Source organism: Shewanella sp. AS16 (assembly GCF_021412365.1).
Classification (GTDB): domain Bacteria; phylum Pseudomonadota; class Gammaproteobacteria; order Enterobacterales; family Shewanellaceae; genus Shewanella; species Shewanella salipaludis.
Window position 1 is genome coordinate 691,703 of the sequence record NZ_JAKCLK010000002.1, and the last position, 57,671, is coordinate 749,373.

General features: G+C 56.9%; 49 protein-coding genes and 1 pseudogene (2 of these 50 running past the window's edge). 22 read left to right on the forward strand and 28 right to left on the reverse strand.

Translation table 11 applies throughout. From position 1 onward, the window contains the following. The 3 genes in view from modA to modC are tightly spaced (each overlapping or abutting the next) and all read left to right on the forward strand, a layout consistent with a single transcriptional unit that may run on beyond the window. Positions 1 to 54, forward strand: partial view of a molybdate ABC transporter substrate-binding protein gene (gene modA / locus LZP73_RS07805; protein ID WP_234233960.1) — the final stretch only. 783 nt of this gene lie to the left of the window's left edge; only the last 54 of its 837 coding nucleotides appear in the window; its start codon lies beyond the left edge, outside the window; its stop codon occupies positions 52 to 54. Further along, positions 44 to 781: a molybdate ABC transporter permease subunit gene (gene modB / locus LZP73_RS07810; RefSeq protein ID WP_267960099.1), complete on the forward strand. Its 738-nt coding sequence runs from the start codon at positions 44 to 46 to the stop codon at positions 779 to 781. Before modA ends, modB begins: the two co-directional genes overlap by 11 nt. Then, complete coding sequence (modC, locus tag LZP73_RS07815; protein WP_234233962.1) at positions 775 to 1,878, forward strand: molybdenum ABC transporter ATP-binding protein ModC; 1,104 nt, start codon at positions 775 to 777, stop codon at positions 1,876 to 1,878. The genes modB and modC overlap by 7 nt, the downstream gene beginning before the upstream one ends. Here the strand turns inward: modC and LZP73_RS07820 are convergent. The 6 genes from LZP73_RS07820 to LZP73_RS07845 form a co-directional block, all read right to left on the reverse strand. Next, the gene (locus LZP73_RS07820; protein WP_234233964.1) at positions 1,875 to 2,357 is read right to left on the reverse strand and encodes a DUF4440 domain-containing protein; all 483 of its coding nucleotides are present in this window, start codon (positions 2,355 to 2,357) and stop codon (positions 1,875 to 1,877) included. The genes modC and LZP73_RS07820 overlap by 4 nt on opposite strands. 86 nt (positions 2,358 to 2,443) lie before the next feature. Further along, entirely contained in the window at positions 2,444 to 4,786 is a 2,343-nt protein-coding gene (locus tag LZP73_RS07825; RefSeq protein WP_267960100.1) for a heavy metal translocating P-type ATPase, read from the reverse strand. A gap of 34 nt (positions 4,787 to 4,820) precedes the next feature. Continuing rightward, positions 4,821 to 5,363: a c-type cytochrome gene (locus LZP73_RS07830; protein ID WP_234233966.1), complete on the reverse strand. Its 543-nt coding sequence runs from the start codon at positions 5,361 to 5,363 to the stop codon at positions 4,821 to 4,823. A 76-nt stretch (positions 5,364 to 5,439) separates the two neighbouring features. Next, positions 5,440 to 5,748 (reverse strand): hypothetical protein, encoded by a 309-nt coding sequence (locus LZP73_RS07835; RefSeq protein WP_234233968.1) that lies wholly within the window; start codon positions 5,746 to 5,748, stop codon positions 5,440 to 5,442. A gap of 39 nt (positions 5,749 to 5,787) precedes the next feature. Then, positions 5,788 to 6,717, reverse strand: a complete 930-nt coding sequence (locus tag LZP73_RS07840) for a copper resistance protein B (RefSeq protein WP_234233970.1) — start codon at positions 6,715 to 6,717, stop codon at positions 5,788 to 5,790. Next, on the reverse strand, positions 6,714 to 8,600 hold the full coding sequence (locus tag LZP73_RS07845) for a copper resistance system multicopper oxidase (RefSeq protein WP_234233972.1): 1,887 nt from the start codon (positions 8,598 to 8,600) through the stop codon (positions 6,714 to 6,716). The genes LZP73_RS07840 and LZP73_RS07845 overlap by 4 nt, the downstream gene beginning before the upstream one ends. Positions 8,601 to 8,776: 176 nt before the next feature. On the opposite strand from LZP73_RS07845, the gene LZP73_RS07850 reads away from it, so the two are divergent. The 8 genes from LZP73_RS07850 (at position 8,777) to LZP73_RS07885 (ending at position 19,898) form a co-directional block, all read left to right on the forward strand. Beyond that, positions 8,777 to 9,460: a heavy metal response regulator transcription factor gene (locus LZP73_RS07850; RefSeq protein WP_234233974.1), complete on the forward strand. Its 684-nt coding sequence runs from the start codon at positions 8,777 to 8,779 to the stop codon at positions 9,458 to 9,460. Continuing rightward, complete coding sequence (locus tag LZP73_RS07855; protein WP_234233976.1) at positions 9,454 to 10,908, forward strand: heavy metal sensor histidine kinase; 1,455 nt, start codon at positions 9,454 to 9,456, stop codon at positions 10,906 to 10,908. Before LZP73_RS07850 ends, LZP73_RS07855 begins: the two co-directional genes overlap by 7 nt. A 149-nt stretch (positions 10,909 to 11,057) precedes the next feature. Continuing rightward, a complete protein-coding gene (locus tag LZP73_RS07860) occupies positions 11,058 to 11,726 on the forward strand; it encodes an ABC transporter ATP-binding protein (protein WP_234233977.1) in 669 nt (222 codons plus the stop codon). Beyond that, positions 11,719 to 14,256 (forward strand): ABC transporter permease, encoded by a 2,538-nt coding sequence (locus LZP73_RS07865; protein WP_234233979.1) that lies wholly within the window; start codon positions 11,719 to 11,721, stop codon positions 14,254 to 14,256. Before LZP73_RS07860 ends, LZP73_RS07865 begins: the two co-directional genes overlap by 8 nt. After that, positions 14,253 to 15,395: a lipocalin-like domain-containing protein gene (locus tag LZP73_RS07870; protein ID WP_234233981.1), complete on the forward strand. Its 1,143-nt coding sequence runs from the start codon at positions 14,253 to 14,255 to the stop codon at positions 15,393 to 15,395. The genes LZP73_RS07865 and LZP73_RS07870 overlap by 4 nt, the downstream gene beginning before the upstream one ends. A gap of 267 nt (positions 15,396 to 15,662) precedes the next feature. Next, a complete protein-coding gene (gene ompR, locus LZP73_RS07875) occupies positions 15,663 to 16,388 on the forward strand; it encodes an osmolarity response regulator transcription factor OmpR (protein ID WP_169563694.1) in 726 nt (241 codons plus the stop codon). Positions 16,389 to 16,398: 10 nt separating this feature from the next. After that, positions 16,399 to 17,712: a two-component system sensor histidine kinase EnvZ gene (gene envZ / locus LZP73_RS07880; protein WP_234233984.1), complete on the forward strand. Its 1,314-nt coding sequence runs from the start codon at positions 16,399 to 16,401 to the stop codon at positions 17,710 to 17,712. A gap of 131 nt (positions 17,713 to 17,843) precedes the next feature. Continuing rightward, positions 17,844 to 19,898 carry a methyl-accepting chemotaxis protein gene (locus LZP73_RS07885; protein WP_234233986.1) on the forward strand — a complete coding sequence of 685 codons (2,055 nt, stop codon included), beginning with the start codon at positions 17,844 to 17,846 and terminating at the stop codon, positions 19,896 to 19,898. Between the two features lie 145 nt (positions 19,899 to 20,043). Here LZP73_RS07885 and LZP73_RS07890 read toward each other — a convergent pair whose 3' ends face one another. The 3 genes from LZP73_RS07890 to LZP73_RS07900 all read right to left on the reverse strand — a co-directional run bounded on the left by LZP73_RS07890 (position 20,044) and on the right by LZP73_RS07900 (position 21,672). Then, positions 20,044 to 20,517, reverse strand: coding sequence for a peroxiredoxin (locus LZP73_RS07890; protein ID WP_169563691.1), 474 nt, complete (start codon positions 20,515 to 20,517; stop codon positions 20,044 to 20,046). A gap of 205 nt (positions 20,518 to 20,722) precedes the next feature. Beyond that, positions 20,723 to 21,139, reverse strand: a complete 417-nt coding sequence (locus LZP73_RS07895; RefSeq protein ID WP_234233988.1) for a GNAT family N-acetyltransferase — start codon at positions 21,137 to 21,139, stop codon at positions 20,723 to 20,725. Then, positions 21,136 to 21,672, reverse strand: a complete 537-nt coding sequence (locus LZP73_RS07900) for a DUF2087 domain-containing protein (protein ID WP_234233990.1) — start codon at positions 21,670 to 21,672, stop codon at positions 21,136 to 21,138. The genes LZP73_RS07895 and LZP73_RS07900 overlap by 4 nt, the downstream gene beginning before the upstream one ends. 671 nt (positions 21,673 to 22,343) lie before the next feature. On the opposite strand from LZP73_RS07900, the gene LZP73_RS07905 reads away from it, so the two are divergent. After that, complete coding sequence (locus LZP73_RS07905; protein WP_234233993.1) at positions 22,344 to 22,967, forward strand: hypothetical protein; 624 nt, start codon at positions 22,344 to 22,346, stop codon at positions 22,965 to 22,967. A 293-nt stretch (positions 22,968 to 23,260) separates the two neighbouring features. Here LZP73_RS07905 and LZP73_RS07910 read toward each other — a convergent pair whose 3' ends face one another. From LZP73_RS07910 to LZP73_RS07925, 4 genes are all read right to left on the reverse strand, one after another. Then, positions 23,261 to 24,307 carry a hypothetical protein gene (locus tag LZP73_RS07910; RefSeq protein ID WP_234233994.1) on the reverse strand — a complete coding sequence of 349 codons (1,047 nt, stop codon included), beginning with the start codon at positions 24,305 to 24,307 and terminating at the stop codon, positions 23,261 to 23,263. A gap of 484 nt (positions 24,308 to 24,791) precedes the next feature. Next, positions 24,792 to 25,376 carry a hypothetical protein gene (locus tag LZP73_RS07915; RefSeq protein ID WP_234233996.1) on the reverse strand — a complete coding sequence of 195 codons (585 nt, stop codon included), beginning with the start codon at positions 25,374 to 25,376 and terminating at the stop codon, positions 24,792 to 24,794. A gap of 29 nt (positions 25,377 to 25,405) precedes the next feature. Beyond that, positions 25,406 to 26,383 carry a DUF4917 family protein gene (locus tag LZP73_RS07920; protein ID WP_234233998.1) on the reverse strand — a complete coding sequence of 326 codons (978 nt, stop codon included), beginning with the start codon at positions 26,381 to 26,383 and terminating at the stop codon, positions 25,406 to 25,408. A 495-nt stretch (positions 26,384 to 26,878) separates the two neighbouring features. Beyond that, positions 26,879 to 28,056 (reverse strand): IS3 family transposase gene (locus LZP73_RS07925; RefSeq protein WP_442800720.1). Its coding sequence is split into 2 segments (ribosomal slippage): positions 26,879 to 27,798 and positions 27,798 to 28,056, totalling 1,179 coding nucleotides; the frame shifts between segments, so codons are not numbered across the junction. Positions 28,057 to 28,452: 396 nt separating this feature from the next. Here LZP73_RS07925 and LZP73_RS07930 point away from each other — a divergent pair. Beyond that, positions 28,453 to 28,638 carry a hypothetical protein gene (locus tag LZP73_RS07930; RefSeq protein WP_234234000.1) on the forward strand — a complete coding sequence of 62 codons (186 nt, stop codon included), beginning with the start codon at positions 28,453 to 28,455 and terminating at the stop codon, positions 28,636 to 28,638. A 307-nt stretch (positions 28,639 to 28,945) separates the two neighbouring features. Here LZP73_RS07930 and amrA read toward each other — a convergent pair whose 3' ends face one another. Both amrA and amrB read right to left on the reverse strand, forming a co-directional pair. After that, on the reverse strand, positions 28,946 to 29,527 hold the full coding sequence (amrA, locus tag LZP73_RS07935; RefSeq protein WP_234234001.1) for an AmmeMemoRadiSam system protein A: 582 nt from the start codon (positions 29,525 to 29,527) through the stop codon (positions 28,946 to 28,948). Continuing rightward, a complete protein-coding gene (gene amrB / locus LZP73_RS07940) occupies positions 29,505 to 30,293 on the reverse strand; it encodes an AmmeMemoRadiSam system protein B (protein WP_234234002.1) in 789 nt (262 codons plus the stop codon). Before amrB ends, amrA begins: the two co-directional genes overlap by 23 nt. A gap of 60 nt (positions 30,294 to 30,353) precedes the next feature. Between amrB and amrS the strand changes: the two genes are divergently transcribed. Then, positions 30,354 to 31,439, forward strand: coding sequence for an AmmeMemoRadiSam system radical SAM enzyme (amrS, locus tag LZP73_RS07945; protein ID WP_234234003.1), 1,086 nt, complete (start codon positions 30,354 to 30,356; stop codon positions 31,437 to 31,439). Between the two features lie 118 nt (positions 31,440 to 31,557). Here amrS and LZP73_RS07950 read toward each other — a convergent pair whose 3' ends face one another. Then, entirely contained in the window at positions 31,558 to 32,316 is a 759-nt protein-coding gene (locus LZP73_RS07950) for a class I SAM-dependent methyltransferase (RefSeq protein ID WP_234234266.1), read from the reverse strand. Positions 32,317 to 32,532: 216 nt separating this feature from the next. On the opposite strand from LZP73_RS07950, the gene LZP73_RS07955 reads away from it, so the two are divergent. Then, entirely contained in the window at positions 32,533 to 33,375 is an 843-nt protein-coding gene (locus LZP73_RS07955; RefSeq protein ID WP_234234004.1) for a 23S rRNA (adenine(2030)-N(6))-methyltransferase RlmJ, read from the forward strand. A 28-nt stretch (positions 33,376 to 33,403) separates the two neighbouring features. Here the strand turns inward: LZP73_RS07955 and LZP73_RS07960 are convergent, their stop codons facing one another. The 5 genes from LZP73_RS07960 to LZP73_RS07980 all read right to left on the reverse strand — a co-directional run bounded on the left by LZP73_RS07960 (position 33,404) and on the right by LZP73_RS07980 (position 40,794). Beyond that, positions 33,404 to 34,003 carry a lytic transglycosylase domain-containing protein gene (locus tag LZP73_RS07960; protein ID WP_234234268.1) on the reverse strand — a complete coding sequence of 200 codons (600 nt, stop codon included), beginning with the start codon at positions 34,001 to 34,003 and terminating at the stop codon, positions 33,404 to 33,406. A gap of 210 nt (positions 34,004 to 34,213) precedes the next feature. Further along, positions 34,214 to 34,783, reverse strand: coding sequence for a LemA family protein (locus LZP73_RS07965; RefSeq protein ID WP_234234005.1), 570 nt, complete (start codon positions 34,781 to 34,783; stop codon positions 34,214 to 34,216). Positions 34,784 to 35,364: 581 nt separating this feature from the next. Next, entirely contained in the window at positions 35,365 to 38,502 is a 3,138-nt protein-coding gene (locus LZP73_RS07970; RefSeq protein ID WP_234234007.1) for an efflux RND transporter permease subunit, read from the reverse strand. A 12-nt stretch (positions 38,503 to 38,514) separates the two neighbouring features. Continuing rightward, the gene (locus LZP73_RS07975) at positions 38,515 to 39,657 is read right to left on the reverse strand and encodes an efflux RND transporter periplasmic adaptor subunit (protein WP_234234009.1); all 1,143 of its coding nucleotides are present in this window, start codon (positions 39,655 to 39,657) and stop codon (positions 38,515 to 38,517) included. A gap of 447 nt (positions 39,658 to 40,104) precedes the next feature. After that, positions 40,105 to 40,794, reverse strand: a complete 690-nt coding sequence (locus LZP73_RS07980) for a DNA-3-methyladenine glycosylase I (protein ID WP_234234011.1) — start codon at positions 40,792 to 40,794, stop codon at positions 40,105 to 40,107. Between the two features lie 260 nt (positions 40,795 to 41,054). Between LZP73_RS07980 and LZP73_RS07985 the strand changes: the two genes are divergently transcribed. Beyond that, on the forward strand, positions 41,055 to 41,708 hold the full coding sequence (locus LZP73_RS07985) for a glutathione S-transferase family protein (RefSeq protein ID WP_234234013.1): 654 nt from the start codon (positions 41,055 to 41,057) through the stop codon (positions 41,706 to 41,708). A 6-nt stretch (positions 41,709 to 41,714) separates the two neighbouring features. Here the strand turns inward: LZP73_RS07985 and LZP73_RS07990 are convergent, their stop codons facing one another. Further along, on the reverse strand, positions 41,715 to 42,245 hold the full coding sequence (locus LZP73_RS07990) for a thioesterase family protein (RefSeq protein WP_234234015.1): 531 nt from the start codon (positions 42,243 to 42,245) through the stop codon (positions 41,715 to 41,717). Between the two features lie 146 nt (positions 42,246 to 42,391). Then, positions 42,392 to 44,428 carry an oligopeptidase A gene (gene prlC, locus LZP73_RS07995; protein WP_234234018.1) on the reverse strand — a complete coding sequence of 679 codons (2,037 nt, stop codon included), beginning with the start codon at positions 44,426 to 44,428 and terminating at the stop codon, positions 42,392 to 42,394. Between the two features lie 233 nt (positions 44,429 to 44,661). Between prlC and LZP73_RS08000 the strand changes: the two genes are divergently transcribed. The 3 genes from LZP73_RS08000 (at position 44,662) to LZP73_RS08010 (ending at position 47,899) form a co-directional block, all read left to right on the forward strand. Next, a complete protein-coding gene (locus LZP73_RS08000) occupies positions 44,662 to 45,057 on the forward strand; it encodes a hypothetical protein (protein ID WP_234234019.1) in 396 nt (131 codons plus the stop codon). Between the two features lie 159 nt (positions 45,058 to 45,216). Beyond that, positions 45,217 to 46,569: a glutathione-disulfide reductase gene (gene gorA, locus LZP73_RS08005; protein WP_234234270.1), complete on the forward strand. Its 1,353-nt coding sequence runs from the start codon at positions 45,217 to 45,219 to the stop codon at positions 46,567 to 46,569. Positions 46,570 to 47,446: 877 nt separating this feature from the next. After that, positions 47,447 to 47,899 carry a DUF6404 family protein gene (locus LZP73_RS08010; RefSeq protein WP_234234021.1) on the forward strand — a complete coding sequence of 151 codons (453 nt, stop codon included), beginning with the start codon at positions 47,447 to 47,449 and terminating at the stop codon, positions 47,897 to 47,899. Positions 47,900 to 48,389: 490 nt separating this feature from the next. On the opposite strand, the pseudogene LZP73_RS08015 reads toward LZP73_RS08010, so the two are convergent. The 3 genes and pseudogenes from LZP73_RS08015 to LZP73_RS08025 all read right to left on the reverse strand — a co-directional run. Continuing rightward, positions 48,390 to 48,822 (reverse strand): annotated as a pseudogene (locus LZP73_RS08015) (alpha-amylase family glycosyl hydrolase); the annotation flags it as partial. 182 nt (positions 48,823 to 49,004) lie between these two features. Next, a complete protein-coding gene (locus LZP73_RS08020; protein WP_234234023.1) occupies positions 49,005 to 50,039 on the reverse strand; it encodes a transposase in 1,035 nt (344 codons plus the stop codon). Positions 50,040 to 50,182: 143 nt separating this feature from the next. After that, positions 50,183 to 51,085, reverse strand: a complete 903-nt coding sequence (locus LZP73_RS08025; RefSeq protein WP_234234025.1) for a LysR family transcriptional regulator — start codon at positions 51,083 to 51,085, stop codon at positions 50,183 to 50,185. 269 nt (positions 51,086 to 51,354) lie between these two features. Between LZP73_RS08025 and hutH the strand changes: the two genes are divergently transcribed. Beyond that, positions 51,355 to 52,848: a histidine ammonia-lyase gene (gene hutH, locus LZP73_RS08030; RefSeq protein ID WP_234234027.1), complete on the forward strand. Its 1,494-nt coding sequence runs from the start codon at positions 51,355 to 51,357 to the stop codon at positions 52,846 to 52,848. Positions 52,849 to 52,863: 15 nt separating this feature from the next. Beyond that, positions 52,864 to 54,876 (forward strand): urocanate hydratase, encoded by a 2,013-nt coding sequence (locus tag LZP73_RS08035; protein WP_442800721.1) that lies wholly within the window; start codon positions 52,864 to 52,866, stop codon positions 54,874 to 54,876. Positions 54,877 to 54,964: 88 nt separating this feature from the next. On the opposite strand, the gene LZP73_RS08040 is transcribed toward LZP73_RS08035, so the two are convergent. Both LZP73_RS08040 and LZP73_RS08045 read right to left on the reverse strand, forming a co-directional pair. Then, positions 54,965 to 55,663 (reverse strand): LytR/AlgR family response regulator transcription factor, encoded by a 699-nt coding sequence (locus LZP73_RS08040; RefSeq protein WP_234234031.1) that lies wholly within the window; start codon positions 55,661 to 55,663, stop codon positions 54,965 to 54,967. Continuing rightward, positions 55,660 to 57,180: a sensor histidine kinase gene (locus tag LZP73_RS08045; RefSeq protein ID WP_234234033.1), complete on the reverse strand. Its 1,521-nt coding sequence runs from the start codon at positions 57,178 to 57,180 to the stop codon at positions 55,660 to 55,662. The genes LZP73_RS08040 and LZP73_RS08045 overlap by 4 nt, the downstream gene beginning before the upstream one ends. A gap of 216 nt (positions 57,181 to 57,396) precedes the next feature. Between LZP73_RS08045 and LZP73_RS08050 the strand changes: the two genes are divergently transcribed. Continuing rightward, a protein-coding gene (locus LZP73_RS08050; protein WP_234234035.1) for an acyltransferase family protein crosses the window boundary here: on the forward strand, positions 57,397 to 57,671 show its 5' end (the start). The gene runs 958 nt beyond the window's last position; 275 of the gene's 1,233 nt are visible here — the first part of the coding sequence; its start codon is at positions 57,397 to 57,399; its stop codon lies beyond the right edge, outside the window.

The following is a 57,671-nucleotide window of genomic DNA, read 5'->3' on the forward strand; positions in this document are numbered from 1 at the left end:
GCCGCCAAGGCCGTGCTGCTCAAGCATGGTTTCGGGGTCCCGGATGTTGACTGACGCCATGGCCGGCGGCTTTCGCTTATCAGACTTAGGCTTAACCGAGTATGAAGTCTCAGCCCTGCTGCTCAGCCTCAAGGTGGCGCTGGCCTCCGTTGCCTTCAGCCTGCCTGTGGGGATCTTCTGCGCCTGGTTGCTGGCGCGGAAAGAGTTTCGGGGCAAGGCGCTGTTCGACAGCCTGCTGCACCTGCCACTGGTACTGCCGCCTGTGGTGACGGGTTACCTGCTGCTGGTCGCCATGGGCAGACAGGGCCCGATAGGTAAATACCTGTACGACTGGTTCGGCCTGAGTTTCAGCTTCAGTTGGCGCGGCGCGGCACTGGCGTCGGCGCTGGTGTCCTTTCCGCTGATGGTCAGGGCCATACGCCAGGCATTCGAAGCGGTAGACCCAGGCCTGGAGCAGGCGGCCCGCACCTTGGGCGCCGGCCGCTGGCGGGTGTTCTGCAGCATCACGCTGCCGCTGTCCCTGGCCGGCATCATCTCAGGTATGGTGTTGGCCTTCGCCCGCAGCCTGGGCGAATTCGGCGCCACCATCACCTTCGTCTCCAACATTCCCGGGGAAACCCGCACCCTGCCGCTGGCCATGTTCAGCTTCATAGAAACCCCGGGGGCCGAGGCGCAGGCGGCACGCCTGTGCGTCATTGCCATAGGCATAGCCCTGCTGGCCCTGCTGGCATCCCAGTACCTGAGCCGGCGGGCCCACAGCGCCAGGGGGACAGGATGCTGAACATTAAGCTGGAGAAACGACTCGGCGATATTTGCCTCAAAGTCGACGCCAGCCTGCCGCTCAAGGGGGTGACGGCCGTCTTCGGCCTCTCGGGGGCAGGCAAGAGCTCGCTGATCAACATGTTGGCGGGCCTTGTCACCCCGGACAGCGGCAGCATAGCCCTGGGGCAGGAGTGGCTGTTCAACAGCGAGCTGGGCATTAACCTGGCGGTGGAAAAACGCCGCACCGGCTATGTGTTCCAGGATGCGCGCCTCTTCCCCCATTACAAGGTGCGCGGCAACCTCAACTATGGCAACAGGGATAAAGATCCGGCGCATTTCGACCTGATAGTCGCACTGCTGGGCCTGGAGTCGCTGCTGGAGCGCTACCCTGGGACCCTCTCGGGCGGCGAGAAACAGCGGGTCGCCATGGGCCGCGCCCTGCTCAGCCGCCCCAGGCTGCTGTTGCTGGACGAACCCCTGGCTTCGCTGGACGCCCCCCGTAAACGCGAGCTGCTGCCCTACCTGCAGGCGCTGGCCGAACGCCTGGCCATCCCCATCATCTATGTCAGCCATAGCCTGGATGAGATATTGCAACTGGCGGATCGCCTGCTGGTGCTGGAGCGTGGGCAGCAAGTCGCCTGCGGACCACTGCAGCAGGTGTGGGACAGCCAGGCGCTGCGCCCCTGGGTCGAGGCGCCGGCGCAAGGCTCCTTGCTGCTCGCCGAGATAGGCGAGGTTCACCCAGAATACAATATGACCAGGCTGCGGCTCGGCGACAATGCCGAACTCTGGGTCAGCGGCAGGCTGACGAATGTGGGTGACAGCGTCAGGGTGAGAGTCCACAGCCAGCAAGTGTCCGTCTGCCTCCAGCGTCCCGAGGGCAGCAGCATACGCAACATACTGGCGGTCACCCTGGCCGAGATACGCCAGCTGGATGAGGACAGGGTGCGGCTCAAGCTGACACTGGCCGGCACCCATCTATGGGCCAACATCACCCCCTGGGCCAGGGATGAGCTGGGGCTGACAGTGGGCCAGGCCCTGTTCGCCCAGATCAAGGGCCTGAGCATAGGGGCGGAAGATATAGCCCCTGCTCATCTCCTCAAGAGATTCAGTTAGTTAGACCAATGTATGTGGACTATTTTCCAGCCGGCATCCGTGCGCCTCAGCACCAGGGTCTCCAGACCTTCAGAGTCCACCGGCTTACCCTTGTACTCCCCGTGGTTCTCGCTTCTGGCCAGGGAGATAGCCGTATCCCCCATCACAGTCACCTTATGCTCCAGGGTCTTACTCGGGGCCGAAGCCAGATACTGGATGTCGGCCAACATATGATGCTTGGCATATTCTTCGGCCGAGCGCTCGACGCCGTTGCCTTCGAAGATCATCACATCATCCGCCAACAGCGCCCTGGCCGCGGCCGCATCGCCATTGGCCAGGGCACTGTGAAACTGCTGCACCGCTTTGGCCGCCTGGGTATCCAAGCCACTGAACAGCGCCGTATCTTGCCCATGGGGTTCGGCGCCGTGCGCCTGCAGCTCCAGGGGTAGCGAGGCGCACAGGGTTAACAGGGCACCGCCGACGGCTATAGCTAACTTCATGTATTTTCTCCAAGATGAATTAAGACATACTCAGGCCCAAGCCCCGAACCTGAGCACTCAAGCCCAAAGAGCCCGGGGCCAGAGGTTCAGTCGCGGCTGAAACGCCGCAGCCGCAGCGCATTGGTCACCACAGACACAGAGCTCAGGCTCATGGCCAGGGCGGCAAACATGGGAGAGAGCAGCACCCCAAACGCAGGATATAGCACGCCGGCCGCTATGGGTACCCCCAAGGCGTTGTACAGAAAAGCGAAAGTCAGATTCTGATGCATGTTGTCGACCGTGGCCACAGAGATGGCCCTGGCCTTGGCTATGCCGCGCAGATCGCCTTTGACCAGCGTCACATGGGCCGAGCTCATGGCGACATCCGTGCCCGTGCCCATGGCGATGCCGACATCGGCCGCCGCCAGCGCGGGTGCATCGTTGATGCCGTCCCCCGCCATGGCGACCCTGTGGCCCTCGCCCTGCAGGCGCTTGACCAGTTGATATTTGTCCTGCGGGCGCACCTCGCCGTAGATCTCCTCCAGGCCCAGGCGTTGGCCGACGGCCCTGGCGGTCGTCAAGCCATCGCCGGTCGCCATGACCAAGTGCAAACCGCTGGCCTTGAGCTCGGCTATGGCCTCTGCCGTGGTGGCCTTGACGGGATCGGCCACGGCCAGGAGGCCGGCGAGCTTGGCCGCAACCGCCAGGTAGATGACGCTGGCGCCCTCCAAACGCAGGGCTTCGGCCTCGGCGGCCAGGGGTTGCCAGGCCACCCCCATCTCTTCCATCATGACGCTGTTGCCCAGCGCCAGGGCTTGCCCTGCTACCCGGCCGCGCACCCCTATCCCTGAGGCGGATTCGAACTCCTCTGCCCGGCTCAGTCTCAGGTTACGGCTGGCGGCCTCGGCCACCAGCGCCTGGGCCAGCGGGTGTTCGCTGCCCAAGTCCAGGCTGGCGGCGAGACGCAACAGCTCATCCTCGCTGAAGCCTGCGGCCGGGACAGCGCCATGAAATGCCGGCTTGCCCTGGGTCAGGGTGCCCGTCTTGTCCACTATCAGGGTATCCACCCGCCGCAGCTGCTCGATCGCGGCGGCGTCCTTGAACAACACCCCCTGGGTGGCGGCGTTGCCTGTGGCGACCATCACAGACATGGGGGTGGCCAAACCCAGGGCACAGGGACAGGCGATGATCAACACAGCGACCGCATTGATCAGCCCGAAGACCCAGCTGGGCTCAGGGCCGAACAAACCCCACAGCACCAGGGTCAGGAGGGCAACGGCCAGCACCAGCAGCACGAAATAGCCTGCCACCCGGTCCGCCATCCGCTGCATGGGTGCCCGGCTGCGCTGGGCGCTGGCCACCAGCTGCACTATCTGCGCCAGCACAGTGGCGGCGCCGACCTTCTCGGCGCGCATCACCAGGGCGCCGCTGGTGTTGAGCGAGGCGCCGATCAAGGCATCTCCCGCCCGCTTGCCGACCGGCATGGGTTCCCCCGTGAGCATGGATTCGTCGACCGCACTGGCACCCTCGAGCACCAGGCCGTCCACCGGCACCTTCTCACCCGGGCGCACCCTCAACCTATCCCCGACTTGTACCTGGCTCAGGGGAATATCCGTCTCTGTGCCATCCTCGGCCAGGCGTTTGGCGGTCTTGGGTGCCAGCCCCAGCAGGGCACGGATGGCGGCGCCGGTTTGCGAACGCGCCTTGAGTTCCAGCAGCTGCCCCAACAGGGTGAGGGAGATGATCACCGCCGAGGCCTCGAAGTACACTGCCACCCGCCCGTCCAGGCGGAAGGAATCGGGAAACAGTCCAGGTACCAGGGTGGCGATCAGGCTGTAGAGGTAGGCCGCCCCCGTTCCCGTGCCTATCAGGGTCCACATGTTGGGCGCCCGCTGCACCAGGGAGCTGCCCCAGCGCTCGAAGAAGGGCTTGCCCGCCCAAAGCACCACGGGGGTCGCCAGCAACAGCTCGACCCAGGGGCGCGCCGCCCCCAACAGGGGATCGAGGACACTGCCGGACATGGCAATCACGGCGACTGCTATGGTAAAGGGCAGGCTCCACCAGAAGCGGCGGCGAAAATCATCGAGTTCAGGATTGGCTTCGGCCTCGGCGGCCGGCTGCATGGGTTCCAACGCCATGCCGCATTTAGGGCAAGTGCCGGGACCCAGCTGCACCACTTCCGGATGCATGGGGCAGGTGTATTCGCCCCCGCTCTCGGTTGCCGCCGCCGTTGTACTCGCCCCGGCGGCGCTGCCCACCTCGGGCTGCAGGTAACCCTGGGGATCTGCGACAAACTTCTGCCGGCAGTGAGCACTGCAGAAATAATAGTGTTTCCCGTCCAGGGTCGCCTCATGCTCGCTGGCGGCAGTCACCGTCATGCCACAGACGGGATCCGCTAATCCGGGTTCGCCGCCCGGATGGGAATGCGCCTGGTGATCGTCATGGCTCATGGCTCAACCTCGCTCTGTGTGCTCTATGCCTGCCTCAGTGCTGCCCTGTGTCGGACTCGTCGCGGGCCGTCAGGATCTGGTATTGCTCGGGCGACAGCTCGGGCAGACGCTGCAGGAAGGCCACCATGTTCCAGATCCTGTCATCGTCATGACTCGGCCCCCAGGCAGGCATGCCCGAGGCCTTGATGCCATGCTTTATGGTCCAGAAACGTATCCGCGCTTCGGCCGTGGCATCCTCTTCATCGGTTTCCGCCCGGGTCAGGTTGGGTGGCGCCGGGTAGAGGCCAAGGCTGAAGTCGCTCTGTTGCTTGCCCGGCTGCAGGTGGCAGCCGGCACACATGTCGTTATAGTCGGCGCCGCCCGCCAACAGGCGCTCGGCCTGATTGAGATCTGCGGGCACCCGGATCTCCGCCGCCGCCCGCGCTATCGAGCGCTCGCGCAGGGTTTCCAGCGCCCAATAACTCAGGGGATTGTGGGGCACATCGGCCCCTATGGGATAAAAACCCGAGTAGATAAAGGCTAACCCGGCGATGAGGGCGATAAAGACGGTCGCCAACAGACATTTCAACTTATCCATGTATTTTCCTTAGGTTAACGCCCCTGGCCCGGCTTAGGCGCTGGGCCTGGGGCTATGGCCAGGGTTAATCGGCGCCTCAGTGTTTATGCTCAGGCTCAGGCTGGGGCTCGGTTTCTTCTTGTTCCTGCCGCTGCCCCTGCTCCTCGCGTATGTCTCCGGCGGCGGCATGTTCCGCATGCATCTGCTGCGTACATTTCCGCATCAGGGCCTGCATCAGGGGATCTGTCATATCCATCTTGCTGTGATCCATGCCCTTCATGGCGGCGCAATTCGGCTTATGGCCATCCTTCATATGCTCCTTGGGATCGTGCGCCTGAGCCGACAGACTCAGCAACGCCGACAGGCTCAAACATAACAGCGATAAGGATAAGTTAGCTTTGTTCATGGAATATTTCCTGTTGGGTTAAAAACTTATATTGTGTCTTCAGAACCAGAAGCGTACACCTGCAACATAGCGGGTGTCGCGATCCGCGTCACCTGCGCGGGTCGCATAATCTGCCGTCCGGCCGAACTTGGCCGCCCACTCCACACCCACATAGGGGGCGAATCGCCGTGAAAACTCATAGCGCAGCCTCAGCCCCAGGCTGGCATCCGTCAGTCCGCTGCCAATGCCATTGACCTCGTCGTCCCTGCCGTACAGGGTCAATTCGGCCCGCGGCTGCAGCACCAGGCGCTGGCTGAGCAATAGTTCGTATTCGGCCTCGAGCGCCAATGCCGTCCGGCCACCCGCGCCCAGGTAGGCGGTCAGGTCCAACTCGAACCAGTAAGGCGCCAGGCCCTGTGCACCCAATGCCAGCCACTGACGCGCCTGGCCCTCGGATGAATCCAGCCTGAGTCCCAGCTGGGCATCCCAGAAACTGCCGATCGCATGGCTCCAGAGCAGCTCGGTTTCGCTGTCTGCGAGTTTACCTTCGGCCCACTCGCCTTCGGCCTTGAGCATCAGGCGATCATAGGTCTTGCCATACCAGGCCTGCACATCATACTGGCCTGTATCAGTCCCCCTGGACGAGCCGTCTCCGGCGTATTCGAAGCGCTCGAACAACAGGCTCCAGAAGGCGTGCTCATCGGCGAGGCGCAGCTGCCGGGGACCGGGCAAGGCATAGGCCCCCGAATCCAGAGTATAGCCATCGGCATAGGCATGGGGATCCCTGGCCTCCTCTGTCTCTGGGGGCACGGCTTCTTGAGACACGGTTTCATGAGGCATGGCTTCATACTGCACGGCTTCATGGGTCATGGCTTCATGCTGCATGACCATGGGGGTTGTTTGTTCGTCGGCCTGGACGGCCGCAGCCAGCAGCCAGGTCGCGGCCAGGACGCCCAAGCGGGTTTTAACGCCGATATTCATGTCCTTCATGCCACCACCACCTCGCGGAACATGCCCGCATCCATATGAAACAAGAGATGGCAATGCCAGGCCCAGCGCCCGGGCGCATCTGCGCTCACCAGGAAGCTGATCCTCTGGGCCGGCTGCACCGGAATGGTATGCCGCCTGACCATGAACTCGCCCTTGTCGTTTTCCAACTCGCTCCACATGCCATGCAAATGCATGGGATGCGTCATCATGGTATCGTTTTGCAATATGATCCTCAGGCGCTCCCCGTGGCGGAAATGCACCGGGGTCGACTCGCCGAACTCCAGGCCATCGAAGGACCAGGAATAGCGTTCCATATTGCCCGTCAGATGCAGTTCCAGCTCCCGTTCCGGCGGACGCTTGTCCAGCGGGCCGCCCCTGGTATGCAGATCGGCCAGGGTCAGCACCCGGCGGCCGTTATTGCGCAAGCCCACCCCGGGATCGTCCAGATTGGTCCTGGGCATGTCGACCCGCATATCGACCGTCGGGCCATATTCGCTGCTGGCGTGGCGCACCTTGCGGGACGGGATGGCGAGGGGATTGACCCTGTCATGCTCCATGGCCATGGCGCCGTCCATGTTCATGCCGGCCATCCGGTGTTGGCTGTGATCCATATTCATGCCGGTCATCTGGTGTTGGCTGTGATTCATCTGCATATTCATGTCGGCCATCTGATGCTGGCTGTGATCCATATTCATGCCGGCCATGGCGCCGTGGGACATGTTGCCCATCATGTCCGTCATGCTGAGCCAGACGGGGGCATCCATGGCTGGCACAGGCGCCGCCAGTCCCGGCGCCAGCGCCAGGGTGCCGCGGGCATAGCCGCTGCGATCCATGGATTGGGCGAAGATGCAGTAGGCCTCATCCTCGGGTTTGACCAGCACATCATAGGTCTCGCCCGGGCCAAACCTGAACTCATCGACAGTGACCGGCTCGAGCGCCTGACCATCTGCCTGTATCAGGGTCAGCGCCAGCCCTGGGATGCGCACGTCGTAGAAGCTGTTGCTCGAACCATTGATGAACCTCAGCCTGAGCTTCTCCCCCGGGCGATAAACCCCGGTCCAGTTGCCATTGGGTGACTGGCCATTGAGCAGGTGGGTGAAGGTTTCGGCCGACAAGTCCGCCAGATCGGTCGGGTTCATGCGCATCTCATTCCACATCTTGCGCATGGCGACGGCCTGAGTCACGCCATAGACGGAGCTGTCGCGGAAGAAGTCCCGCACCGTTGGCTTGTTGTAGTTGTAGTAGTCGCTCTGCTGTTTCAGCTTGGCGAACACAGACATGGGGTTTTCATCCGTCCAGTCCGACAGCTGCACCACAAAATCCCTGTCGGCCACCCCCGACTCTCCCTGTCTGGGCACTATCACTATGCTGCCGTACATGCCGGTCATTTCCTGGAAGCCGGTGTGGGAGTGATACCAGTAAGTGCCCGACTGCTGCACCTTGAATCTATAGGTGAAAGTTTCTCCCGGGCCTATGCCGCGATAGCTGATCCCGGGCACGCCATCCATCTGGAAGGGCAACAGCATGCCATGCCAATGCAGGGAGCTGGGCACGGACAGGCGATTCTTCACCCTTATGGTGACTGTATCGCCCTCGCGCCATACCAGGGTAGGTGCCGGAATCGCGCCATTGATGGCGGTTGCCAGCCTCGGCTGGCCTGTGATGTTGACCCTGATGCTGTCGATGACCAGGTCAAACTCCGTGCCATGCAGTATGTTGGCGTCGGCCGCGGCGTTGGTCTGGGGTGCGCCATAGGCTGTGCCCAGGCGGCCGAGGCTCAGGGCGACCGTTCCCGCCACCAGCCCTTGAACGAAGCGGCGCCTTGGCATGCTGGCAAGCCTGGCCTCAGGCCGATTCATCCCGGAAAACCTCTGTTTCGACATAATAGCGACACCTTTTCTCTAACATGCTTGCAGCTTAGGCCAGGGGCACTGACCGGGACATGACGCCAAGATTACAATACTGTCATCTTGGTGCCATGTTCTGGACAAAGTTGCCCGGGTGACATAATAAGGATAGCTGCCAAGCCAAAGAGGCCAAGCTGCAAATGGGAGAGGTGATGCGCATACTGTTGGTCGAAGACGAGAAGAAAATTGGCGATTATCTGCAGAAGGGCCTGGAAGAAGCCGGCTTCAGGGTACAGCTATGCCGCAATGGCCTGGACGGCTATCACAGGGCCATCACTGAGAGCTTCGAACTGCTGATCCTCGACGTCATGTTGCCCGATATCGACGGCTGGCAGCTGCTGCAGCGACTGCGGGAGGCCAAACATAGCACCCCAGTGCTCTTCCTCACCGCCAGGGATAGCCTGGAGGACAAGGTGAAAGGCCTGGAGCTGGGCGCCGATGACTATCTGGTTAAACCCTTCGCCTTCGCCGAACTCCTGGCGCGGGTGCGCAGCCTGTTGCGCCGTGGGCTGAGGCAGGTGCTCCCGGATGAGTTGCAGGTGGACGATCTGCTGCTGGACATCCCCAGGCGAAGAGCCAGCCGGGGCAATAGCCGCATACATCTGACGGGCAGGGAATTCACCCTGCTCGAATTCCTGGTGCGCCATCGCGGGGAAGTGCTGCCCAGATCCCTCATCGCCTCCCAGGTCTGGGACATGAATTTCGACAGCGATACCAATGTGATAGATGTTGCCATCCGCCGCTTGCGGGCCAAGATAGACGATCCCTTCCCCACCAAGCTCATACACACGGTGCGCGGCATGGGCTATCGGCTCGATATCGAAGAGCCATGCTGAGCCTCAAGTTGCCCCAGGGGCGGTCGCGGCTGTCACTCGCCGGCAGGGTCATGTTGCTGGTGGGCCTGACCCTGGCATTGTCCTTCCTGCTGCTGGGCACTGTGATAGATCACCTGATGAGGCAGCACTTTGCCAGACAGGATGCCTCTGAGCTGGCTGTGGTGGCCGAGTCGGTGCGCTCCATACTGGCGCAGCAGCCCCCCGAGGCCGAGCCTGCCCGGCTGCAGGCGGCGCTGCAACGGGCCGTGGTCGGGCATCACGGGGTCTATTTCGCCCTCTACAGCCGGACAGATCACCCCCTCTACCTGGCACAGGGCCCGGATCTCGACCCGCTGCTGCGCACCCAGGTGCAATCCAGGCTGGACCCTGAGCTGTTGCAGCCATGGCAGGCACAGGGGCACAGCTACCGGGGCATAGCCCTGTCGAGCACCCTGAGCGATGGCCAAGAGGTGAAGCTCCTGCTCGCCGGCAAGATGGATTTCCACCTCCAATTCATCGCCAAATTCCGGCAGACGCTCTGGCTCATCATGGCCTGCGCCTGGCTGCTGACCATGATCTCCGCCCGGCTGGCGATAACCTGGGGCCATAGGCCGCTGTTGCTCCTGAGCCGGCAGATCCGCAACATAAGTGCCGACCGGCTCGATATCCGGCTGCAACCCGAGCGGGTGCCGGCCGAGCTGAAGGAACTGGTAGTTGCATTCAACGCCATGATAACCCAGGTGGAATCCGGCTTCAGGCGCCTGACTCACTTCTCCGCCGATATCGCCCACGAGCTCCGTACCCCGCTCACCAATCTCGCCACCCAGACCCAGGTCGCCTTGAGCCAGAGCCGCAGCAACGACGAGTACAGGGAGATCTTGTACTCCGGCCTGGAAGAATATGAGCGCCTGACCAAGATGGTCGGCGACATGCTGTGGCTGGCCAAGACAGATAACGGCCTGATAGTGCCGAACCTCACCCGGCTGACACTGCAGACAGAGATCCTGGCCCTGTTCGACTATTTCGAGCCATGGGCGGAAGAGGCCGGGGTGCAACTGACACTCGCGGGCCAGGCCAGCCTCCAGGGCGACAGAGACATGCTGCGGCGGGCGCTGAGCAACCTCTTGGCCAACGCCATCAAGTATTCCCAGGCGCACACCCGAATAAGTGTCACGCTGGAGCAGGGGCCGGCGCTCGTCGGCATCAGAATCACCAACCAGGGTGCCCCCCTGACCCAAGCACAGCTGGCCCGGCTGTTCGACCGCTTCTATCGCGCCGATCCCGCCAGGCCAGGCAGCGGCGACAGCTCAGGGCTGGGGCTGGCGATCGTCAAGTCCATCATGGAAGTGCATAAGGGCAGCATAAGTGTCGACTCCCACCAGGGGCTCACCTGCTTCAGCCTCAGCCTGCCCAGGGCTAGCGTCACTGCGTCACTGTACAAATGTGCAAATGTGCAATACCCCGGGTAGCTGAACGGGGCTTCCAGCCTTAGGCAACCAAGCTCAAAATGGCTGTTTTTCATCCGTTTGGCTGCCAAATTGGCTAATCTTGGGTATGCTGGTTTTCAGCATACCCAAGATGCCGCAGGCGAGCGGGAGTCCAGATGAAGGCACCTCAGATGAAGGCACCTATAGTCGAATTATCGCAACTGACCAAGGGGTTCAGCGACGGGGATCAATACCACAAGGTGTTGGACAGGGTCGAGCTGCAGCTGCAGCCGGGCGACACAGTGGCGCTGCAGGGGCCCAGCGGCAGCGGCAAGAGCACCCTGCTCAACCTGATCGCAGGTTTCGAGCGCCCCGACTCGGGGCGGGTGCTGTTCGAGCAACAGGCCACCGACGGCTGGCGTGACCGCCAGTGGAGCGCCTTCCGCCGCCAACAGCTGGGGATGGTGTTCCAGCAATTCAACCTGCTTACCCCCCTGAATGCGGCCGACAACATCGCCTTCTCCCTGCACCTCATCAACCAGCCATGGAATGCCTGGTGCGATCATCTGGTCAGCCGGCTTGGGCTGGCGCCGCTGCTGGAGCGGAAGGTGGAACATCTCTCCGGCGGCCAGCAGCAGCGGGTCGCCATCGCCAGGGCCCTGGCCCATAAACCCAGGCTGCTGCTCGCCGATGAGCCGACCGGCAACCTGGATGCGGCGGCCGGCCAGGAAGTGATGGCGCTGCTGTGCGAGCTGGCCGAAGAAGCCGCCACCACGGTGTTGCTGGTGACCCATAGCCAGGCCTGTGCCGACTTCATGCGCCGCCGCTGGCGCCTGGAGCTGGGCGCCATTCATGAGTAAAACCCTGCGCCAGCCCCCAATAGAGCCTAAGCTGCTGCAATCCAGCCGGCAATGTCTGCGGGTCTTTCTGGCCCATTACCGCCAGGTGCCGCTGCAGGCGGGCGCCATACTCCTGGGGCTGGTGCTGGCGGTCAGCCTGCTGACCGGGGTCAGGGCCATCAATGACAACGCCATCCGCAGCTATGCCGAGGCCACAGAACTGCTGAGCCGGAGGGCGGGCTACAACCTGCTGCCCGCCGGCGGCAACCGGACGCTGGATGAAAACCTCTATTTCCGCTTACGCCGGTCCGGCCTCTCCCGCGCCCTTGCCGTGCTCCAGGGGCGAGTGTTGGATGGCCGGGGTGAACTCAGGGAGCTCAACGGCAGCGATCTGGTGGCCGCCATGGCATTGGGGGGCGCCCAAGGCGGGCAGCAGGCCCCGGGTTATCTCTTGGCGCGCGACCAGCGGCTGCCGCTGGCCCGTCTGCTGGCGGGCGAGCCCCTGGTGCTCATGAGCCGGTCCCAGGCTCGTCGCCATGCCCCGGGTGGCACCGTCGAGCTGGCGGGCGTCACACTGACGGTAGTGGCGGTCGATGATGCCCTAGGGCTCGGCAGCGCCTGGCTGACGGATATCTCACTGGCACAGAGGCTGCTCAAGCAAGCCGGCCGGCTCAGCTATATCGCCCTCTTCTATGACGAGCTTGATGAGATCCGCCCCCATCTGGCGCAGGCAAGCGGCGTCCGGCTGCTGAAACAGGATAAGGGCCAGGAGCTGACGGCCCTGACCCGCAGTTTTCATCTGAACCTGCAGGCCATGAGCCTGCTGGCCTTCGTGGTCGGGCTGTTCATCGCCTATAACGGCGTGCGCTACAGCCTGATGAAACGCCAGCGGCTGCTGGTGCAGTTGCTGCAGCTGGGAATAGAGAGACAGGCGCTGCTGCTGGCGCTGTTGGGGGAGTTATTCCTGCTGGTGTTGCTGGGGGCCTCGCTCGGCTTCATTCTCGGCCTGCAGCTGAGCCAAGCCCTGCAGCCCATGGTGGCCAGCACCCTGGAACAGCTCTACGGCGCCAGACTGATGCCTGGGCATTGGCAGTGGCAATGGCTGGCCCAGGGCGTCGCCCTGACCTTCTGCGCCTCGATCCTTGCCTGTGTGCCGCTCTATCTGCACCTCATAGGTCAACCCTTGGCACGCAGCGCCGGGCGGGAATTGCAGCTGAGCACGGCGTTCGTTCGCCACAGGCACCAGTTGTGGCTGGCGCTGGGCCTGTTCTGCCTGGTGGCGCTCCTGTTGCCCTTCAGCCGGACATTCGAACATGGCCTGCTGCTCATGGGCCTGCTGGCGATCGCCATCCCGCTGGCCTTGCCCAGTGCCCTGCAGTTGGCCACGGCGCGCCTGAGTGCGCTGGCGCCCCCGGGACTGTGGCGCTATATCCTGGCCGAAACCCGGCAACTGGTCGCCCCCCTCTCCCTCGCCATGATGGCCATGCTGCTGGCGCTGAGCGCCAATATCGCCATGAATACCCTGGTGGGCAGTTTCGAGCACACCTTGAGGCAATGGCTGGATGTGCGCCTGCATGCGGACCTGTATCTGCGCCCCGCCGCCGGGGAGCTAACAGGACTCGAGGCCTATCTGCAGCGGGACCCAAAGGTCAGGGCCATCTATAAACAATGGGGGGTCACGGGCCAATATCTGGGGGCGCCGGTGTCACTCGTCAGCCGGGATCCCGCCTCCCTCAGGCGCATGAGCCTGTTCAAGGAGCGGCTGCCGGACTTCTGGGCCGGCTTCGAGGCGGGCGAGCTGCTGATGATAAGCGAGCCCATGGCCATCAAACATGGGCTCAAGCCAGGGGATAGCTTGCCGCTGACCGACATGAATGCCGGCGTGCGCTCAGATGCCCGGGCCGGGCTGCGCATAGGCGCCGTGTTCTACGATTACGGCGATCCCATAGGTGAGGTCATCATGAGCCATGGGCTCTGGCAACGCCTGGGGCTGAGCGACCTACCCGGCGGCCTGGCACTGAGCTACGCGGGCGACGCCACAGAACTGGCGCTGCGGCTGCAAAACGAGCTGCATTTCCCCGCCGCCGCCATCTTCGGCCGGGATGAGATAAAACGCCGGGCCATGGCGCTGTTTTCCCGCACCTTCTCCATCACCTCGGCCCTCAACAGCCTGACACTGCTGGTGGCCGCCATAGGCCTGTTCAGTGCCTGCCTCATGTTGACCCAGTCACGCCAGCCGCAACTCGCCTGCCTCAGCGCCCTGGGCGTCAGTCGCCGGCAACTGCGACTGGCGGTATTGCTGCAGATGCTGCTGATAGTGCTGCTGACCGGCCTGCTGGCCTTGCCGAGCGGCGCTGCGCTCGGCTATCTGCTGCTGGACAAGGTGACGCCCCAGGCTTTCGGCTGGAGCATCCCCATGAGATGGGACTGGCAGGCCGCCGGCCGCATGCTGACCGTTGCCCTCGGCGTCAGCGCCCTGGCCGTCGCCCTGCCGCTCTATTGGCAAACCCGCAGGCCCCTGATCCACAGCCTGCAGCAGGAAACCAGATGAAACAGATATCGACACTGCTATGGCTGCCACTGCTGGGCATGCTGTTGTTGGGCTGCCAGCCGGCGCCGGAGCGGCAACAAACCCCATTAAACCAGCTGGAGCCAGGCTCGGGGGCTGAGGCGGGAACCGGAGCAGGTTTCAGCCCTGTCCTTCCCGGGCGTACCCTGAGCTTCCCGGCGGATCATCTGGCCCATGAAAACTTCAGGATCGAGTGGTGGTATCTGACCGCCAACCTCACCACGGACCAGGGCGACCCCCTGGGGCTGCAGTGGACCCAGTTTCGGCTGGCGCTGGCGCCGGCCGGCACGCCCCTGCCCGCCCCCGGCATTCAACCTGGGCAGGTTGCCAGCCAGGTCTCGGCCTGGCAGACGCGCCAGCTCTATACCGCCCACGCGGCGGTGACAGGCAAACACAGACACCAGGCCCAGGAAAAATGGTCCCGCGGCCACCCGGCACTGGCGGGCGTCTCTGCCTCGCCCCTGAGCGTCAGCCTGGACGACTGGCGCTGGCAGAGTGAGGGAGCCAGCCTGTTTCCCGCCCGCCTGACAGTCGCCGCCGACGACTTCGGTTACAGCTTATCCCTGCAGAGCGGCGCGCCCTTGCAACTTCAGGGGGAGCAGGGCTACAGCATCAAGCGGGCCGATGCCAAACTGGCCTCCTATTACTACAGCCAGCCTTTCATCGAGGTCGAAGGTTGGGTCGAGCTCGACGGCAACAGAGTGGGGGTCCGGGGCCAGGCCTGGCTGGACAGGGAGTGGAGCTCGCAGCTCTTGACCCGGGAACAAGAGGGCTGGGACTGGTTTGCCCTCAGGCTGGAGGATGGCAGCGCCCTCATGCTGTACCGCTTGCGGGGTGAGCAGGACTTCTACAGCGCCAGACGCATGTTCAAGGATGGCAGCGGCCACGCCATAGCCCCAGGGGACATCAGGCTCGAGGCCAGGCGCTGGCAGCAGACGCCCTCGGGCAAGTATCCAGTGAGCTGGCGCCTGCAAATCCCGAGCGAAGCCCTGGATCTGAGTATCACCCCCTTGAATCCCGCTGCCGCCATGCCACTGAGCCTGAGCTACTGGGAGGGCCCCATAACAATAACCGGCAGCCAGAGTGGCCTGGGTTATCTTGAGCTGACCGGCTATGACTGAAACCGGACCGGGCCCATGCAGGTAAGAATGGCCGAAACCGACCCGGCAATTTAGTTACAATTTTACTGGCGAGCGCAGCCGAGTTTAATATAATAAATAAAAATCAATGCGTTACAAACGAGCCGCCGTCGAGGCACTCTATGCTGCGCGGCAAGGAGATAAATTCGCCTCTGTCGGCCGCCGCTGAAAGCGGCTATATTAGACGGATCCGTTTCAATATCAGCCAGTTGGTCCTAGTTTACCGCCAATAAGCAACAAGGAAATTCCATGGGACAAGAAACCTCTAAAATTCTCGTCGTCGATGATGACATGCGGCTCAGGGCCTTGCTGGAACGTTATCTGATGGAGCAAGGCTATCAGGTGCGCAGCGCCGCCAATGCCGAGCAGATGGACAGGTTGTTGGAGCGGGAAAATTTCCACTTGCTGGTGTTGGATCTCATGCTGCCGGGCGAAGATGGCTTGTCTATCTGCCGACGCCTGCGCCAGCAGGGCAACCCCATCCCCATAGTGATGCTGACCGCCAAAGGCGACGAAGTCGATCGCATCATAGGCCTGGAGCTGGGCGCCGACGACTATCTGCCCAAGCCCTTCAATCCCAGGGAACTGCTGGCCAGGATCAAGGCGGTGATGCGCCGCCAGACCCAGGAAGTGCCGGGCGCACCGGCGCAACAGGAGGAAGAGATCCACTTCGGTGAGTTTGCCCTCAACCTGGCGACCCGGGAGATGCATCATGGCGAAGAGTCTATCTCCCTCACCAGCGGTGAATTTGCCGTGCTCAAGGTGCTGGTCAGCCATCCGCGGGAGCCGCTGTCGCGGGATAAGTTGATGAACCTGGCCCGCGGCCGGGATTATTCGGCGCTGGAACGTTCCATCGACGTGCAGGTCTCGCGGCTGCGCCGCCTGATAGAGAAAGATGCCGCCAACCCCCGCTACATTCAAACCGTCTGGGGCCTGGGTTATGTGTTCGTCCCGGACGGTGCCGCCCGTAAGTGAGCCCACACAGATGAGCTTCTCCTGGTGGCGTAAGCTGCTGCCACGCAGTGCCTTCAGCCAGACTGTGATGCTGATCGGCTGCCTGCTGCTGATCAACCAGCTGGTGTCCTACCTGTCGGTGGCCGTATATGTGATCAAGCCCAGCTACCAGCAGATCAACCAGCTGATCGCCCGCCAGGTGAAGCTGTTGTTCGTCGATGGTGTCGACATAGGCCGCGAGCATTTGACCATGGTCGATGCCCTCAATGCCAAGGTCCGCGACGACGGCATGCATGTGTATAACCAGAAACAGGCGCGCGAAGCCGGGGTCGACCGGGCGACCTATTACGGTTTCTTCTCCTCCCAGATGTCGGAATACCTGGGGGGCGAGGCCGAAGTACGCATGACCCAGGGCAGCGAGATCCAGGTGTGGATACGCCCGCCCCAGGCCCCCTCTGTATGGATCAAGGTCCCCCTGACCGGCTATGAGTCGGCGCTGTCGCCCCTGACCTTGTACCTCATGGTGATAGGTGCCCTCAGTGTCGCCGGCGGCTGGTGGTTCGCCCGCCAGCAAAACCGCCCCCTGCGGCGGCTGCAGAAGGCGGCGATCTCGGTTTCCCGCGGCGACTTCCCCGAGCCCCTGCCCCTCAACGGCTCCAGCGAACTTATCGAAGTGACCAGCGCCTTCAACCAGATGGCCCAGAGCATGCAGCAACTGGAGCAGGACAGGGCCCTGCTGATGGCGGGGATCTCCCACGATCTGCGCACCCCGCTGACGCGCATCCGCCTGGCGTCCGAGATGATGGTCGAAGAGGATGCCTACCTCAGGGACGGCATAGTCAACGACATAGAAGACATGGATGCCATCATAAATCAGTTCATCGCCTATATACGCCAGGATCAGGAGGCCGGCCGCGAGCCTGTCCAGATCAACAGCCTGATCCGGGACCTGGTCCAGGCCGAGGCCAACCGCGGCATCCAGATCGAGCTGGACCTGGCCGACTGCCCGGCCGTGCTGATGCAGGGCGTGGCCATCAAGCGGGTGCTGAGCAACTTGGTGGAAAATGCCTATCGCTATGGCAACAATTGGATACGTATCGGCTCCCAGTTCGACGGCAAGCGCCTCGGCTTCAGCGTCGAAGACAATGGCCCCGGCATAGATGAGAAACAGATCCCCAAATTATTCCAACCTTTCACCCAGGGCGACAGCGCCCGCGGCAGCGTGGGCTCGGGCCTGGGGCTGGCGATCATCAAGCGCATAGTCGACCGCCACCTGGGCAAGGTGGTGCTCACCAACAGGCCGGAAGGCGGCCTGAAAGCCCAGGTCTGGCTGCCGCTGGACTGAGTTTTTACTCGATTCGAATAGATCGAATTTCAGCCTGAAGAGTATTCATTTTAATCTCCCATCCATGTCATCTAACTGTCATCAAAGCTTAATATCCTATCGCCAACTTCTGTGGCATGGACACTTATCAGATGAAAATTTCGACGCTTTCCCTCTCGGCTTCCGCCCTACTCTTGCTGCTGGCAGGCTCTCTGGCGGCCGTCGTGCTCTGGAGCAGTGACCAGCGTCAACAGATAGAAGCCCAGTCCCACATGCTGCAAGGGGTGCAGCAGGCGTTTCTGGTGGGGGTCCGCAGGGATCTCGATGCCTATCTGGCCAGCGGCAATGCCAGCCTGCTGGAACAGGCCAAGAATCGACTCAGCGACATAGATAGCCAACTGAGCGGCCTGCAGCAAGGGGACGCAACTGACTATGCCCGGGAAGTGCAGGCAAAACTGACGGCTCTGATAGCCGACCTGAATACCAAGTACCGCGCCGCCGGCAAGCTGGCGGGTAACCCCAGGCAGTTGCTGGCCCATGCCGAATCTGAAATGCTCGCCTATAACGCTCGCCTCGCCGACTATGCCGATCAGGGCCAGGCCCAAAACCCGGCGCTGGCACAGGAATACCGCCGACTCAGCCGCGCCCTGCCGCCCCTGGTCTATCAACTGTCGCAACTCACAGACGCTTACCTGATTGGCAAGGAGCAACAGCTCAAGGCCATGCTGGACAACACCATAGCCGAGCTGACGCAATGGCACGACAGCCTGGATGCCCTCGCGCTCATAGGCCTGTACCGCGAGGGGGAAGTGGATGAATTTGCCCTGGGGGATGCCGAAGCCGAGCAGATAGAAGTCGGCGAGGACGACAGGGCCGAGCTCCTCAGCCTGAGCCAGCGCTATGGCAAGGAAGTGAGCAACAGCCACAGGCTGATGGACAATAACCAACAGATCCAGCAGCAGCTGATCCAAGCCATAGCCGAGGTAGAACAGCAACTTATCGCCCTTGGACAGAGTCAGGCCGACAAGAACCAGGCGCTCAAGTCGGAGCTGCAACTCATACTCTATGGCATGGTGGCCATCATAGCCCTGTTCGCCGTCGTCTATCTGGTATTGCAGCAGCAGAGGGTAGTCACCCCGCTGCGACGTCTCAACCGCGCCTTCATGAAACTGAGCGAGTCCAACAGCCGCGAGCGCCTCACCATAGACAGGCGCTGTGAAACCGGGCAGATCGCCGGCCATTTCAATCAATTGCTGCAAAGGTTCGAAACCGAGGACGAGCAGCAACGCCAACAGATCACCAGGGTATCCCGCTCCCTGAGCCAGCTCGTGTCCAGGATAGATAGTATCTCCAGCAGCACGGAGCAGACCCAGACGATCGTCGATGTCGCCCAGGCGCAGACGGGACAAATCCGCACCCTGGCACTGGAAGTCAGCGCCACCTCGGCCCTGGTGGAACAGAGCGCCGCCCAAACCATGGCCCACATGCAACAGAGCCAGGCCGAAGCCGAGGCGGTGCTCGGCGCCACCGAAGAGACCCAGCGAGCCGTGATCGAGTGCCACTCGTCGCTGACCAGCCTGAGCACCTCGGTCACGGACGTGTCCAAGATCATAGACGTGATAGGCAATATCGCCGAGCAGACCAATCTGCTGGCACTAAACGCCGCCATCGAGGCTGCCCGCGCCGGGGAACAGGGCCGCGGCTTCGCCGTGGTCGCCGACGAAGTGCGCAACTTGTCCCAGCGCACCCAGGTTTCCCTGCAGGAGATTATGACCATACTCAATCGTCTGACCCAGTCGAACCAGGCACTGGAGCAGAGCATGGTGGGCATAGAAGAGGCCACCGACAGCCAGAAGGCCAGGGCCCAAAGCCTGTGGCAGATGGCCCAGGATGTCCAGGCCCAGGCCAGCGAGATGGCCACCACGGCCCAGCAGGGCTCGGCCAACGCCAGGGATCAGGTCAGCCACCTGGATGAGTTCACCTCGGCCATGGACAGCCTGAGGGAACACGCCAGCGGCGCCGCGGCGCAGACCCGGACCATAGCCAATGAAGTACAGCAGAGCGTCGAGGACATAGAGCTGAGCCTGGGGATAGACAAGCCGGCAACGGAGCGGACAATGCCAGAGGTTCAGGCCATCGGACAGCCGGGCGGCCCAAGCGCGGTCGCCAAACTCTCGCAACTGGTCGGCACGGTCAAGGCCGCCTAGTCGGGTTTAGCCAAGTTCCTGTGGGCCCGAGTCTGTGGGGCCCTGGGCCAAAAGAGTCGAAAGAGCCGGAATAGAGAATAGAGAGCAGAGAACAGAAACAACAACGGCGACCCGAGTCGCCGTTGACTATTTGCCTTGCCAGCCCTTACAGGCTCTGCAACACCACCTCTGCCTTGCTGACATCGAACGACTTGGGCGCCTCGACGTTCAGCTGAGTCACCACGCCATCTTCCACTATCATGGCATAGCGCTGTGAACGCACGCCGCCGAACGCTGCGGTATCCATCTCCAGCCCCAGCGCCTTGGTGAAACTGGCATCGCCATCGGCCAACATCATTATCTCGCCGGCGTTTTGCGCCTCACCCCAGGCCTTCATCACGAAGGCATCGTTGACCGCCACACAGGCGATGATATCCACGCCCTTGGCCTTGAACTCATCGGCCAACACCACATAGCCCGGCAGGTGTGCCTCTGAGCAGGTGGGAGTGAAGGCGCCGGGAACCGCGAACAGCACCACTTTCTTACCGGCGAACAGTTCGGTCACCTGATGGTTAACCATACCGTCTTTGGTGAGCTGAGCGAGCGTCGCCGCGGGTAATTTTTGACCTTGTGCAATCATGATCCAATCCTTAATTAGAGGTTCGAGGAAGCAGCAGACCTGCTCCTGGTATGAACCCAGAGTCTAGCCGCATTTGCGGCGAATAAACACGGAAAGAAACTAAGGCTTTGCCAAGGCGAATGAAATCCGGTTTCGCCTTGAGCCAGAGGCAAGGAGCCTAAGGTCAAAGCGTCCTGCTTGCTTCCGACCTCCCGCACTCTAGGGATCACAGGTATTGCTTCAGCAGAAAATGCCGTGCCGGACTTCCCTCAAAGCCGGGCACTGTCCCCACAGTGGCAAACCCCAGCTTCTGATAAAAACCGGGCGCCTGGACAGATAAGGTGTCCACCTGGGCTACGAGGCAGCCCCTGTTTCTGGCTTCTGCCTCTGCCCTCGCCATCAGCTTGCGGCCAAGCCCTGTGTTCCTCTGGTCTTTGGCTACCCAGGCCACCTCAATCAGAAAGTTTCTGTAGATAGTGCGCCCCGACACGCCGCCGATAAGGTTGCCATCCCGGTCTCTGGCAACCAAGGTCAGGGGTTGGGTCGTCTCTGTGCCCATCTGCTCATGGAGATGCTGCCGCCCCCCCTCGACCAGTGCATTGAGGACTGTGGGATCTGCTTCATTGATCACTTCCATATTCATGCGCAATTCTCCTTACCTGGCCAGACGTCGGCAAGTAGATGCAGCTCTGCAGGTGGTTTGGCCGCTGCCCGCCAGTAATGCCGGCCATCGTCGGTGCGTTTCAATAGCTTGTGGTTGCAGAGTTCGCGCCTGATCAGCGCAAAATCCGCAAAGCCAAGGAAACCCTTAATCACCTCATTGACTTCGGACTCACCGTAAGCTTGCTGGTACTGAAATCGGCACCAAAAGAACCACAGGCTAAGGTCCTGGATGGCGCGTTTAACAGGCCAGGCGCGCAGCATATAGTCTTGGGTCATGAAAGGCTTGAGTTTGCCGGGAATAGCGATTTCCAGTTGCTCCCGTTCGGCAGCGGCACCCGTGGCCTCTGTGGCCTGGCGTAGATCTTGGTAATTGGCATATCCGGCCGCCTTGGCGAGGATATTGAGCATATCGACGTGGGAGGGAAAGCTGTCACAGCTTTGGAGTTGCTTGCGCAAAGATTTAGCCAGCGCAGAAATATCGTCGCAGCTAAAAGGGATAATTTGTTTTGTCATAGTGGATACCCGTTATCAGGGTGCCTACACCTAAGTTGTCTGTTTGCCTCGCAAACAGAGCCACCGACCGCCGACTTATGACAAAGGCACACCCATAGCAAGTACCTGAATTTGATTTGTTTCAGCAGGTTTAGCTCCGCGGATTAAAACCGCGGCGGCGATGCCTGGGTGAACTGCCGACCGACGCTCATTATTAGCCATGCAAATTATAATGACAAGTCAAACGGGGAAGCCAAGCAGAGAGCAGCGGCTTAGCCGATAATGGCTTTGAGTTGAGAGTTATAGAACTGCTGGCTTTATCGCTACCTATCTCAAGGAGCCGAAGTATTTCTGCCTTAGGCAGCGTCTTCCCCATGGCACGCAGCGAGTCCATCCCTGGATGCTCTACGGCGAACTCCCTCTCGCCGAAGGCCATGAGTCTGACTCTGCCTGCGCCGATAGGCTCATGGATGACATCCAGGCGGTGGAAGTAAGGTTGGAGGACATGTCCTTCGAACATGGGGGAAGTTGCCATGCTATTGATTTTTTATCTTGGTCCTGAAAGTTTCTACTGTTGCCGTTCACTTTGCGGCGATCTGGTTTGACTCAAATGTGGTCATAGGATTTTTCTGGCAGGTGGCTCAAAATCGACTAGATTTTCTTAGCTGGCCATTAACTAAAGGAGAAAGACTATGGCGTTCAACCCAAGCACGGACAAAATTGCGATAACAATCACAGAGTTTACCCTCAAGAAAAGTGCCGATGGCATCTTTGGAAAATACAATGAACCCTATATTGTTTCATTGGCGATAGACGAGCATGGTTCCAATAACCCCAAAATCGACTTTAATATTATGCCGTTTCCCAAGGTGGCCGTTGGCGGCAAAGTGAAGATGCTCGGTGATGGCCATCTGCTCTATGGGCCAAAGAACCCAGGTCAATTTGTCGCCTTATCTGTACTGATAATGGAAAGTGACAGCGACATGCAGGAACTTGGGGGGAGAATTGCCGAGATTGTTGACAGTAAAGCGGTTGAACTTGGCGTAGGCGCCATAGTTTCTGCCAATCCAGGTTCTGCCGCGATTCTGGGCATTTTGAAAGAACTCACCCAGTTGGTAGCCGGGGAGCTGAAGCAAAACAAAGACGACGAATTGTACAGAATAGAGGGAACTTTCCTGCGGGATCATCAAGTACCCTATCACGTGAACAGGGCGTATACCGGCCTGGGGAATGACTACATAGACCTCACAATGCAAATTATTCCCCTCGAACATCCCAATGGAGAGGGACCTGTGACAAAAGTCGTTGCTCTGTAGCTGCGCACCCTGCAACGCACTCTAATGGGCTCGGTCGACTCGAGGTTGACCGGCCTGCTCCACTAGTAAATCAGGCCAATCATCGAAGATCTGAGATCTATGCCTTGTCAGCCATTTCCCGATAAGGTAACTTGCCGACACTTGAACGCAAACCGTAAGCGCATTATATTATTGATTTATATTTGGTTTGTTGTTAATTGTTCACGGGACGGCTATTTACGTAATAAGTTGGCACTCGGGCATGTTCAACGCTTGGGATAAGGTCGCGACTGCACACAGTCTGTCCTTATTTGTTATACAGCAGGTTCGGTAAATAGCTCTTTGATTCCTAGCTCTAGCTCATTAATAACTTCAAAGAGTTTCTCAAAATCTGATTCAGTAAATGCAGAGCTTTCTCGACGCCTTTCTTGAATTGTTTTCTCTAATAAATGGTCACAATACTGCCAATATTCAGATTTTTCTTGCTCTTTATTTCTTTGAAAGGTTACATATTTAGAATCCTCCCCATTTTCTTGAGGAACAAAGTAAATGGAGTTAGTAAGATTAGCCAAACCATCATCTGCAGTTAGTAACCAACAATCTTGCATCTTCCCATCTATATATGTGTTCTGCTGTCCAGCAGCAATACGATAATAAACAATGTCTCTCGCAGCATTTAAACTCCTTGCTAGTAGTTTCTCAGAAGAGTTTCCGCCCTTTTTAAAATTATCTTTAATCTTCTTACAATAAGCTCTGAACTTTACATCTTTAACTTCATCAGTATTGAAAAATACATATTTCGCTGCTTCTACTTCCACTGCACCTATTATATCGGCTTTTTCTGCTAAAAAGCTCAACAGATTATAGAACTGCTCTTCTGGTGATACTTTCTGTCTAGACCGACTTATCAATTGAGTCTTAACAATTGTCAAATATGTAATAGCATTTACATATCTATCTCCAACAGATAGTTCTTCAAACTGTACGACATTTTCTTTCTCAATTTTTGTCTTAATTGCACCAGGGTGATCTATGTAATCTCGACAGTAACGCTCCAGAAAAGTTTCATATGAATTATATAGTTCTCTTACATATGATGCTTCAGCCTCATTTAATGCAAAACCAGGTGAAAGACAAAGCCCCCGTACATTGTTTAACGTTTTCACGAGATCTTTTAATCCAGATTCGTTGAGAGTGATTTCACCTTTCACAACTTGATTCATTTTTGAAAGTATATTCAGATCAATAATTACTGCCGTCTCAACACTATTCATAGCATTTTTTAACACTTTAGATTTTTTAAGATCTGGGCTTTTGCGAGTAAGTCTTGCTGGCTTAATGAAAACTGGGCTAAATGCCATATATGTACTCCATTATTACTGTATAGACATAATGATTCCCTGTGCAGGTGTCGGCCTCCGTGTTTTCTCGTGGGTTAGCAAAACCAGAGCCACACTGTTTGTTGCCATTTGCAAAAATAGATAGGCAAACATTCACAGGAGGGTGACATGTCTAAAGCTAACACACTTTTAATCGGTTTGGACGTACACAAGGACACTGTTGATGTTGCTCTGGTTTTAGATAAATTAACCGACGCGGTGCATTCTTTTTAGCAAAGATCATGTTACAAGGTCAACCGCCGACACTTACTTGTCAAAAGCACTTCACCAGGGTGTCCTTGCCGGCTTTTTTAATGTCCGGCACTGACACCTTTGTACCTATTGACAGGGGACGCCTCGCTCACCTGAACATACTGCGGAGAGCGTTTTTGTGTGAAAATGGAGCGCAGCGACAGACACAAAAACGAACGTAGCAGTATGTGTCTGTGTGCAGCGGTTTGTTATGCTATTTGTAATTGTTCGGTAGATATTGTTTACCTGCCAACCATAAAAATATATCTAGTTGCCTCAGAGTATATGAATTGACATTGTAAAAATCTCTAAGGGCTTCGATCACACTTATGAATGCTGGGTATGATTTTAGATCTCCGTTTTTAAACTCACTAAACTTATCCACTTTTCTGTAGTATCTTAGCATTTTATCTACATACGAATCGTAAATTGGAAATTCATCTGGCATATGGTGACTACAGTACTTTGATGCGAAAGAATAAAACTTTCTAACCTTTTCTCCTGTATTAACCGATGCTATGTCATTGACCAATGTTCGATCGCCGGATTTCAATTTAGCATCTATATTGAGCTTCAAAATATGCTTTGCAACTTTGTATGTATCGTAAATATTGGTACTGTAGAAATCATTTAACGCACTGACTTTTAAAAGAACACTTTCAATATCACTATTCTCTGGACAGTGAACATGGAAAAGCTTACCAAGCGAACTCTCCTGTAGAGTATATTTCTCCAACGTATCCCATTCCTTCAAATACTTGGATATTGATTTATCACATGGTTTCGGAATAGTACTCATTCGCCCCCCCCTAAAGACATAACATTTTACTATGCCCATACAGGGGCAGACTCTGCTTGATAAAAATCCACTTCAACACCGTATCTTTGTAAAAAAGCAAGAGCATTTGCTTTAGTTCTTGTATTGGGTTCAGTGTTTTCGTTGCCGTATATGCTTACAAAAATCTTCGACACCCGGCTTGACTTAATTTGATTGAAAATGTGTTTATCATTTTCATCCATTGAATGCCCGTGAATGAAAAGTGTTCCACTCAAATCACCTAATGCTTGATAGCAGTAATTTAGATACGGATTATGATCGATTCTCTGCTTTTTCTTTTGATATGTAGGTTCAGATACAAACAAGGGGAAATTTCCTGCATTTAAATTATTTCTAACTTGTTCAATGATAGTTATTCCGTCATCGGTGCAAGCATGCTTCTTTATATAAGAACCAGTGTCGTAGATATGCAAGCCACCATGCAAAAAGTGAACTTCTTGGTTGGTGCCATATCCTTCCCAGCACCTCTGTGCTCTAAACCCATCATCAGTCGAATAGTTCTCTGGAGCGAGGTTGTATTTATTTCTTGCCCAATAGAATAAGAGATCATAATTTATTGAGAAAATTTTATTGAACTGAGACAAAAACGTTCGTACTGCAACATATTGGTTGTCTTCAACCTCACCAGGAAGGTCGGGATGAGTACTTGAGATGGCTGTGATAAGGGATTCTTTGAGTACTTCCTTATCCGACACGATGTTCTGGATTAATTCTTCACCTGCACCGTACGCATTCAAAACGGCTTCCGCTGCAACCAGCTGCTTCATGATCAATTCGAAGTCATATGTGCCAAGATTTTCAAATAGCGGCCGGATTACCCTTTCTCTATCACCAAAATCTGCCGCTTCAAGTAAGTTTGCATAGTTAAAAATTGCAGCATCCCAAGCTTGAGAGAACCCGTTCGCAAGCAATATGGATGGTTTTTCATCTTCATCCAAAGTGTCAATAGCTTCCTGAAATGTGAGCACGCTCTATATCTCCTTGAGGGCCTAAACATAATAATGGGCAAAAAGTTGTTGACTAAAATGTTGAGAAACGAAAACAGCCAACTGTTTTTTGTCCTTACTAATTAGTTTGTTATATGGTATCCACTACAAGCTGACCGTCTATGAACTTACTCTTGCATGAGTTACACAAATGCTCAACATTTGAGCTTGAGCCTCGCAGACTATTTGCATAATTTTCACTAACATCCTTTGAATCACATATTGGACATTTCACTTTTATATATTGACAAATAAGCTTAATGAGAAAACAAGAGCCTAAGCAGCCAACAATAAAACCAATGAAAACATAAAGGAGAACATTGAACAAGCAACCAATTAGAATAGCCAAAAATACTGGTAAAAATAGACTAACTAAAATTAGAGACAACCTAAAAGCTTCCGCTCTCTTTAATGCTGGATAATAACTCATCAGAACCACATAACGATTAAGTTAACAGGCGGCCAAAAGTGTAGTGGTCAACCTTTTTTGGCCACGGTTTTATACGCAAGCCAGAACCTTCTCTCCGACTCACTTGGTGTCAGGCCACCATTATATTGATGCGGCCTGACCTGGCTGTAATATCCAACGATATATTGCGTGATTGATGCTTTAGCTTCACTAAAGCATGTGTAGCCTGATGAGGGCACCCATTCTGTTTTTAAACTTCTGAAGAAGCGCTCCATCGGCGCGTTATCCCAACAATTACCTCGTCGACTTAAGCTCTGTTTTATTTGGTAGCGCCAGAGTAGTTGACGATATTGACGACTCGTATAGTGACAGCCTTGATCGCTATGAAACATGAGTCCTTTGGGTTTTCCTCGTGACTCAAATGCCATTGATAATGCCTTTCCAGTTAAGCTTGTGTCAGGCGAAAACGACATCGCCCAACCTATCGCCTTGCGAGCAAACAGGTCGATAACAACGGCCAAATAGGCCCACCGGGCACCAGTCCAAATGTAGGTAACATCCCCACACCACACTTGATTAGGCTCAGTGACTTGGAACTGGCGAGCCAAGTGGTTGGGTATTTCAACATGTTCTCGGTCAGCTTTCTTATAAGCATGCTTTGGCTGCTGGCAACTGACTAGCCCTAACTGTTTCATCAGCTTACTCGCGCGATAACGACTCAAGTTTATCCCTTTAGCCGTCACTATCTCTGCAACGCTTCTCGCCCCCGCAGAGCCATTGCTCGCTGCATGGGCTTCCCGTATCAGACTTTGTAATTTTACCTTCTCTGGTGAAATGGCTTTTGGACGACTGCGCCAATACTTATAGCTACTTCGGTGAAGCCCGAACACTTCACAGATGCGTTTTACCGTATGGCTCTGCTTGAGCTTCTCGACTAACGAGAACTGTTCAGGGAGTCTGACATCAAGAGAGCGGTAGCCTTTTTTAGGATGGCATTATGCTCCTCGAGGCGATCAATTTTCTTCTTCAGCTCACGAATTTCAATTTGTTCTGGCGTCATTGGCGTGGCTTTGGGTGAGCTCCCCATACGTTCTTGCTTGAGCTGTCTAACCCACTTTTCCATGCCTGATTTACTCACGCCCATGGCTTTAGCAGCGTCCATTACTGAGTAGTTTTGGTCAACGACCAGTTGTGCTGCCTCGAGTCGAAACTCCAGGCTGTATGTTGGTCTGGTTTTCTTTGTCATTGTGTCACCTGTTTAAATACAGAAGTGATGATATCACCTCTAATCAGGTGGCCAAATTTAGTATGCCACTACAACAGTTGCATGGCTGTGCCTGTTATCTCAATTATGACTTACAAATGGTTCAGTCAACTTACTGGTATTTATGATTTTATTCAATGAAATTTTTAGCAAGGCGTGCGCAGACTGATGGCAAAGCGTGCCTGTTTTTTTGAAGATTTCGGGGACGACCACACCTTATCCTATGGGTGGCCGGATTTCCTTGCTGAGAGGGAGCAGATTTCCAGCCTTTCATGTCTGTTGACACTTTGCCAAAAGCACAAAGCACAAACATGCTGGCGTTAGGCTCTTTTTCGAAAAGTGTACCATACTTCAGACTCAGTCTGCGGAGTAAGTGCCATGAAGCCCTTCACTATTATTGCCATTGTCGTATTTGCATGCGTTACGGTTCTGCAGTTCATTCGTTTTGTACTGGGGTGGCCAATCTTAATTAACGGGGTCGCGGTGCCGTTATGGGCGAGTGCCATTGTATCCGTGTTTTCTGCCCTGCTTGCCGTCATGCTTTGGCGCGAAAATCGTCGTTAGTCCCATTGATCTCAAACTGCATGCAACCCGGCTCCCCGGATTGCGCCAATGGGAACAGGTACAAGTGCAGCGGCGAGGGCACTATTGCGCCTGTGACCTTCCGAGGAATGGGCGAATATCGCGAAGCGATAAGCTTATGAGCGTGAGGCAGAATAGACGAGCTGGGAGTGAAGCATATGGACGTGCTTCGCCGAGGCAGAGCTTACAGGGACCCCTTCTTTCAAGATAGTGCAGCGTGTCACCTACGTGGCAGTGCTTCTGTTGTCCTTGCCGTCAGCCGATATAGGCCCATTCTCTTTGTGCTATTTCAGCGCACCACCAGGGTCTGGAACCTGGCGATTTCGATTGTGGAATCCCAATAATCCGGCGGCCAGCCGCCCTTGTATTTCAGCGCCTGCAGGAAAGTCTCTGGCTCGGGTAAGGCGTCCCAGACCGAGGGCAGGAACAGCGCCCTGCGGCCGTATTGGTGCAGCAACAGGCCGTCGATTCCTGGCCTGAGGGTGGCGAGCAGCGCCTGTTCCCCCAGGTTTTCAAGCGGCTGCAACGCCGACAAGATGGAGATTTCAACGCTCAAGTGCTTGAGCTCGTGTTTTCTGAGCGGCGGGAAACGGCGATCCTCGAAGGCGCTGCCATAGGCATGTTCGCAGGCGTCCTGCCAGAGCTGGGTATCGGCCTGGGTGCTGCCGATGCAGCCCCTGAGCTCGCCCTTGTGGTGCAGGGTCACGAAGGTCGCCGCCGGCTGCAACAGGGCCGGCGATTCTGGCGCCGGCGGCAGCACTAATCGCCTGCTCCCGTCTTGCGCCAGCGCGCTGTGCAGCACCCGCCACACCAGGGATTTCAATTCCTCACGCGCCTCTGGCCCGAGTTCAAACCATGGCGAAGCTGGCATAGCCTACCACCCTGGTTTTGTCCCGGCTGACATCGCCCGAATTGCCGCTTTTAATCAGGGTCATCTTGTTATGGTGCCTGCGGCAAAAACTCAGCAAGCCGTTGATGCCGTAACAGCCACAGGCATCCTGGGGTTGCAGGCTGGGCTTGAGTGCCAGTATTTTTGCGATACTCTCGCCATCGAGCCGCCGCGCCTCGGCGTCGCTATGGTAGTGACTGAGATCGCTGCTGATGATGAAGCGCGTCCCGGCATCGGCAGCGAAGATATCCAATATCCCGGCGATGATCTCCGGCCGGCAATGCCCAACGACCAGGGGAACTATCTGAAAGTCCGCCAAGAGGTATTGCAGAAATGGCAGTTGCACCTCAAGGGAGTGTTCCCACTGATGGGCCTGGTCCAGCACACCAACCAGCCCGGCTTCCAGCAGCTGCTGACAAGCCTGGCGATCTACGCCAATATCGCCCAGTGGCGTGGAAAAAAACTGGTGACTGCTGATGGCGCAGCCCTCGAAGCCTACCCTGTGACTGGGGCCGAGCAACAGGACCCGCTCTATGCCCCCCATCTCAGGGCCGCGTAGACTGGCGTAGCCGGCGGCGGCAATCTCGCCTGAGTAACAATAACCTGCATGGGGAACGATCAGCGCCTTGGGCGCCTCGGCAGCTGTCTCTGCCTTGGTGCCCGCGAATAGGCTCGCCAGCGTCGCCTTTAGCTCATCTGGCTCCTCAGGGTAAAAACTGCCCGAGACCACGGGAAGTCGGTATTTCATGCTCACCTCGGCCTGTGAATTACTATACTTAAAGCCTAGATGTTGATCGAAAGAATTGTCATGAAAACCGTACCACCCGAGTATTTCCCGACGCGTTACTGGCATAAACATGAGGATGGCCGGGTCACCTGTGATCTCTGCCCCCATCACTGCACTCTCAGAGAAGGCAAGCGCGGCAGCTGCTTCGTGCGCATGCACCATCAGGGGGAAATAGTGCTGACCACCTATGGCCGCTCGTCGGGATTTTGTATCGATCCCATAGAAAAGAAACCCCTCAACCATTTCCATCCGGGGTCCAGCGTGCTGTCCTTCGGCACCGCGGGTTGCAACCTGAGCTGCGGCTTTTGCCAGAACTGGGATATCAGCAAGTCACGGCACATCGACACCCTGTGCGATACCGCCATGCCGCAGGATCTGGTGAAGATGGCCAGGCAGAGTGGCTGCGACAGCATAGCCTTCACCTATAACGATCCCGTGATCTTCCTCGAATATGCCGTCGATGTCGCCCAGGCCGCCCACGAGCAAGGCATCAAGGCGGTGGCTGTGACCGCAGGTTACATATGTGATGAGCCACGCATCGACTTCTTTCGCCACATGGATGCCGCCAACGTGGATCTCAAGGGCTTCACCCAGGAGTTCTACCACAAGAATTGTCACGGCCACCTGCAGCCTGTGCTCGACACCCTCAAATACCTGAAGCATGAGACCCAGGTGTGGTTCGAAATCACTACCCTACTGATCCCGGGAGAGAACGACAGCGAGGCAGAACTCAATAATATGTGCCAGTGGTTAGCGGAGAATATCGGCCCGGACGTACCGCTGCATTTTTCGGCCTTCCATCCGGACTTCAAAATGCTGGACAAGGCGCCGACGCCGCTCAACACCTTGTTGCGGGCGCGCAAGATAGCCCTGGATCATGGCCTGCACTACGTCTATTGCGGCAATGTATTCGATGTACGCTCGGACAGCACCTACTGCCCCAACTGCAAGGCCATGGTGATAGAGAGAAACTGGTATCAGCTGGGTGAATACCATCTGGATGACAATGGCCATTGTAACTATTGCCGCCATGCCGTTGCCGGGGTGTTCGAGGGCCCACCCGGACACTTCGGCCGGCGGCGCATTCCTGTGCGCATCGGCGCCTGATAGCGGACTCGGCTCTCGGCTCATGGCTGCCTTGACCTGGACCTTGATTAAGTCATCGAAGCTGTGCTTCTCGGTTGCTATCGCGGTACCTGACTCGGGCCTCGGCTCATGGCTGTCGCTATCGGCTCATGGCTGCCTTGACGTACACATCGAAGCGGTTCTTCTTGGTTGCTATCACAGTGCTGGGTTTGACGCCGTCGAGATCTTCGGCATAGTCGGGGCGTTTGACCACCACCCTCTTGCCGGCCAGCGCCAATGCCGGCGCCAGCAGGCCGTCGGCATCGAGATCCGCGCCCACCAACGACTGGAACAACCGCATCTCCTTCTTCACCAGCGCCGACTTGTCCCTGTGGGGATACATGGGATCCAGATAGACCACGTCAACGGCTTCGCCCATCTGTGCCAACGCCTCCAGGCTGGAGCCGTGAAACAGACGCATGCGCTCCCGCATCCAGGCACCTATCTCTGCATCTTGGTAGGCACGGCGCAGGCCGTCTTCCAGCAAGGCCGCCACCACAGGATGGCGCTCGACCATAGTCACAGTACAGCCCAGGCTGGCGAGCACGAAGGCGTCACGGCCGAGGCCGGCGGTGCCATCGACCACGCTGGGGTTGACGCCCTGCTTGAGGCCCACCGCCTTGGCGATGGACTGGCCGCGGCCGCCACCGAACTTGCGCCTATGGGCGACGGCGCCGGAGACGAAATCCACCACTATGCCGTCCAGCTTGGGCTCATCGCGCTTATGCAGGCTAAGGACATCCTGCTCGAACCTCAGTTCGAAAGCGGCGTCGGCATCCAGGCTTAACTGCCAGCGCCGACATATGTCGGCCAGGGTGGGATACTCGGGATTGAAAAAAATCTGGGTGTGGATCGACATCACTAAGTGTCTGCTGTCAAAAATGGCCTGGGGCCATTATGCCAAAAGCCGGCGACACTGAATACCGCGCCGCGAGTGCTATTTGGTTGCCGCTTGGCCGGGCTTGAGCCGGCATGCCAGCCTGAGCCATGGAAAGGGCAATTTACCCGCCAGCCCATAGTCCCTATAATTGCCACACTCATGCGGGTAATGCCCGCCATCCACCTGGACATTCAGATGCTAAGTTATCGTCACGGTTATCACGCGGGCAACTATGCCGACGTGCTCAAACACGCCATTTTGCTGCAAACCCTCAAGTTACTGCATAAGAAAGATAAACCTCTGGTGTATATAGATACCCATGCGGGGGCGGGTGGCTATGCGCTGACGGATGAGTTTGCCCAGAAGACGGGGGAATACCTCGAAGGCGTCGCCAAGTTATGGAATGAACCGGACTTGCCCGAGTCGCTCAAGGACTACCTGGCGGCGGTGAAGCACTTCAACGGCGGCGAAGAGGAGTTGAGCCTGTATCCGGGCTCGCCGGCACTGGTGGACATGGAGCTGAGGGAAAAAGATCGCATGGTGCTGCACGAGCTGCATGGCACAGACTATTTGCTGCTGGACGAATATTTCAGCGGCGACAAACAGGTCAAGGTGATCAAGGGCGACGGCCTCAAGGGGCTGATCGCCGCCGTGCCGCCATTGGAGCGTCGTGGCCTGGTGCTGATCGACCCTAGTTATGAGATCAAAACAGACTACCAGGATGTGGCCCAGGCCATCATCAAGGCCCACAAGCGCTTCGCCACCGGGGTGTTTATGCTCTGGTATCCGGTGGTCGACCGCGCCCAGACGGAATCCATGCTGTCACTGCTGGCCCGGAGCGGCATCAAGCGTCAACTGAGGATAGAACAGGCCCTGGAGGCCGACAGTGACGAGTTCGGCATGACCGCCGCCGGTCTGTGGGTGATAAATCCGCCATGGCAGCTGGATGAGATTGCCACCGAAATGCTGGCCTGCCTGCAAACCAAGCTGGGGCGCCAGGGCGGCAAGGTCAGCGTAAAATGGGAAGTGGGAGAATAGCCAGACTGGCGCTGCCCACCGCACGCCCCTAGGTCGCTAACTTGCGGTAGCGCTGCAACAAGATCTGCACCCGCTCCACATAGGCCAGGGTCTCTGGATATGGCGGCACGCCCCGATATTGGCGCACCGCGGTTGGGCCTGCGTTGTAGGCGGCGCAGGCCAGTGCTATGTCGCCGTCGAACTGCCGCAACAGCTTAGCCAGATAGCGGCTGCCCCCCTGAATATTCTGCTCCGGCTGAAAGGCGTCCTTCACCCCCATAGCCTCGGCCGTCGCCGGCATCAATTGCATCAACCCCATGGCCCCGGTGCGTGAGAGGGCCCTGGTGTCGAATGCCGACTCGGCATGGATCACCGCCCGTATGAGTGCCGCCTCCAGCTTGTTGCTGCGGGCAGCACGCGCTATCGCCTGGCGGTAGTCGTTGCCGAACAGGCGAATGTTATGCCAGTCGAGCCGTGAATCCGGCTTGCAGGCGAAACAGTCATACAGGAGCAAACTGTAGTCACCGTCCCCGGGCGGCGTGTCGCTGAAGACCATAGGACCGTCGCCGTGCCGGTATTGGTAAACCTTGATCTTTTGCCGTGCCGACGTGTCGGCCTTGGCGGGGGAGTCACTCGCCTTGGCGGGCAAGCTGGCCGCTAAGGCGCACAGGAGAATGCAGGCACACAGGCGGGCAAATGCGCTGCCCTGCCGCAACCTGAAACGGGTATCACCTGCTGCTGAGATGGTAAGAGTCACTCCGTACCTCTGGGATAAGGATCTCTGGGATAGGGATCTCTGGACTATGGGCCGTACTCGCGGCCCATAGCGGGCGTATTAACCCATGCACAAACGCCTTCACTAATTGATGAAGTCGCCCGCATCCAAGGCGGTGCTCGGCGCATCTTCGGCTTCATAGTAGGGCAATACCTTGACCCCGGCCACCGAGGCTATGATGGAGCCGGGAAAGATGCCGACCGCAGTGTTGAATTCGGATACCGCCGAGTTATAGAAACGCCGGGCGGCCGCCAGCGGCTCTTCGACTTCCTGATAGGCCTGAATGGCTTCCAACATCCGGTTGTCGGATTGCAATTCCGGGTAATTGTCCATGTCGGCAAGCAGCTGCGCCAACCTGGTATTGAGTCGCTGGACCAGCTCCAGATGCAAGCTGATCTCCTCCGTCTGGGTCTGATCGTAGGCTCTGGACAACAGGGTCTCCAGCTCTGCAACATCCTCGAGCAGGAGCCGCTCCTCCTTCATGCTGCCAGAGGCTATCTCGAGCATCGCCGGCAAACGGGCGCCGCGGTTTTTAAGCTGGACATCTATGGCGGACAGGGCTTCCCTGGCGATGTCGCGCTTCTTTATCAGGCTCACATACCAGAGGCAGGCAATGATTAGCGCCAGGGCTAAAACCAACAACAGACCTTCCATCAATAATCCCTTAGTTCAGTGACACTCGTTATTGTTATTTTTAGTGTGAAACAGCGACACAGCTAAACATAAATCGGCAACAATTTCACCTTTCGGCGATAAAATGTCCAGTGTCCGGGCCGCAGGCCAATGCTGGTCAGATCACATCTTAGCCGGGTTATCCGCCGCTATTTCGGCATCTTATGTCGGAAAATCCTGACTTTCCCCGCCAGAACGGGCTAACCTCATCCAGAAGCAAACTCATCGAGGTTTTCGGCCGAACATTTTGTATGCAAAAATAAATAATCATTTATTTCATCTAATTACAGGATATTTATCAGTGGTATTATTTGAGCGTAAAACAATAAAATAAAGAAATAACCCGAGTTATCTCTTGGATAGTCTAATGAAATCGCCCTCTGATGCTGATTATTATTGCAATCAGACATAAATAACAATCCAGCCGGATTGTGTGAATGCAGGAAATCCTCAAGCCGGCGGCAACCTTGTCGCCGCCAATAAAAAACCCGGCGAGGCCGCCGGGTTTATTGGTGTTGAGTGCCGGAGCAACCCGGCAGTTAACCTGGAACCAAATCAAGCACTTAATCAGGTACTATGACTGTGTCCTGTTCCTTCACTATCTTCTCTCGCTTGCTGAACATATGTTCTACGACCACGAAGAAGGTAGGGATGAAGAAGATCCCCAGGAAGGTCGAGCTCATCATGCCGCCCAATACCCCTGTGCCTATGGCGTTCTGACCACCCGAGCCGACACCCGTGCTGATGGCCAAGGGCAGCACCCCCAAACCAAACGCCAGCGAGGTCATGAGGATGGGACGCAAACGCACCCGTACCGCATGCAGGGTCGCCTCTATCAGACCTGCGCCTCTGTCGTAGTATCCCTTGGCAAACTCGACGATAAGAATGGCATTCTTGGTCGCCAAGCCTACCGTGGTCAGCAGACCCACCTGGAAGAAGACGTCATTCGGCAAGCCACGGCCATTCATCGCCAGCAAGGCCCCGATAACCCCCAGGGGCACCACCAGGACCACAGACAAGGGCACGGACCAGCTCTCATACAGGGCCGCCAATACCAGGAAGACCACCAGCACGGACAAGGCATACAAGCCGGGCGCCTGATTGCCCGATAGTCTTTCCTCGTAGGACAGGCCGCTCCACTCTATGCCGAAGCCGGGTGGCAACTGCTTGGCCAGGTCTTCCATCAGTACCATGGCATCACCTGTGCTGAACCCGGGCGCCGTCGCCCCCTGGATGTTCATCGCCGACAGGCCGTTGAAGCGCTCCAGTCGCGGCGAACCGAACTCCCAGCTTCCGCTGGCGAATGCCGAGAAGGGCACCATCTCACCCTGGTTGTTGCGCACATACCAGGCATCCAGATCGTCCGGCTGCATGCGGAATTCTGCGTCGCCCTGGACATACACCCGCTTCACCCTGCCTCTGTCGATGAAGTCATTCACATAGGAGCCACCCCAGGCCGTGGCCAGGACGTTGTTGACATCCGAGATGTTCACCCCCAAGGCGCGTACCTTGGCGTGATCTATGTGCAACTGGTAGGCAGGCGCATCTTCCTGACCGTTGGGTCGCACCCCGACCAGGTTGGGATTTTGTGCCGCCAGACCGAGCAACTGGTTGCGGGCCTGCAGCAACTTGTCATGCCCCTGGCCATTCTTATCCTGCAGGTAGAGGTTGAAGCCATTGGCCGTGCCCAAGGTGATCACCGACGGCGGCACGAAGGCAAACACGAAGGCTTCCTTGAGTTGGGAGAAGGCCCCCATGGCACGCCCGGCGATGGACTGGACATCCGTTCCCGGCGCGTGTCGCTCGGACCAGTCCTTGAGGCTGACAAAGGCGATCCCCATGTTCTGGCCATTACCGGCGAAACTGAAGCCGGCGACACTGAACACAGAGTTGACACTCTCGTCCTTGAGGAAATGATCCGACACCTTGTCCAGCACTTTCATGGTGCTTTCCTGGGTGGCGTTGGTCGGCAATATGGCCTGGGTGAACAATATGCCTTGATCTTCGTCCGGCAGGAAGGCGGTCGGCATGCGCAGGAAGATCCAGGCGACGGCGACAACCAGTGCCAGATACAGGCTCATGACCCGCAGCGAACGCTTCAGCAGTTTGGCGACACTGGACTGATAGCGGGAGGTCATATTGTTGAAGTTACGGTTAAACCAACCGAAGAAACCCGTGTCTGCCTGGGCATGTCCCTTGGGCAAGGGCTTGAGCATGGTCGCACACAGGGCCGGCGTCAGGATCAAGGCCACCAACACGGACAGGCCCATGGCCGAGACTATGGTGATGGAGAATTGACGATAGATGACCCCGGTCGAGCCAGACATGAAGGCCATGGGCACGAATACCGCCGACAGGGTCAGGCCTATGCCCACCAGGGCGCCGGTGATCTGATCCATGGACTTGCGGGTCGCCTCCAACGGACTGAGACCTTCCTCGGCCATGATACGTTCGACGTTTTCCACCACCACGATGGCATCATCCACCAGCAAGCCTATGGCCAGCACCATGGCGAACATGGTCAGGGTATTGATGGAGTAACCTGCGACCGACAGGATAGCAAAGGTACCGAGCAGCACCACGGGCACGGCTATGGTGGGGATCAAGGTGGCCCTGAGGTTCTGCAGGAACAGGTACATGATCACGAACACCAGGACTATGGCTTCGAGCAGGGTATGTACCACGCCTTCGATGGACTTCTCGACGAAGGGGGTGGTGTCGTAGGGATAGACTACGTTCAGCCCGGCGGGGAAGAAAGGCTCCATCTCGGCTATCTTGGCGCGAATGGCTTCGGCGGTCGCCAGCGCATTGGCCCCGGTCGCCAGCTGGATCGCCAGGCCGGTTGCGGGTTTGCCGTTGTAATAGGACACCACAGAGTAGCTTTCCGCCCCCAGCTCGACCCGTGCCACATCGCCCAGGTACACCTTGGCGCCCGACGTCTCGGACTTGATGATGATCTGCTTGAATTCATCCGCCGTCTGCAGCCGGCTCTGGGCCGAGACGGTCGCATTCAACTCCTGTCCTTGCACCGCAGGGGCCCCACCCAACTGGCCGGCCGAAACCTGGGCATTCTGCTCGCGAATGGCCGCTACCACGTCCTGGCTGGTCAGATTGTATTGGGTCAACTTCAGCGGCTCGAGCCAGATACGCATGGCGTATTTGGCGCCGAACAGGGTAATGTCACCGACTCCAGGGACCCGGCTCATGGGATCCTGAACATTGGAGCCGACATAATCCGCGATATCGTTCCTGTCCATGGAACCATCGTTGGACACGAAGCCCAGCACCATGAGGAAACCTGCGCTGGACTTGCTGACCCGGACGCCCTGGGACTGAACTTCCTGGGGCAACAAGGGCATAGCCAGCTGCAGCTTATTCTGCACTTGTACCTGGGCAATGTCGGCATCCGCCTCGGCATTGAAGGTCAGAGTGATCTGGGCATTACCGAAGCTGTCGCTGGTCGAGTTGATATAGCGCAGATGATCCAGACCTGTCATGCGCTGCTCTATCACCTGAGTCACCGAGTCCTCGAGCGTCTTGGCCGAAGCCCCCGGATAGTTGGCGCTGATCACCACGGTTGGCGGCGCTATGCTGGGATACTGGGACACGGGCAGGCCATTGATGGCCAGGACACCCGTGAGCATTATTATGATGGCGATCACCCAAGCGAAGATAGGGTGATCGATGAAGAAACGTGCCATAGATCCGCCCCGTTAGTCTGCTTGGTTTGCCGAAAGGGTTTTGGTCGTGACCTGAGCGCCGGGACGTATCTTTTGCAGCCCCTCGACGATCAATGTCTCACCCGCTGTCATGCCTTCTGTGATACGCCACTGATGATCTATCACCTCGGCCGTCTTCACTACCCTGGACTCTACCTGACCCTGTCCATTCACCAACATGGCCACCGCCTGGCCCTTGGCATTGCGTGTGATAGCCTTCTGCGGCACCAGAATGGCGGCGGGATCTGTGCCGACATTCACCAGGGCGCGCACATACATGCCGGGCAACAGGATACCCTCAGGATTGGGGAACTCGGCCCTGATGATCACTGTGCCTGTGCCCTCGTCGACGCTCACCTCGGAGAAACGCAACTTGCCCTGTTGCCCGTAATGGCTGCCATCTTCGAGTATCAGCTCGACGCTGGCATTGTCATCCGCCTGTAACTTGCCTTGCCTCAGCCTGGCTTTCAGACTCAGGAGCTGGGCGCTGGATTGCACTATATCGACATTGATGGGGTCCAGCTGCTGGATGGTCGCCAGGGCCTGGCCCTGATTCGCCGTCACCAGGGCACCTGCGGTGACGCTGGACTTGCCGATACGCCCGGAAATGGGCGCCAACACTTGGGTGTATTGCAGGTTGATCTTGGCCGTGTTGATCGCCGCGTCGGCAACAGTCACATTGGCCAGACTCTCCTGGTAGGCGGCCTGGGCCTCATCGAAATCCTGCTGACTGATGGCCTTGGTCTTCACCAGTTCGGTATAACGCTTCGCCCTGGCCTTGGCCGATGCCAACGACGCCACCGCCCTGGCCTTCTGCGCCTCGGCACTCACCAACGCCGCCTGGTAAGTCGCGGGATCTATCTGATACAGGGACTCGCCCTGCTCTACCTGGCCCCCCTCGGTGAAACTGCGCTTGGTGATGATACCGCTGACCTGGGGCCGGACTTCGGCCTCGAGAAAGGCGCGACTGCGGCCCGGCAACTCCACCTGGAGTGCCTGGGGCTGAGCGACGACATTCATGGTACCCACTTCCATGGGGGCCGGACCCTGGGCCGAGGCTTGATCCGCGCTGGGTTTGCAGCCGCCGACCCATAAGCCCAAACCTATAATAGAGGCAACTTTCAATACATGCCGCATGTGAACTCCTGTCTATGTCTGTCGCGCACCGAGCCGAAAAACCTTTTCAACTCCTGGATGTGCAGAACGCTATTTAACCAATTTCCGATATCCTGCTTTTATCTCACACCCTAAGGTAATCAACAAGAAAGGTCGGCATTGAAATTGTAAACTAATGAAAATTCTGATCCTTCACCCGCTACTCTTATTATCTGTATGTTGCAGAAAACCTTGAGGGTGAGCATTTGTTAATTTTATGTTATCGACCGGGTGAGTTTTGGGTCTGAGATTGATGCGGCTTGGAACAGCATAGCCGCCAGGCAAAAACCGGTCAAAGGCGCAGTTAGGGAGGAGGAAGATAACAGCTTGGATTGCCTCGATAAACGGGATTGTTTGGAATCATTGGTCCCGGATAGCGGAACCATGAAGCGGCCGGCCCCCAGGCCCTTCGTGGCGCACAGCAGCGGCTTAGATACGGTTATCGCCGACGCTGCAGGCCAGGACACGGCTGATGCCTGCCAGGCTGAGACCTGACTCTTGCTGCCAGGCGTTGAAGATCTGCTGCACTTGCCTGAGGCCGGTTTGGGAGCCGAAGCCGGCATCCACCAGCTTATGGGCCTTGAAATAGCCCTGGACATCATCGGTCAGCAGAAAGGTGTCTTTGCCTATGCCGCGCAGGAAATAGGGCCCGGTATTGCCGCCCAAACGGGCGCCGCGCTTCTTCAACGCCTGCCACAGGCCGGTAATGTCCGCCGTTGGCCATGCGGCGAGATAGTGGGCGAAGCTGCCATGTTCCCTGGCGATATCCAGTACCATGGCGGCATTGTCATAGATGGCCTGGGTCTTACTGGCATGGCGAATGAGTTTGGGATCGCTCGCCCTGGCCGCCAACTGCTCCGGCGACAACATCAGCACCTTGTGAGGCTCGAAACCGAAGAAGGCGGTCTCATATTCGGGCCACTTGTTATCCACCACCCGCCAGACGAAGCCACTCTGAAATACCTGTCGACTCATGGCTGACAGCAGCTCGGCATCCGAATATTGCGCTAGCTCCTCGGCGCTCAACACCTGGGGCAAGAGCGCCTGCAGACCGGCCTCGCCGCCCTTGCGGTCACAGGCACGCCGGTAAATGGCGGCAAAAGCTTCTGCTGAATGCATATAGATTTCCTCATGGGTCATGGCGCTATGGCGCTATGGCAACTATGCCGAGGCGAAAGAAAACGCGACTCATTATAAGTCAGATACTTGTCTGCGAAACAATGGCCTATCGCCCGGATGTCCAGTTTCGATACGGTCCCAGGGGCGAGATCTTCCCTGAATGCCAGCCACCAAGGGGGTTGGCGATTTTTCGCAGGCCCTTTTCCTATTCGGCCACCAAGGTCTAAAGTTAATTTAGGCACACGAATGGAGCTCGCTCTATGGAGCTGTTTTACCACCCCTTATCCCGCTACTCACAGAAGGTCTTGCTTTCATTGTATGAAAAGCAAGTCAATTTCTATCCCAGGGTGACTGATTTGCGGGATCCTGTGACCAGGGGCCATTTCCGGGCCTTATTCCCCCTCGCCAGACTGCCCATGCTCAAGTGCCTGAATGGCCGGCTGCTGCCGGACGCCAGCATCATAGCCGAATATCTGGACCACAGGTTCGATTCCGGCACCCGGCTGCTGCCCGAAGATCCCGACCGCAACCTGGAGGTGCGCCTCTATGACAGGCTGATAGATCAAGATCTCAATGCCCCTTTATTTCAACTGGATAAACTCAGACAACCCCAGGCAGAAAAACAAGACAGCCTGCAAATCAAATCCCTGGAGAAATCACTCAAGTTAGCGCTGGAGGCATTGGATCTGCGCTTGGCCGGGCAACACTGGCTCTGTGGCGACAGCTTCACCCTGGCCGACTGCGCCTTCATTCCCTGCCTGTCCCGTTGCCAGGATCTGCTGTCGCTGTTGGAGCTGGAGCATCTGGCCAGATACTGGCAACAGGCACAGCTGCGCGGTGCCTGGGTGTTGGTGCAGGAAGAGGTCGATCTGGCGCATATGAATGAACTCAACGGGCTGCAGACACAGATCTAGCCAAGGTTAAGTGTTGCGCTGCTTCTTCAGCTGCAAAAACTCTTTCCAATGCAGCACATCCGCCGGCAACTCAGGGGGCGCTGCGTCGAAATCCGCCGCGTCCAGCAGCTGCTGTATCGGCACTTGTTTGCCCTTGCAGACGAACACGCCGCGCACATAGGCGATACAGTGCAGGCCACGCTTGCTGACGAACCTCTGCTCTATATAAAAGTATTTCTCGTCCCAGCCCACCAGCTTGGTTTCTATGTCGAATATCTGCAACGGCTTGATATCGCGGATATAGGTAAACTCGGCGGCGTTGACTATCGGCATCCACTTGAGCTTGAGAAAACGCTTCAGCAGCCCCATCTCGGCCAGCATATAGGTCCTGGCCAGGTCCATGAAGGCCGGGTAACGCGAGTTGGTAAGGTGAAAATTGACATCGCAGTCGCTCGGCAGGGCGCGGTACCTGATGTGACTGGTGCCCAGGAAGCCTATCGACTTGCAGTGGCGGGTGCGCCAGATGAATAACCAGAACAACCTAAAATACAGATTCATAACTCATTTTCCCCTTGAATAAGCCACACAGGCTAACAGAGGTCGTACCAGAGGGCAAGGGAGCCGCCCGGGCTCAAGCAGACAAAAAATAAGGCGTCCGAAGACGCCTTATTTGCCACAGCCATAGCAAGGCCGACGGGCCGGGATCAGGCCTGTATGCCCGAATGCCTCAGCAGGGCATCTATGTTGGGTTCACGCCCCATGAAGCGCTTGAACAACACCATGGGTTCCTCGGATCCGCCCATCTCCAGTATGTTATGCAGGAAGCTGCGCCCTGTGTCGGCATTGAATATGCCTTCGGCTTCGAAGCGGGAGAAGGCATCGGCAGACAGGACCTCGGCCCACTTGTAGCTGTAATAACCCGCCGCATAACCGCCGGCGAAGATATGGGCGAAACCATGTTGAAAACGATTGAAGGCCGGCGGCACTATCACGGCCACCTCGCTGCGCACGCGATCCAGGGTCTGCTGCACCCTGGCTCCCAGCTTGGGATCATATTCATAGTGCAGCCTGAAATCGAACAGCGACAGCTCCAACTGCCTCAGCATGAGTATGCCTGACTGGAAGTTCTTCGCCGCCAGCACCTTGTCCAGCAGGGACTTTGGCAGGGGCTCGCCGGTCTCATAGTGACCGGATATTTCCGCCAACGCCTCTTCCTGCCAGCACCAGTTCTCCATGAACTGGCTCGGCAACTCCACCGCATCCCAGGCGACACCATTGATGCCCGAGACCCCGCCGACATCTATCTTGGTCAGCATATGGTGAATGCCATGACCGAACTCATGGAACAGGGTGATCACTTCATCATGGGTAAACAGCGCAGGTTTGCCGTTGACCGGGCCGTTGAAGTTACAGGTCAGGTAGGCCACAGGCTTCTGCAGCCCGGCGGCCGTCATCCGCCGCACCCGGCAATCGTCCATCCAGGCGCCGCCGCGTTTGCCGCTGCGGGCATAGAGGTCCAGATAGAAGCTGCCCCTGTGGACCTTGTCTTCATCCAGAATGTCGAAGAAACGCACGTCTTTATGCCACACATCCACGCCCTGGCGTTCGGCTATCGTCAGGCCGAACAGGCGCGAGACGGTATAGAAGAGGCCGGACAGCACCTTGTTCTCGGGGAAGTAGGGCCGCAGCATCTCCTGGGACACTTGATATCTGTGATGCTGGAGTTTCTCGGCATAGAAACTCAGATCCCAGGCCTGCAGCTCCTCGGCCCCATGTTCCTTGGCGGCGAAGGCCTTGAGTTCGGCGAGCTCTGTCTTGGCCTGGGCCTGGGTGCGCTTGGCCAGCTCGTTGAGGAAGTTGAGCACTTGCTCGGGCGTCTCGGCCATCTTGGTCGCCAGGGATTCGTGGGCGTAACTGGCGAACCCCAGCAGGTTGGCGACCTCATGGCGCAGCGCCAGTATCTCATCCATCAGCGGGCCGTTGTCGAACTCGCCGGCATTGGGGCCCTGATCCGAGGCCCGGGTCACGAAGGCGCGATAGCACTCCTCCCGCAGGGCGCGATTCTCACAATAGGTCATCACAGGCAGGTATGAGGGGAAATCCAGGGTGAACAGCCAACCTTGCTGTTCCTTGGCTTCGGCCATGGCCTTGGCCGCCGCCAGGGCGGATTCGGGCAAACCCGCAAGCTCGGCTTCATTGGTGACCAGCTTGCTCCAGGCCTGGGTGGCATCGAGCAACTGATTCGAGAAACGGCTGGTAAGCTCGGACAGGCGTTTGACTATCTCGCCGTAGCGCAGCTTCTGCTCATCGTCCAGACCTATGCCGGACAGCTCGAAGTCACGCAGCGCATGTTCTATCACTGTCTTCTGCGCCTGGCTCAGGCCGGCAAATTCATCCGCGGCTCTCAGCGCCTTGTAGGCCTGATACAGGCCCTGATGCTGGCCGACATAGGTGCCATATTCGGACAAGAGCGGCAGACAGGCATCGTGAGCGGCGCGCCAGGCATCTGTGCTGAGCACAGAGTTCATATGGGACACGGGCGACCAGATCTGGCTCAGCTCATCGTCGACCTGCTCCAGCGGTGCCACCAGATTATCCCAGCTGGGCACCTCGGCGGTCAGCACTTCTTCTATTTTGGCGCGGCACTTGGCCAGAGCCTGCTCGACGGCCGGCTGGATATGCTCGGGCTTGATCTGTGAAAAAGGCGGCAGCTCCGCGGGAACCAGCAAAGGGTTGCTCATGATTTGTCCTTAGCACTCTATAGGTAATCCCCTATAGATAAGGGCGCCTGCGGCATTTATCAAGGCCGGCGCGCGAAAGTCGCTGCCGCTGGCACTCGCCCGCCGGGCGACTAAGCTTAACCTCTGGCCACGGTACTCTGGCCCCAGTACTCTGGCCCCAGTACCCTGGCCAGGGATTAAGGCTTGAGGCTTGAGGCTTGAGAATTAAGGTTTGAAGATTAAGGAGACAAGGAATGTCAACCGGACTCGGTCATCTCATCATAACCGCCTGCCTGAGCTGCGCCAGCTGCCAGTGCCTGGGCCAGGACTCATCCCCCCATGCGGTGACGGCACCCCGACTGACGACGCCTTTGGCGGCGCCATCCGGGATAGCCGGCACAACCCAGAAACGCCAGCAGAGCCGCAAACAAACACTCGCCAGTCGCGCCCATGTCGCCAACGATCCCGGCTGCCGCTGGCTGGACAATCGCATGGATCAGCTCGAAGCCCAGCTCAGGGTCAAAAACAACAGCTTCGTTCAGGGCTACCGCAGGGAGCTCACCACTCGCCGCCGCGAGTGGCAATGCCTGAAATGTGGGGCCGAAGGCCCGAGTCAGGCCGATCACAGCCACTGCCAGCACAAACGCTAGCGACGGCGGGAAATATTCCGCCGGCATTCAGGGTCTTATCGGACACCACTTTGCTTGGAGGCCAAAGCCGCGACTAAAGCAAAGCTGGTCTGACACTTTAATCCCCCCTACAATGGCCCAAGCCTTACCCACTGATTTGAATTTAAAACGGAGACCATGATGGCCCAACATTTTGACTATATCTGCCTGGGCGCAGGCAGCGGCGGTATCGCCTCGGCAAACCGTGCCGCCATGCGCGGCGCCAAGGTGCTGCTCATAGAGGCCAAGCAGGTCGGTGGCACCTGTGTAAATGTGGGCTGTGTTCCCAAGAAAGTCATGTGGTATGGCGCCCACGTCGCCGAAGCCATGCAGCTCTATGCCAAAGACTATGGCTTCGACGTCACTGTCAATAACTTCGACTGGAACACCTTGGTCGCCAGCCGCGAGGCCTATATCAAACGCATCCACGCAGGCTATGATCGCGGCCTGGCCGGCAACGGCGTGACCCTGATCAACGGCTTCGGCCGCTTCGTCGACAACCGCACCCTGGAAGTCAACGGCGAGCGCTACAGCGCCAACCATATCCTCATCGCCACCGGCGGCGCACCGACCATCCCCAATATTCCCGGCTCGGAGCACGGCATAGACTCGGATGGCTTCTTCGCCCTGCGCGAACAGCCCAAGCGCGTCGCGGTGGTGGGCGCCGGCTACATAGCAGTCGAACTGGCGGGCGTGCTGCATGCGCTGGGCAGCGACACCCATCTGTTGGTGCGCAAACACTCACCGCTGCGCGACTTCGATCCCATGCTCAATCAGGCACTGGTGGATGCCATGGCCGAAGAAGGCCCGACGCTGCACACCTACAGCGTGCCCAAGTCGGTGGAAAAGCATGCCGATGGCAGCCTGACACTGTTCCTCGAAAATGGTGAGAGCCTGACGGTCGACTGCCTGATCTGGGCCATAGGCCGCGCACCGGCAACCGACAACATCGGCCTGGAAAACACCGCTGTGACCCGCGACGCCAAGGGCTACATAATCACAGACGAGCAGCAGAATACCAACGATCCCGGCATCTACTGCGTCGGCGACATCATGGCCGGCGGCGTCGAACTCACGCCTGTGGCCGTCAAGGCCGGACGCCTGCTGTCCGAACGGCTGTTCAACGGCATGACAGAGGCCAGGATGGACTACAGCGCCGTCCCCACAGTGGTCTTCAGCCACCCGCCGATCGGCACCATGGGGCTGACCGAGCCGCAGGCGCGCGAACAGTATGGCGACCAGGTGAAGGTCTACACTTCGACCTTCACCTCCATGTACACGGCCGTTACCGCCCACCGCCAGGCCTGCCAGATGAAGCTGGTGTGTGTCGGCGGCAACGAGAGGGTCGTCGGCATCCATGGCATAGGCTTCGGCATGGACGAAATACTCCAGGGCTTCGGCGTGGCACTGAAGATGGGCGCCACCAAGGCCGACTTCGACGCCGTGGTCGCCATCCACCCGACAGGTGCCGAAGAGTTCGTTACTATGCGTTAAGAGCAGAGCATGCGCCAAGGGCCGAAACTGAGTCCTTGTCTGATAAATGAAAAGCTGCCGGGGGAAACCAGGCAGCTTTTTTTGGCTGTGATACATCGCCGACGGCGCGCTTTCACACCGCTACCCCAATGACTCGCTGTGAAGCCATCCCTGGCCGCTCGACGAACGCATCCCTGCTTTCGACTGTCATTGGCGCAGCAGTGCCTATGCTGGTTTTCCACTCTGGCCTCAATGTCAGTGCAAATAAAACGACCCAATAACCAGTTGATAAATCTGGGGGGGAAGATCACAGAGAACACCAGCTCACTTTCGAAGTCACCCAAGGGCATTGGCGTCTGCGGCAATATTGGGGTTAAGTGGTGAGGAGAGTGGTGCCTGTCCCATCTTTCTACAGTAGTGCCAGCGGGGCTTGCCTCGTCGATTCTAACTGTCATGTGCAAGATATCTTCCCTTGCACAGGAGTACTTATCTCTGTCAAGATGCTGATTCAGGAAGATAAATCTAGAGTCAGGGACGAAACCAAGCTCTTCGGCCCGTGCGGTAGCCATGTCTTCCGAACTCAACTCCACTGCCCATGCAGGTTGAAATGCCGGACGAAATCCTTACTTAAATAGCGAACAATAGCGGACAATCCATACCGAACACGACCGCTTGCACAGTGGTTTTATACTGCCGTATTTGAATTTCGGAAAATGGGCCCATAAAGGCGCAAAATCTTGCGCATTGTTGCCGTAACCTACAAAGATTATTCAATTAGTTCAAAATGTTATACCATCACCAAAGTAGGTAATGGGATCTCGCTAACACCCATGCGCGTTTTTCGTCAAAGTGTATTTGGACTGAATCTGATTTCAACTTTAAATACAAAAACTTAACCATGCGTGTTTACAGTGCTCCAATGACTAAAACGCGCATGCACACTATACAAATATTAGCCATCAGTCGGGGTTGTATGTCATTTCAAAACAAAGTAGAAATTTATCGTAGTTTGATGAGTGACAAAGGTTTTTCAAAAAATACCTATGCTCCACCGTTATACAGATGGTTATGGAAATGCGGTGTTAAAATAAAGCCACCTTATGCATCTGAATTCAAAGTTAATTTAATGGTGCAGGCAACTTTTTTCTTCAGTATTTTTGCTGTTGTTTTATTTTTTGTTTCACTTTTCGCCAATGATATCGGTTTGAACCTACCAACAGGGTCACAAGTAGCGACATTGTATTTAGAAAATTTTTTAGTATCTGTTCTATTTGGACTTGCAGTTTCATTTAATATTTTGCAAGTAAAAAAGAAGAATAAAATCCCCAGATGGGCAGAAATAAATGACTAGCAAGGCATTAAACAATGACTCAGAACTGCTTGATTTTGCCACTGTTTATGCATTCGTTATAACTTAAATAGGAATTGAGTATCAATGAAAAATGGAAGGTCGAATCTAACCATTTTTTATCCTAAATTCAATAGTTTTCCCTGCTTTTGCCCATGGTCCAAACTGGGCTTATTACACAATCTATGCAGGCCTATTCTTAGGTGTTATTGGTGTTATTGGTGTTATTTGGATTGCTTGGAAAATAACAATTTACGTTATATTCCCTTTTATTAGGAAACTTATTGGGTATAAATAAGGTTTAAGTATCAGCAACTGAGTTATTAAATGAACAGATGAACAGGACATCCTCATACACTGGACCTTAAGCATTTAAAATAGTTGGAACAGTCACAACTCTCTTGTGAACACACAGCCGAAAGAGTGCACCCAATTCCCCTTCGAAGTTGCCGCTGGGCGTTGAAGAAAATAGCGTGGGGCTGACAGGATGTCACCAAAATACCCCCTTACAAGCATCTTCCTTATTAGCCTTGCGGGCTATTACAACGCATAAACCAGGAAATACTGCCAAGCCGCTCCTGCCACTCAGCGATAAGGCCATCAAGCAACATGCGTTCAGCGTCAGACACACTGTCACCGTTGAGATATTGGGTTGCCACAGGATGCCCACTGAACAACTGCGTCCAACGGGCTATCACCTGGTGGGGCGACAAAGCCCGCTGGGCTGCCACGTCAATCTTCAGTACCAGGTGGTAATGATTGGACATCACCGCATAGGCGCAGATGTCGATACAGAAAATGGCCGACAAGACCTTGATTTTATCGACAATCCAGCCGCGCCTGTGCTCATAGCTCTTACCGGTGAGTTGATCCTCGCCACACAGTACACAGGACACCCTAAACTTCTTGTACTTTGTTTTATCCACCTCGTTGTACGCGGAACCCAGTCACAATCTATGTCTGAGGCAGCCAATGGATGAAATAACCAGGAAGTACTGGTTATTCTTGGGACCGAAGAAGTCTAAGCTGCTTTTGGTGCAATTCGGCATGCATTGGGCCACAGAGCGGGCCTCTGTGACAATCATTATTTGAGGGGTAACCGAAGATGTCAGTGCGGAGGATGCAAGGCTTCACTCTGCTGTTTGCCCCGGCACCATTTACCACCGACCTTGGCCTTCAGCGCGCACATGGCATCCCAGCGGCCGCTGATACCGCTGTACTGACGCCGGAACTCCTTCGCTGAGGTTATCCAGGCATCCAATTCGATACCCAACTCGTTCAAAAGCTTTGGTCTTGTGCTATCAATGAAGCCCCGCTTGTCCTCCCGTACGGCCCTGCCGGTCCAGTCAATCAGTTCCAGATAATCGGCAAAGTGAAACGGAATGCTACTTTGTTCTGCAAAGTGGACCGCACCATCAAACGCTAACAGGGGGTTGAGGGGAAATGCCGCTTCTGCTTCTCGTCGCGATACAGCTTGGGGTGGTGTTTCTGTCGGACTAGCCTCAGACAATTCGATGAGGCGCTCTTGGATTGAAGTAAAATCAGAGTCTTGCAATGAGTCAGCAATGCCTGCCCTAATGGGATTCAAATCCACGTACATCATGCAGGCCAGCAGTGCTTGCTCATCCAACAACGCCAGGGACTTGAACCGCCCTTCCCAAAATACCCCCTTACAAGTATCTTCCTTATTAGCCTTGCGGGCTATTTCCTCGTTCAGACAACGCATAAACCAGGAAATACTGCCAAGCCGCTCCTGCCACTCAGCGATAAGGCCATCAAGCAACATGCTTTCAGCGTCAGACACACTGTCACCGTTGAGATATTGGGTTGCCACAGGATGCCCACTGAACAACTGCGTCCAACGGGCTATCACCTGGTGGGGCGACAAAGCCCGCTGGGCTGCCACGTCAATCTTCAGTACCAGGTGGTAATGATTGGACATCACCGCATAGGCGCAGATGTCGATACAGAAAATGGCCGACAAGACCTTGATTTTATCGATAATCCAGCCGCGCCTGTGCTCATAGCTCTTACCGGTGAGTTGATCCTCGCCACACAAGAAAGCCCTGCGTACACAACGATTTATCACGTGATAAAACGGCGTCGTCTGTGGATCGATCAACTGTCTTCGTGCGGAAGTCATGGCACACACCTTTCAGGTCAATTCCTGTGACCTTAAGCCTAGCCAGGATGGCACGAAAGCACAAAATGTTTTGGCTGTCCTGTCTCTTTGTCTCTTTGCAATTGATCCGGGAACCCGGGAACAGCCACATGCACCCAGATCTGTTATCCACCCACCCCATGGCAGCGTTTGATTTCTTGAATGAGTGCCTCGGCCAGCGGCGTGGCGGAGTTGCCTTTGGAGGTGATGAGCACTACTGGGATCTGGTAGGAGTATTTTTCAGGCAGAATCGCCCTGAACTGCCCCTTGTCGACCCAGTAGCGGGCGTAGTGTTCGGGCAAATAACCGATAAAGCTCCCAGACAGGATCAGATGGGCTATGCCCTCATCGTGATAGGCGGTGGCCGTGTTTTGATAATTCAGATCGTCGTTGCGGATCTCTTTGTCACGCATGTAGTTGCTGGTGATCACTTCGGCATTTTGCAGCAGCTGCTGGCTGGCCTCTGGCTCGCAGTCGAACAGGGGATGGCCGGCGCCGCAATACAGATAGTTGGTCTCGTTGTGCAGCGGCTGATAATTCAGGCCGCGCAGGTGATGGCGGCTGACGCCTATGCCCACCAGGGAGCGGCCGTTGACCACAGAGGTTTCCACTTCGCGGGCCTCACAAACATTGATATCGAACTGAATGTTACTGCTCCTGGCCTTGAGCGAGGCAATGGCGCGCGCCACGCCGCAGCGCGGATCGCTCACCAGGGTATCGATCACGGCTAACGTCACCCGACCTGACAGCTGGTGTTTGGAGCTGGCGACTGTGCTGGCAAAGGCGTCACACTGCTGCAACAGCTCCAGGGAGGCCTGGTAGGTCACCCGCCCTGACTCTGTCAGTTCGAAACCACTGCGGCCGCGTTTACAGAGTGTCAGCCCGAGACGCACTTCCAAGTCAGACAAATGCGAGCTGATGGTGGAGCGGCCTATGTTCAGCCGCGACTCGGCCGCCGACAGGCCACCGCATTCGACTATGGCCACAAAAATGCGCAGCAGGCGTAAATCAACATCATGCACTTGCACTTGGGTGCTCCTCTTTAATTCCTTGTGTTCGATACTCTCGTTCGCACGCTATTTTCAATCGACTTTTGTTCGATGCTTTTGTTCGATACTTTTGTTCAACACTTTGTTCGACAAATCCGGAATGAGCTACGATTATTATGCATTTATAAAACAACTGCGGCAAGTTAGCATTGTGGCATACATGGTCGCTGTCGCCAAAAACAGCGACATAAAACAGCCAAATAAAACAAAAAGATAGCCCATAAAGACTTAACAGTCAGGAGCCCAACATGACCTTTAAATACGGTGTCGACCACCTCAATCTGGACATAGTCAACGGCATTGCCGACGGCAGCATAAAGGCAGAGCTGTGCCAGGAGGCCATAGACAAGATCAATGCCAGCCGCCGCAATGTCGACATCATGGCCAACTCAGACAAGGCTATTTACGGCATCAACACAGGTTTTGGCCCCCTGTGCGATACCCAGATCTCTCCGACTGAAACCGCGCTGTTGCAGAAGAACCTGCTGATCACCCATGCGGTGGGCGTGGGCGAACCCATAGCCAAGGCCATCTCCAAGCTGATGCTGATTACCAAGGTGCACGCCCTGAGCCAGGGATTCTCGGGTATCCGCCTGGACGTGGTCGAGCGCATGCTGGCCTTTATCGACTTGGATCTCATCCCGGTAGTGCCGGAGCAAGGCTCGGTTGGGGCCTCGGGCGACTTGGCGCCGCTGTCGCACCTCTTCCTGCCGCTCATCGGCGAGGGTGAATTCTGGCAAGGCGAGCGTATGGTGCCCGCCATAGAGATGCTGCGCGAGCATGGCTTGGCGCCTTTGGAGTTACAGGCCAAAGAGGGTCTGGCGCTCATCAACGGCACCCAGTTTATCCTGTCCCACGCCATCACCGCCTTGACCAAGATGCGCTACCTGCTGGACTTGGCAGATCTGGCCGGTGCCATGAGCATAGAAGGCATGCAGGGCAGCCAGTCTCCCTTCAGGGCCGAGCTGCATCAAATCCGTCCCTTCCCCGGCAACATAGAAGTGGCGGCGCGCATGCGCAAGTTCTTCGACGGCTCACAGAACATGGCCGCCCATGTGGACTGTGACCGGGTGCAGGACCCGTACTCGCTACGTTGCATCCCCCAGGTGCATGGCGCCTCACGCAATGCCTACAATCACCTGAAAGATCTGGCCGAGATTGAAATGAACTCGGTAACGGATAACCCAATCGTCATCAGCAGCGAAGAAGCCATTTCCGGCGGCAGCTTCCACGGCCAGCCCCTCGCCATGGTGCTGGACTACTGCTCCATTGCCGCGGCCGAACTTGGCAACATAGCCGATCGCCGTTGCTACCTGCTGCTCGAAGGTCTGCACGGTCTGCCGCGTCTGCTCACCAGCTCGGGTGGCCTGAATTCGGGCATGATGATCCCCCAATACGTGACCGCCGCCCTGGTGACAGAGAACAAATCCCTGTGCTTCCCGCCGTCCGCCGACAGCGTGCCTACCTCCATGGGCCAGGAAGATCACGTGTCCATGGGCAGCATCTCAGGCAGACAGCTGAACCAAATCCTCGGCAACCTGGAAAAAATCTTCGCCATCGAGCTGATGTATGCCGCCCAGGCCATGGAATTCAGACGCCCCAATACCTGCTCTGAGATCATAGAGCAGAACCACAGCCTCATCCGCAGCAAGGTCGCCAAGCTGGAAGAAGACCGTCTGCTCAAGCCCGACATAGATGCCATGATAGCTCTGGTGAAGGCACAGGCGTTTATCGTTAACTGAGGGAGGCCCAACAAGATGGAGACAGCAATGAATTTTCAGGACCAAATCAAACAAGGGATCCCAAGCCAACTGCCGGCGCCCAAGCCCTACCCTGCGGATGCCAACCGCGCGCCCAAGCGTAAAGACATCTTGAGTGCGGCAGAAAAACAACTGGCGCTGCGTAACGCCCTGCGTTATTTCCCAAGCGAGTGGCACCAGGAACTGGCGACGGAATTTGCCAAAGAGCTTAATGATTTTGGCCGCATCTACATGTACCGCTTCAAGCCCGAATACGCCATGAAGGCGCGCGCCATATCTGACTATCCGGCGAGATGCGAGCAGGCCGCGGCCATCATGCTGATGATAGACAACAACCTGGACCCTGCGGTGGCGCAGCATCCACAGGAGCTGATCACCTATGGCGGCAACGGCGCCGTGTTCCAGAACTGGGCCCAGTACCTGCTGACCATGAAGTACCTGAGCGAGATGGAAAGTGACCAGACACTGCATCTGTATTCGGGTCACCCCATGGGCCTGTTCCCCTCATCGCCCGAGGCCCCCAGGGTAGTAGTCACCAACGGCATGATGATCCCCAACTACTCCAAGCCGGACGACTGGGAAAAATTCAACGCCCTGGGCGTGACCCAGTACGGCCAGATGACCGCCGGCTCCTTCATGTACATAGGCCCACAGGGCATAGTCCACGGCACCACAATCACAGTGATGAATGCCTTCCGTAAGGTGCTGGACAAGGGAGCCAGCCCCAAGGGCAAGATTTTCCTCACCGCCGGTCTTGGCGGCATGAGCGGCGCCCAGCCCAAGGCGGGTAACATAGCCAACTGCATTACCGTCTGCGCCGAGGTCAATCCCAAGGCCGCCACCAAGCGTCATCAGCAGGGCTGGGTGGACGAGCTCATCGACAACATGGACGCGCTCATCGCCCGGGTCAAACAGGCACAACTCAATGAAGAAGTGGTGTCCATCGCCTTCATAGGCAACGTGGTCAATGTGTGGGAAGCCTTCGATGAACAGGGCATTTTCGTGCATCTGGGATCGGATCAGACCTCACTGCACAACCCCTGGTCCGGCGGCTACTACCCTGTGGACATAAGCTACGACGAGTCCAACCGTTTAATTCGCGAAGAGCCCGAGCTGTTCAAGACCAAGGTGCAGGCGACCCTCAAGCGTCACGCCGCCGCAGTCAACAGACACACGGCCAAGGGCACCTACTTCTTCGACTATGGCAACGCCTTCCTGCTGGAAGCCTCCCGCGCCGGGGGCGATGTGATGGCCGAAAACGGCATAGACTTCAAGTACCCCTCCTACGTGCAGGACATTCTCGGCCCCATGTGTTTCGACTACGGCTTCGGTCCCTTCCGCTGGGTCTGTACCTCGGGCAAGAGTGAAGATCTCGACAGGACAGACGCCATCGCAGCCGAAGTGCTGATGAAGATAATGCAGGAGTCGCCTGAGGAAATTCAGCAGCAGATGCAGGACAACATCACCTGGATCAAGGACGCCAAGCAGAACAAACTGGTGGTGGGCTCCCAGGCGCGCATCCTCTATGCCGATGCCCAAGGGCGGATGGAGATCGCCAAGGCCTTCAACGATGCCATCAATCGCGGCGAGATAGGCCCGGTAGTGCTGGGGCGCGATCATCACGATGTCAGCGGCACAGACTCGCCGTTCCGTGAAACCTCCAACATCTATGACGGCAGCCGTTTCACCGCCGACATGGCCATTCACAACGTCATAGGCGACAGCTTCCGCGGCGCCACCTGGGTCTCCATCCACAACGGTGGCGGCGTGGGCTGGGGCGAGGTGATCAACGGCGGCTTCGGCATGTTGCTCGACGGCAGCGATGACGCCGAGCGGCGCCTCAAGTCCATGCTGCTGTTCGATGTCAACAACGGCATCGCCCGTCGCAGCTGGGCCCGCAACAAGGAAGCCAACTTCGCCATCAAACGCGAAATGGAAAGGACGCCCAAGCTCAGGGTCACACTGGCGAACCTGGTCGACGATGACATAATCAACGGCCTGGAATTTTAAGCGCTAAGTGCCTTTACCCAACAAGAACAAACGCCCCGCGAGGGGCGTTTTTTTTATGCTTTCAGCTGTATGGGTATCATTGACTCTGCTAAAGCGTATTCAGTCCCTTGAACAGCTGCGCCTGGCGGCGCGACATTTCGACCTCGCGACCGTTTTTAAGGGTCAGCAGCAAGACGCCGCCTTCAAGGGATTCGATACCGACTATGGCGTCCAGGTTGATTAGCTGACCGCGGTTGGCGCGAATGAACTTGTCCGCCGGCAGGCGTTCCTCCAGCTGAGCCAGGGAGCGCTTTATCATGGGATGCTTGTCGTCGAAGTAGACCTTGCAGTAGTTTCCTATGGAATCAAACAGCATGATGTCGCCGACTTTAACAAACCAACATTCATTGCCGTCTTTGATGAATATCTTGGCGTCGGCACTCAGTGTTTGCTGTGTGGCCGGTTGTTCTGCCACCTTCTGCAGCGCTTTTTGCAGCCGCCTTTCGTCTATCGGTTTTAACAGGTAATCCAGGGCATCCACCTCGAACGCCTTGATTGCATACTGATCATAGGCAGTGGTAAAGATGACAGAGGGCACAAAGGCCAGCCGTTCGAGCAGTTCAAAACCTCCGCCGCCGGGCATGTCTATGTCGAGAAAGATGAGATCCGGCCGCAGGGATTCGATCAGCTGCTGCGCCTGGGTGATGTTTTCGGCTTCCGCCAGCAGTTCCACTTGTTGGCAAGCCCCCAACAAGTACTTCAGCTCTTCACGGGCCAATTGCTCGTCATCGACTATGATGGCTTTCATTGTAACGACTCCCTTGCTTGTCCCGGGCAGGGGTAGCGCATTTGCGCCAGTACCCTGTTTCCCTCCGGCGATGTCAGGCTGAGCTCTGCGGCATCACCGAAGATCAGCTTTAACCTTTGGCGGATGTTCTTCAATCCGAGACCGCCGCTATCCTCGCTTTTCAATTGCCCCTCGTTTTCCACCCACAGCAGCAGATCCTGGTCTTGAAGTTGGGCGCCTATGATCAGGGACATCCCCTGATCTGTGCGCTGAATATTGTGTTTGATGGCATTTTCCACCAGGGTTTGCAGCGACATGGGCAGTACTGGCCTGTCCATCAGCGCCTTGTCGAAGCTAAAGCTGGCCCTAAGCCGCTCGCCGTAGCGGATCTTTTCCAGCGCCAGGTATTCTTCGACTATTTCCAGCTCCCGAGCCAGCGGCAGGGTGTTTTGTTCCCCCAGATACAAGGAGTAGCGCAGCAGGTTCGACATCGAACTGACCATGGTACGGGCGGTGTGCTGATCTTTGATGATCATCGCCCGGATGGAATTGAGGGTGTTGAACAGGAAATGCGGATTGAGCTGTTGTTTCAAGCCGGAGAGCTGGGCTTCCTGATAGGCGACCTCCAGCAGCAGGCGTTTGGTCTCGGCCAGTTCTTTCTGCCTCGAAGCAAGCCAACTCAGGTAGACGAGCGACCAAAACAGGAAAAAGCCCTGTTTGATGGCGAATACCACCAGGAATTGAGCGCCGGACTGAGAACGGATCCCGAAGCCGGTGATCGGGATCCAAATCGATTCGGCGACCATGATCATCAATGCGCACAACAAGGTCAGCAGTATCAGCTGCAGCGACTTTTTCAGCACGCCGCCAGGCCGCTGGGCCGAAGCCTGAAAGTAGCTGCGCAGCACAAAGTGCGACAACAGCAGGCTGACGCAGCAGACCAACAGGATCCAGCTCAGCAGCCAGAGGGTGTCTGAATCGGCCAAGGGACCCGAGACGACCAGCACATACCAGAGCAGCCCGGCTATGCTCCAGCCGCCAAGCTGCGCCAACACATAGATGCGCGGGTTCTCTGCCAGTTCAAGGTGGTAAGTGGTCTGCCGGCGCACCCAGGCAAGTTGATAGCAGAACAGCCAGGAGTACAGGAAAATTCCGTGAAACAGCATTTTTTTTGGCAGCTGGTCGGCCAACAGATCGAAAGCAAAGCCGTTCAGGTAGAACCAGAGATATTCCATTCCCGCCAGTAAACCAAGCCCGGCCAAGGGCAAGGCCAGCAGCAGCGGATAGCGCCAGAACGGCGGTGGGATTCGTGTCTGCAAGAGCCTGACGAGGGGGCGAAACAGCCAGTGCGTAATGGCGAAATAGCAGATGCAGATATAAAGATCCCAGGCGAGAAACCTCAGATCCAGGCCGACATTGTCGACCCCATGAGCGGCTGCCCACCAGATAAGAGCCACCAGGCTCCAGAGCGCGGCTTGGCGGATCAGATAGGGGGCGGCATTTTCGCTGCGAGTTGATGTTATTGTGCTTTCGGCCATGCTTGCAGATAAAGTCTTATTTTTTAACTTATTTGGCCTAGCATAACATAGAGAGCGGACGGTTTTTCCGCACAAAACACAGTGAAACGGTTATTCATCCCCGCGATTTACCGCTCAAGGGCCAGTGCCAGCCTTTGCTGTACTTTTTCGGGAGCGTACAAGAAAAGGCCTTAATATGCTCACTGCAATCCATTCAGTGTCACTGAGGTAAAGACTATGCATGATGAGCGTTATCACGCCCTCGATAATTTGAGAGCCCTGGTGATGTGGCTCGGCATTGTGCTGCATGTGGCGGTGCAGCACATGGCCGGGCCCAGCGACTTGCCGTGGCGGGACAGCCAAACCACGCCCTGGGCCGACCTGCTCTTGGTGTGGATCCATAATTTCCGGGTGCCGGTGTTTTTCATTCTGGCGGGATTCTTCGCCGCCATGTTGGTGGCACGCAGCGACGTCAGGGGCATGATAAGCCACAGGATAAAGCGTATCGCCTT

Coding starts and splice junctions, on each gene's coding strand:
- LZP73_RS08045 (WP_234234033.1), bottom strand. CDS start 57,180: ATGGCCGAAAGCACAATAACATCAACTCGCAGCGAAAATGCCGCCCCC.
- LZP73_RS07955 (WP_234234004.1), top strand. CDS start 32,533: ATGCTAAGTTATCGTCACGGTTATCACGCGGGCAACTATGCCGACGTG.
- LZP73_RS07840 (WP_234233970.1), bottom strand. CDS start 6,717: ATGAAGGACATGAATATCGGCGTTAAAACCCGCTTGGGCGTCCTGGCC.
- LZP73_RS07865 (WP_234233979.1), top strand. CDS start 11,719: ATGAGTAAAACCCTGCGCCAGCCCCCAATAGAGCCTAAGCTGCTGCAA.
- LZP73_RS07870 (WP_234233981.1), top strand. CDS start 14,253: ATGAAACAGATATCGACACTGCTATGGCTGCCACTGCTGGGCATGCTG.
- LZP73_RS07890 (WP_169563691.1), bottom strand. CDS start 20,517: ATGATTGCACAAGGTCAAAAATTACCCGCGGCGACGCTCGCTCAGCTC.
- LZP73_RS08010 (WP_234234021.1), top strand. CDS start 47,447: ATGCGTGTTTACAGTGCTCCAATGACTAAAACGCGCATGCACACTATA.
- hutH (WP_234234027.1), top strand. CDS start 51,355: ATGACCTTTAAATACGGTGTCGACCACCTCAATCTGGACATAGTCAAC.
- amrB (WP_234234002.1), bottom strand. CDS start 30,293: ATGAAATACCGACTTCCCGTGGTCTCGGGCAGTTTTTACCCTGAGGAG.
- LZP73_RS07850 (WP_234233974.1), top strand. CDS start 8,777: ATGCGCATACTGTTGGTCGAAGACGAGAAGAAAATTGGCGATTATCTG.
- modB (WP_267960099.1), top strand. CDS start 44: ATGTTGACTGACGCCATGGCCGGCGGCTTTCGCTTATCAGACTTAGGC.
- LZP73_RS07860 (WP_234233977.1), top strand. CDS start 11,058: ATGAAGGCACCTATAGTCGAATTATCGCAACTGACCAAGGGGTTCAGC.
- LZP73_RS07930 (WP_234234000.1), top strand. CDS start 28,453: ATGAAGCCCTTCACTATTATTGCCATTGTCGTATTTGCATGCGTTACG.
- LZP73_RS07855 (WP_234233976.1), top strand. CDS start 9,454: ATGCTGAGCCTCAAGTTGCCCCAGGGGCGGTCGCGGCTGTCACTCGCC.
- LZP73_RS07990 (WP_234234015.1), bottom strand. CDS start 42,245: ATGAATCTGTATTTTAGGTTGTTCTGGTTATTCATCTGGCGCACCCGC.
- amrA (WP_234234001.1), bottom strand. CDS start 29,527: ATGCCAGCTTCGCCATGGTTTGAACTCGGGCCAGAGGCGCGTGAGGAA.
- LZP73_RS07910 (WP_234233994.1), bottom strand. CDS start 24,307: ATGGCATTTAGCCCAGTTTTCATTAAGCCAGCAAGACTTACTCGCAAA.
- LZP73_RS07830 (WP_234233966.1), bottom strand. CDS start 5,363: ATGGATAAGTTGAAATGTCTGTTGGCGACCGTCTTTATCGCCCTCATC.
- amrS (WP_234234003.1), top strand. CDS start 30,354: ATGAAAACCGTACCACCCGAGTATTTCCCGACGCGTTACTGGCATAAA.
- LZP73_RS07980 (WP_234234011.1), bottom strand. CDS start 40,794: ATGCATTCAGCAGAAGCTTTTGCCGCCATTTACCGGCGTGCCTGTGAC.
- LZP73_RS07970 (WP_234234007.1), bottom strand. CDS start 38,502: ATGGCACGTTTCTTCATCGATCACCCTATCTTCGCTTGGGTGATCGCC.
- LZP73_RS07950 (WP_234234266.1), bottom strand. CDS start 32,316: ATGTCGATCCACACCCAGATTTTTTTCAATCCCGAGTATCCCACCCTG.
- LZP73_RS07835 (WP_234233968.1), bottom strand. CDS start 5,748: ATGAACAAAGCTAACTTATCCTTATCGCTGTTATGTTTGAGCCTGTCG.
- LZP73_RS07885 (WP_234233986.1), top strand. CDS start 17,844: ATGAAAATTTCGACGCTTTCCCTCTCGGCTTCCGCCCTACTCTTGCTG.
- LZP73_RS08020 (WP_234234023.1), bottom strand. CDS start 50,039: ATGACTTCCGCACGAAGACAGTTGATCGATCCACAGACGACGCCGTTT.
- LZP73_RS08000 (WP_234234019.1), top strand. CDS start 44,662: ATGTCAACCGGACTCGGTCATCTCATCATAACCGCCTGCCTGAGCTGC.
- LZP73_RS08040 (WP_234234031.1), bottom strand. CDS start 55,663: ATGAAAGCCATCATAGTCGATGACGAGCAATTGGCCCGTGAAGAGCTG.
- LZP73_RS08035 (WP_442800721.1), top strand. CDS start 52,864: ATGGAGACAGCAATGAATTTTCAGGACCAAATCAAACAAGGGATCCCA.
- LZP73_RS07915 (WP_234233996.1), bottom strand. CDS start 25,376: ATGAGTACTATTCCGAAACCATGTGATAAATCAATATCCAAGTATTTG.
- LZP73_RS07845 (WP_234233972.1), bottom strand. CDS start 8,600: ATGTCGAAACAGAGGTTTTCCGGGATGAATCGGCCTGAGGCCAGGCTT.
- LZP73_RS07905 (WP_234233993.1), top strand. CDS start 22,344: ATGGCGTTCAACCCAAGCACGGACAAAATTGCGATAACAATCACAGAG.
- modC (WP_234233962.1), top strand. CDS start 775: ATGCTGAACATTAAGCTGGAGAAACGACTCGGCGATATTTGCCTCAAA.
- LZP73_RS07985 (WP_234234013.1), top strand. CDS start 41,055: ATGGAGCTGTTTTACCACCCCTTATCCCGCTACTCACAGAAGGTCTTG.
- LZP73_RS07900 (WP_234233990.1), bottom strand. CDS start 21,672: ATGACAAAACAAATTATCCCTTTTAGCTGCGACGATATTTCTGCGCTG.
- LZP73_RS07975 (WP_234234009.1), bottom strand. CDS start 39,657: ATGCGGCATGTATTGAAAGTTGCCTCTATTATAGGTTTGGGCTTATGG.
- LZP73_RS07965 (WP_234234005.1), bottom strand. CDS start 34,783: ATGGAAGGTCTGTTGTTGGTTTTAGCCCTGGCGCTAATCATTGCCTGC.
- gorA (WP_234234270.1), top strand. CDS start 45,217: ATGGCCCAACATTTTGACTATATCTGCCTGGGCGCAGGCAGCGGCGGT.
- LZP73_RS07895 (WP_234233988.1), bottom strand. CDS start 21,139: ATGAATATGGAAGTGATCAATGAAGCAGATCCCACAGTCCTCAATGCA.
- LZP73_RS07820 (WP_234233964.1), bottom strand. CDS start 2,357: ATGAAGTTAGCTATAGCCGTCGGCGGTGCCCTGTTAACCCTGTGCGCC.
- envZ (WP_234233984.1), top strand. CDS start 16,399: ATGAGCTTCTCCTGGTGGCGTAAGCTGCTGCCACGCAGTGCCTTCAGC.
- LZP73_RS07825 (WP_267960100.1), bottom strand. CDS start 4,786: ATGAGCCATGACGATCACCAGGCGCATTCCCATCCGGGCGGCGAACCC.
- ompR (WP_169563694.1), top strand. CDS start 15,663: ATGGGACAAGAAACCTCTAAAATTCTCGTCGTCGATGATGACATGCGG.
- prlC (WP_234234018.1), bottom strand. CDS start 44,428: ATGAGCAACCCTTTGCTGGTTCCCGCGGAGCTGCCGCCTTTTTCACAG.